52 protein-coding genes and 1 riboswitch (1 of these 53 only partly in view) are annotated in these 56,658 nt (G+C 66.6%); of the genes, 36 read left to right on the forward strand and 16 right to left on the reverse strand.

Annotation, left to right across the window (positions count from 1 at the left end):
• Positions 1–311 precede the first annotated feature (311 nt).
• From murJ to QX010_RS27405, 4 genes are all read left to right on the forward strand, one after another.
• Positions 312–1,841, forward strand: coding sequence for a murein biosynthesis integral membrane protein MurJ (murJ, locus tag QX010_RS27390; protein ID WP_316182944.1), 1,530 nt, complete (start codon positions 312–314; stop codon positions 1,839–1,841).
• Between the two features lie 149 nt (positions 1,842–1,990).
• The gene (locus tag QX010_RS27395) at positions 1,991–4,300 is read left to right on the forward strand and encodes a xanthine dehydrogenase family protein molybdopterin-binding subunit (protein WP_316182945.1); all 2,310 of its coding nucleotides are present in this window, start codon (positions 1,991–1,993) and stop codon (positions 4,298–4,300) included.
• Between the two features lie 130 nt (positions 4,301–4,430).
• Positions 4,431–4,880: a cytochrome c gene (locus tag QX010_RS27400; protein WP_315805319.1), complete on the forward strand. Its 450-nt coding sequence runs from the start codon at positions 4,431–4,433 to the stop codon at positions 4,878–4,880.
• 148 nt (positions 4,881–5,028) lie between these two features.
• Positions 5,029–5,949 (forward strand): cytochrome c, encoded by a 921-nt coding sequence (locus tag QX010_RS27405; protein ID WP_315805320.1) that lies wholly within the window; start codon positions 5,029–5,031, stop codon positions 5,947–5,949.
• A 27-nt stretch (positions 5,950–5,976) separates the two neighbouring features.
• Here QX010_RS27405 and QX010_RS27410 read toward each other — a convergent pair whose 3' ends face one another.
• Complete coding sequence (locus QX010_RS27410) at positions 5,977–7,137, reverse strand: ABC transporter substrate-binding protein (protein WP_315805321.1); 1,161 nt, start codon at positions 7,135–7,137, stop codon at positions 5,977–5,979.
• A gap of 238 nt (positions 7,138–7,375) precedes the next feature.
• Between QX010_RS27410 and QX010_RS27415 the strand changes: the two genes are divergently transcribed.
• A complete protein-coding gene (locus QX010_RS27415) occupies positions 7,376–9,898 on the forward strand; it encodes an EAL domain-containing protein (protein ID WP_315805322.1) in 2,523 nt (840 codons plus the stop codon).
• Here QX010_RS27415 and QX010_RS27420 read toward each other — a convergent pair.
• Together QX010_RS27420 and QX010_RS27425 are read right to left on the reverse strand one after the other, a co-directional pair.
• Positions 9,852–10,916, reverse strand: coding sequence for a helix-turn-helix domain-containing protein (locus QX010_RS27420; RefSeq protein WP_316182993.1), 1,065 nt, complete (start codon positions 10,914–10,916; stop codon positions 9,852–9,854). The two genes, QX010_RS27415 and QX010_RS27420, sit on opposite strands and share 47 nt — an antisense overlap.
• A 371-nt stretch (positions 10,917–11,287) precedes the next feature.
• Positions 11,288–11,533: an Lrp/AsnC ligand binding domain-containing protein gene (locus tag QX010_RS27425; RefSeq protein ID WP_315805323.1), complete on the reverse strand. Its 246-nt coding sequence runs from the start codon at positions 11,531–11,533 to the stop codon at positions 11,288–11,290.
• A 121-nt stretch (positions 11,534–11,654) separates the two neighbouring features.
• On the opposite strand from QX010_RS27425, the gene thiD reads away from it, so the two are divergent.
• Both thiD and QX010_RS27435 read left to right on the forward strand, forming a co-directional pair.
• Positions 11,655–12,455, forward strand: a complete 801-nt coding sequence (thiD, locus tag QX010_RS27430) for a bifunctional hydroxymethylpyrimidine kinase/phosphomethylpyrimidine kinase (protein ID WP_316182946.1) — start codon at positions 11,655–11,657, stop codon at positions 12,453–12,455.
• A gap of 114 nt (positions 12,456–12,569) precedes the next feature.
• Positions 12,570–13,025: an ester cyclase gene (locus QX010_RS27435; protein ID WP_410051474.1), complete on the forward strand. Its 456-nt coding sequence runs from the start codon at positions 12,570–12,572 to the stop codon at positions 13,023–13,025.
• Between the two features lie 33 nt (positions 13,026–13,058).
• On the opposite strand, the gene QX010_RS27440 is transcribed toward QX010_RS27435, so the two are convergent.
• Positions 13,059–14,108 (reverse strand): AraC family transcriptional regulator, encoded by a 1,050-nt coding sequence (locus QX010_RS27440; protein WP_316182947.1) that lies wholly within the window; start codon positions 14,106–14,108, stop codon positions 13,059–13,061.
• A gap of 139 nt (positions 14,109–14,247) precedes the next feature.
• Between QX010_RS27440 and QX010_RS27445 the strand changes: the two genes are divergently transcribed.
• Genes QX010_RS27445 through QX010_RS27485 form a run of 9 tightly spaced genes read left to right on the forward strand, consistent with a single transcriptional unit; the run spans position 14,248 to position 21,925 of the window.
• Entirely contained in the window at positions 14,248–15,072 is an 825-nt protein-coding gene (locus QX010_RS27445; protein ID WP_315805327.1) for an alpha/beta hydrolase, read from the forward strand.
• Positions 15,073–15,087: 15 nt separating this feature from the next.
• On the forward strand, positions 15,088–15,600 hold the full coding sequence (locus tag QX010_RS27450) for a hypothetical protein (RefSeq protein WP_315805328.1): 513 nt from the start codon (positions 15,088–15,090) through the stop codon (positions 15,598–15,600).
• Positions 15,601–15,627: 27 nt separating this feature from the next.
• Positions 15,628–16,272 (forward strand): hydrolase, encoded by a 645-nt coding sequence (locus QX010_RS27455; protein ID WP_315712755.1) that lies wholly within the window; start codon positions 15,628–15,630, stop codon positions 16,270–16,272.
• Between the two features lie 14 nt (positions 16,273–16,286).
• Positions 16,287–16,574: a XapX domain-containing protein gene (locus QX010_RS27460; protein WP_315805329.1), complete on the forward strand. Its 288-nt coding sequence runs from the start codon at positions 16,287–16,289 to the stop codon at positions 16,572–16,574.
• A complete protein-coding gene (locus QX010_RS27465; protein ID WP_315805330.1) occupies positions 16,571–18,448 on the forward strand; it encodes an amidohydrolase in 1,878 nt (625 codons plus the stop codon). The genes QX010_RS27460 and QX010_RS27465 overlap by 4 nt, the downstream gene beginning before the upstream one ends.
• The gene (locus QX010_RS27470) at positions 18,448–18,873 is read left to right on the forward strand and encodes a DoxX family protein (RefSeq protein ID WP_315805331.1); all 426 of its coding nucleotides are present in this window, start codon (positions 18,448–18,450) and stop codon (positions 18,871–18,873) included. Before QX010_RS27465 ends, QX010_RS27470 begins: the two co-directional genes overlap by 1 nt.
• A gap of 27 nt (positions 18,874–18,900) precedes the next feature.
• Positions 18,901–19,791, forward strand: a complete 891-nt coding sequence (locus QX010_RS27475; protein WP_316182948.1) for a glyoxalase — start codon at positions 18,901–18,903, stop codon at positions 19,789–19,791.
• A gap of 12 nt (positions 19,792–19,803) precedes the next feature.
• Complete coding sequence (locus QX010_RS27480; protein ID WP_316182949.1) at positions 19,804–21,213, forward strand: alginate export family protein; 1,410 nt, start codon at positions 19,804–19,806, stop codon at positions 21,211–21,213.
• Positions 21,214–21,232: 19 nt separating this feature from the next.
• Positions 21,233–21,925 (forward strand): YoaK family protein, encoded by a 693-nt coding sequence (locus tag QX010_RS27485; protein WP_316182950.1) that lies wholly within the window; start codon positions 21,233–21,235, stop codon positions 21,923–21,925.
• 8 nt (positions 21,926–21,933) lie between these two features.
• Here QX010_RS27485 and QX010_RS27490 read toward each other — a convergent pair whose 3' ends face one another.
• Entirely contained in the window at positions 21,934–25,257 is a 3,324-nt protein-coding gene (locus QX010_RS27490; RefSeq protein ID WP_316182951.1) for a CHAT domain-containing protein, read from the reverse strand.
• Positions 25,258–25,571: 314 nt separating this feature from the next.
• On the opposite strand from QX010_RS27490, the gene QX010_RS27495 reads away from it, so the two are divergent.
• Positions 25,572–26,837, forward strand: a complete 1,266-nt coding sequence (locus QX010_RS27495; RefSeq protein ID WP_316182952.1) for an HlyD family secretion protein — start codon at positions 25,572–25,574, stop codon at positions 26,835–26,837.
• Positions 26,838–26,849: 12 nt separating this feature from the next.
• On the forward strand, positions 26,850–28,430 hold the full coding sequence (locus tag QX010_RS27500; RefSeq protein WP_315805336.1) for a DHA2 family efflux MFS transporter permease subunit: 1,581 nt from the start codon (positions 26,850–26,852) through the stop codon (positions 28,428–28,430).
• A 144-nt stretch (positions 28,431–28,574) separates the two neighbouring features.
• Here the strand turns inward: QX010_RS27500 and QX010_RS27505 are convergent, their stop codons facing one another.
• The 4 genes from QX010_RS27505 to QX010_RS27520 are packed head-to-tail and all read right to left on the reverse strand — an operon-like array spanning position 28,575 to position 33,264.
• On the reverse strand, positions 28,575–29,426 hold the full coding sequence (locus QX010_RS27505) for a fumarylacetoacetate hydrolase family protein (protein ID WP_316182953.1): 852 nt from the start codon (positions 29,424–29,426) through the stop codon (positions 28,575–28,577).
• 9 nt (positions 29,427–29,435) lie between these two features.
• Positions 29,436–30,758 carry an MFS transporter gene (locus QX010_RS27510; protein WP_316182954.1) on the reverse strand — a complete coding sequence of 441 codons (1,323 nt, stop codon included), beginning with the start codon at positions 30,756–30,758 and terminating at the stop codon, positions 29,436–29,438.
• 33 nt (positions 30,759–30,791) lie between these two features.
• Positions 30,792–32,345: a bifunctional 3-(3-hydroxy-phenyl)propionate/3-hydroxycinnamic acid hydroxylase gene (locus QX010_RS27515; protein ID WP_316182955.1), complete on the reverse strand. Its 1,554-nt coding sequence runs from the start codon at positions 32,343–32,345 to the stop codon at positions 30,792–30,794.
• 25 nt (positions 32,346–32,370) lie between these two features.
• On the reverse strand, positions 32,371–33,264 hold the full coding sequence (locus tag QX010_RS27520; protein ID WP_316182956.1) for a VOC family protein: 894 nt from the start codon (positions 33,262–33,264) through the stop codon (positions 32,371–32,373).
• 174 nt (positions 33,265–33,438) lie between these two features.
• On the opposite strand from QX010_RS27520, the gene QX010_RS27525 reads away from it, so the two are divergent.
• Positions 33,439–34,155: a GntR family transcriptional regulator gene (locus tag QX010_RS27525; RefSeq protein WP_315805341.1), complete on the forward strand. Its 717-nt coding sequence runs from the start codon at positions 33,439–33,441 to the stop codon at positions 34,153–34,155.
• Between the two features lie 2 nt (positions 34,156–34,157).
• Here the strand turns inward: QX010_RS27525 and QX010_RS27530 are convergent, their stop codons facing one another.
• Positions 34,158–34,814 carry a TetR/AcrR family transcriptional regulator gene (locus QX010_RS27530; RefSeq protein WP_315805365.1) on the reverse strand — a complete coding sequence of 219 codons (657 nt, stop codon included), beginning with the start codon at positions 34,812–34,814 and terminating at the stop codon, positions 34,158–34,160.
• Positions 34,815–35,021: 207 nt separating this feature from the next.
• On the opposite strand from QX010_RS27530, the gene QX010_RS27535 reads away from it, so the two are divergent.
• Positions 35,022–35,450, forward strand: coding sequence for a CHRD domain-containing protein (locus tag QX010_RS27535; protein WP_316182957.1), 429 nt, complete (start codon positions 35,022–35,024; stop codon positions 35,448–35,450).
• A 30-nt stretch (positions 35,451–35,480) separates the two neighbouring features.
• Here QX010_RS27535 and QX010_RS27540 read toward each other — a convergent pair whose 3' ends face one another.
• From QX010_RS27540 to QX010_RS27560, 5 genes are all read right to left on the reverse strand, one after another.
• Positions 35,481–37,055, reverse strand: a complete 1,575-nt coding sequence (locus tag QX010_RS27540) for an EAL domain-containing protein (protein WP_316182958.1) — start codon at positions 37,053–37,055, stop codon at positions 35,481–35,483.
• Between the two features lie 161 nt (positions 37,056–37,216).
• Positions 37,217–38,404, reverse strand: a complete 1,188-nt coding sequence (locus QX010_RS27545; protein WP_316182959.1) for an MFS transporter — start codon at positions 38,402–38,404, stop codon at positions 37,217–37,219.
• A gap of 43 nt (positions 38,405–38,447) precedes the next feature.
• A complete protein-coding gene (locus QX010_RS27550) occupies positions 38,448–39,812 on the reverse strand; it encodes an NAD(P)-binding domain-containing protein (protein WP_316182960.1) in 1,365 nt (454 codons plus the stop codon).
• Positions 39,813–39,861: 49 nt separating this feature from the next.
• On the reverse strand, positions 39,862–40,179 hold the full coding sequence (locus QX010_RS27555) for a metalloregulator ArsR/SmtB family transcription factor (RefSeq protein ID WP_316182961.1): 318 nt from the start codon (positions 40,177–40,179) through the stop codon (positions 39,862–39,864).
• Positions 40,180–40,284: 105 nt separating this feature from the next.
• The gene (locus tag QX010_RS27560; protein ID WP_315805347.1) at positions 40,285–40,764 is read right to left on the reverse strand and encodes a hypothetical protein; all 480 of its coding nucleotides are present in this window, start codon (positions 40,762–40,764) and stop codon (positions 40,285–40,287) included.
• 76 nt (positions 40,765–40,840) lie between these two features.
• Between QX010_RS27560 and QX010_RS27565 the strand changes: the two genes are divergently transcribed.
• The 4 genes from QX010_RS27565 to arsB all read left to right on the forward strand — a co-directional run bounded on the left by QX010_RS27565 (position 40,841) and on the right by arsB (position 43,497).
• A complete protein-coding gene (locus tag QX010_RS27565) occupies positions 40,841–41,491 on the forward strand; it encodes a Crp/Fnr family transcriptional regulator (protein WP_316182962.1) in 651 nt (216 codons plus the stop codon).
• Positions 41,492–41,581: 90 nt separating this feature from the next.
• Entirely contained in the window at positions 41,582–41,944 is a 363-nt protein-coding gene (locus tag QX010_RS27570) for a metalloregulator ArsR/SmtB family transcription factor (RefSeq protein ID WP_316182963.1), read from the forward strand.
• A complete protein-coding gene (locus QX010_RS27575) occupies positions 41,937–42,464 on the forward strand; it encodes an arsenate reductase ArsC (protein WP_316182964.1) in 528 nt (175 codons plus the stop codon). The genes QX010_RS27570 and QX010_RS27575 overlap by 8 nt, the downstream gene beginning before the upstream one ends.
• Before the next feature lie 4 nt (positions 42,465–42,468).
• A complete protein-coding gene (arsB, locus tag QX010_RS27580; protein WP_316182965.1) occupies positions 42,469–43,497 on the forward strand; it encodes an ACR3 family arsenite efflux transporter in 1,029 nt (342 codons plus the stop codon).
• A gap of 35 nt (positions 43,498–43,532) precedes the next feature.
• On the opposite strand, the gene QX010_RS27585 is transcribed toward arsB, so the two are convergent.
• Positions 43,533–43,778 carry a hypothetical protein gene (locus QX010_RS27585; RefSeq protein WP_316182966.1) on the reverse strand — a complete coding sequence of 82 codons (246 nt, stop codon included), beginning with the start codon at positions 43,776–43,778 and terminating at the stop codon, positions 43,533–43,535.
• Positions 43,779–44,124: 346 nt separating this feature from the next.
• Between QX010_RS27585 and QX010_RS27590 the strand changes: the two genes are divergently transcribed.
• From QX010_RS27590 to QX010_RS27645, 12 genes are all read left to right on the forward strand, one after another.
• On the forward strand, positions 44,125–44,430 hold the full coding sequence (locus QX010_RS27590) for a PepSY domain-containing protein (protein WP_315805353.1): 306 nt from the start codon (positions 44,125–44,127) through the stop codon (positions 44,428–44,430).
• Entirely contained in the window at positions 44,431–45,096 is a 666-nt protein-coding gene (locus tag QX010_RS27595; RefSeq protein ID WP_315805354.1) for a response regulator transcription factor, read from the forward strand. It abuts the gene before it with no gap.
• Complete coding sequence (locus QX010_RS27600) at positions 45,093–46,511, forward strand: sensor histidine kinase (RefSeq protein ID WP_316182967.1); 1,419 nt, start codon at positions 45,093–45,095, stop codon at positions 46,509–46,511. The genes QX010_RS27595 and QX010_RS27600 overlap by 4 nt, the downstream gene beginning before the upstream one ends.
• A 109-nt stretch (positions 46,512–46,620) precedes the next feature.
• Complete coding sequence (locus QX010_RS27605) at positions 46,621–47,169, forward strand: cytochrome b (protein WP_316182968.1); 549 nt, start codon at positions 46,621–46,623, stop codon at positions 47,167–47,169.
• A gap of 60 nt (positions 47,170–47,229) precedes the next feature.
• Positions 47,230–47,925, forward strand: coding sequence for a VIT1/CCC1 transporter family protein (locus tag QX010_RS27610; RefSeq protein WP_315805357.1), 696 nt, complete (start codon positions 47,230–47,232; stop codon positions 47,923–47,925).
• 539 nt (positions 47,926–48,464) lie between these two features.
• Positions 48,465–49,076, forward strand: a complete 612-nt coding sequence (locus QX010_RS27615) for a hypothetical protein (RefSeq protein ID WP_316182969.1) — start codon at positions 48,465–48,467, stop codon at positions 49,074–49,076.
• A gap of 171 nt (positions 49,077–49,247) precedes the next feature.
• Positions 49,248–49,496: a DUF3551 domain-containing protein gene (locus QX010_RS27620; RefSeq protein ID WP_410051475.1), complete on the forward strand. Its 249-nt coding sequence runs from the start codon at positions 49,248–49,250 to the stop codon at positions 49,494–49,496.
• Positions 49,497–49,648: 152 nt separating this feature from the next.
• A riboswitch (SAM-I-IV-variant riboswitch) is annotated at positions 49,649–49,758 on the forward strand.
• Positions 49,759–49,803: 45 nt separating this feature from the next.
• Positions 49,804–50,274, forward strand: a complete 471-nt coding sequence (locus QX010_RS27625; protein WP_315805359.1) for a GNAT family N-acetyltransferase — start codon at positions 49,804–49,806, stop codon at positions 50,272–50,274.
• Between the two features lie 457 nt (positions 50,275–50,731).
• Complete coding sequence (locus QX010_RS27630; RefSeq protein ID WP_316182793.1) at positions 50,732–52,156, forward strand: IS1182 family transposase; 1,425 nt, start codon at positions 50,732–50,734, stop codon at positions 52,154–52,156.
• A 902-nt stretch (positions 52,157–53,058) separates the two neighbouring features.
• Entirely contained in the window at positions 53,059–53,334 is a 276-nt protein-coding gene (locus QX010_RS27635; protein ID WP_316182970.1) for a DUF3606 domain-containing protein, read from the forward strand.
• A 67-nt stretch (positions 53,335–53,401) separates the two neighbouring features.
• Entirely contained in the window at positions 53,402–55,636 is a 2,235-nt protein-coding gene (glgX, locus tag QX010_RS27640; protein WP_316182971.1) for a glycogen debranching protein GlgX, read from the forward strand.
• Positions 55,637–55,732: 96 nt separating this feature from the next.
• Positions 55,733–56,658, forward strand: partial view of a tartrate dehydrogenase gene (locus QX010_RS27645; protein WP_316182972.1) — the 5' portion only. The gene runs 148 nt beyond the window's last position; the window shows 926 of its 1,074 coding nt (coding positions 1–926); it begins with the start codon at positions 55,733–55,735; its stop codon lies beyond the right edge, outside the window.

Below are 56,658 nucleotides of genomic sequence, written 5' to 3' on the forward strand. Positions count from 1 at the left end.
GCCACCCCAACTTGCCAAAAACCCACAACAGTTGAGCCTCGCAATATGCGGAAGCTGAACCGGACAGCCGTGGGACAGGCCCGGCCATGACGACGTGGCAGCAGACGGACGCAATACGTGGAGGCAGTCGCCCCGCCGCAAGCGGGGAGAGGCTTCCCGGGCGGCGCGGCGAAAGCCCGAGACGATGTGTGCCGGCTCGGCTCGCAAGTGGGGGAGGCGGCCGCGCGCCCAGTCGCCACACTTTGGCCGTAAGCAGAAGGAGGCCACGTTCCCCGCTTCAAACTTCCGCCCCGATGCTCTAGAAGCCCCCCATGCTCGGACGTATCTTCACGGTCGGCGGCTATACGCTGCTGTCTCGCCTTACCGGCTTTGCCCGCGACATCATGCTGGCGGCGATTCTCGGCGCCGGGCCGGTCGCCGACGCGTTCTTCATCGCGTTCCGGCTGCCGAACCATTTCCGGGCGATCTTTGCCGAGGGGGCGTTCAACGCGGCGTTCGTGCCGGCCTATGCGCATGTCCATGGCGAGAAGGGGCCGGGCTCGGCGAGCCTGTTTGCCGATCGCATCTTCACGCTGCTGCTGGCGTCGCAGGTGGTGCTGCTGATCCTCGCCTGGGCGTTCATGCCGCAGGCGATGACCATTCTGGCGCCGGGCTTCACCGACGATCCGGCGCAGCGCGAGCTTGCGATCACGCTGACGCGAATCACCTTTCCGTATCTGCTGCTGATCACGCTGGTGACGCTGTATGGGGGCATGCTCAACGTGATGCAGCGTTTTGCCAGCGCCGCGGCGGCGTCGATCTTCCTCAATCTCGCGATGATGGCGACCCTGGCGCTGGCGGCGTTCTTCCCCGGTGTCGGCCATGCCGCCGCCTGGGGCGTGCTGATCTCCGGCTTCCTGCAATATTTCCTGCTCGCCGGCGATCTCGCCCGCCATGGCGGGCTGCCGCGGTTTGCGCCGCTCAAGCTCGACGACGACATCCGCGCGTTCTTCAAGGCGCTGGGACCGGCGACGCTGGGCTCGATGGGCACGCAGGTCGCGATGTTCGCCGACACCATCATCGCGACGTTCCTCCCCGCCGGCGCGATCTCGGCACTGTATTATGCCGACCGCCTCAACCAGTTGCCGATCGGCGTGATCGGCATCGCCATCGGGACGGTGCTGCTGCCGGAGATGTCACGGCGGCTCACGGCGAACGATCACGACGGCGCCATGGAGCAGCAGCGCCGGGCGTTCGAGTTCACGCTGTTGTTCTCGGTGCCGTTCGTCGCCGCCTTCCTCGCCGTCCCCGACGTGATCACCCGCGCGATGTTCGCGCGCGGCGCCTTCACCAAGGGCGACGCCGCCGCGGCCGGGGCGACGCTCGCCGCCTATGCCGTGGGCCTGATCCCGTTCGTGATGATTCGCAGCGCGGTCTCGACCTTCTACGCGCGCAAGGACACCGCGACGCCGGTGAAGGCCTCGCTGACGGGGCTGACCGCCAACGTCGTGCTGAAGGTGCTGCTGATGGGCTCGCTGGCGCAGGTCGGACTCGCGCTGGCGACGGCCGTCGGCGCCTGGATCAATCTGCTGCTGGTGCTCGGCTTCGCCGTGCACAAGGGCTATCTGCACTTCGATCGGCGGCTCACCTCGTCGCTGCTGAAGTTCGCCGGGACCGGCGTGGTGCTCGCGGCGGCGTTGTGGGCAACGGCCCTGGTGGCATCGACCCGGCTCGCGTCGCTCGGCCGCATGCAGGACGAAGCCGTTCTCGGTCTGCTGATCATCGTCGGCGCCGTCATCTACGTGGGCGCCATCCTCGTGCTGTTCGGTCCGCGCTGGCTGAAGGCCCTCGTGCGGCGCTGACGTTTGCGCTGCAGCATGGCGTGCTGGCATGCCTGCCGAGAGTTGACCGCGCGTGTTCGGGGAGCGGCCATATGCCGTTTGCGCGAGGGCGTGATCCGCTGCAATATGCTGGCCAATCGTCGCGACAATGCAGTGGGAAGTGAAACCAGATGGCAGCTCCGATCAAGTTCGGTATGGGACAAAGCGTTCTCCGGAAAGAGGATGACGCGCTGATTCGCGGCAAGGGCCGCTACACCGATGATCTGGCGCCATCCGCTGCCCTGCATGCCCTGGTGCTGCGCTCGCCGCATGCCCATGCCAAATTCACCATCGATGTCACCCAGGCGCGGCTGTTGCCGGGCGTGGCGCTGATCCTGACCGCCGAGGACACCGCCGAGCTCGGCGGGCTGCCGTGCCTGTTCAATCTCGAGACCGATCCGTTCACCGCGCCGCCTTATCCGATCCTCGCCAAGGACGAGGTGCGCCACGTCGGCGATGCCATCGCCTTCGTCGTCGCCGACACGCTCGACCACGCGCGCGATGCGCTGGAGGCGATCAAGGTCGAGTGGACGACGCTGCCGGCGGTGACCGGCGTCGTGAACGCGATCAAGCCGGATGCGCCGCAGGTCTGGGCCGAGCACAAGGGCAACGTGCTGTTCGATGTCGGGATCGGCGACAAGGCGGCGGTCGAGGCGGCGTTCGCGAAGGCGCATGCGGTCGCCGAGATCCGCATCGTCAATCCGCGCGTGGTGGCGAGCTTCATGGAGACCCGCGCCGCGGTCTGCGACTACGACACCAAGCGCGACCATCTGACCCTGACGGCCGGCAGCCAGGGCAGCCACCGCCTGCGCGACATCCTCTGCCAGAACGTGCTGAAGATCCCGACCGAGAAGATGCGGGTGATCTGCCCCGACGTCGGCGGCGGCTTCGGCACAAAACTGTTTCCCTACCGGGAATACGCGCTGGTCGCGGTCGCCGCGCAGCGGCTGCGCAAGTCGGTGCGCTGGGCCGCCGACCGCTCCGAGCATTTCATGGGCGATGCGCAGGGCCGCGACAACGTCACCACGGCGAAGATGGCGCTGGCCGAGGACGGCAAGTTCCTCGCGATGGACGTCGACCTGATGGGCGACATGGGCGCCTATCTGTCGACCTTCGCGCCCTATATCCCGCATGGCGGCGCCGGCATGCTGCCGGGCCTCTACGACATCCAGGCCTTCCACTGCCGCGTGCGCACGATCTTCACCCACACCGTGCCGGTCGACGCCTATCGCGGCGCGGGCCGTCCCGAGGCGGCCTACGTCATCGAGCGTCTGGTCGACGCCTGCGCGCGCAAGCTCGACATGTCCGTCGATGCGATCAGGCGCAAGAACTTCATCCCGCCGCGCGCGCTGCCCTACAAGACCGCGACCGGCAAGGTCTATGATTCCGGCGATTTCAACGCGCACCTCAAGCGCGCCATGGAGATCGCCGAGTGGAAGGAGTTTTCGAAGCGCGCCAAGGCCGCCAAGAAGCACGGTCTCATTCGCGGCATCGGGCTCGCGAGCTATGTCGAGGTCTGCGGCACCATGGGCGAGGAGACCGCCAATGTGCGGCTCGACCCGAACGGTGACGTCACCATCCTGATCGGCACGCAGTCGAGCGGGCAGGGCCACCAGACCGCCTACGCCCAGATCGTCGCCGAGCAATTCGGCCTGGCGCCGGAGCGCGTGCACATCCATCAGGGCGACACGGCCGAGATCGCGACCGGCCTCGGCACCGGCGGCTCGGCCTCGATCCCCTCCGGCGGCGTCAGCGTGCAGCGCGCCACCCATGAGCTCGGCGACAAGCTCAAGCAGATCGCGGCCGAAGCCCTCGAAGCCGGGCTCGGCGATCTTGAGATCGCCGACGGCGTGATCCGCGTCGCCGGCACCGACCGCGCGATCTCGTTTGCCGACCTCGCCAAGCGTCCCGGCGTCGATCCTGACAAGCTCAAGGGCAGCGCCACCTTCGCCAGCGCCGACGGCACCTATCCGAACGGCACCCACGTGGCCGAGGTCGAGATCGATCCTGCCACCGGCATCATCAGGATCGTCAACTACGTCATCGTCGACGATTTCGGCGTGACGCTGAATCCGCTGCTGCTGGCCGGCCAAGTGCATGGCGGTGCGGTGCAGGGCATCGGCCAGGCGCTGATGGAGCAGGTGGTCTACAGCAACTCCGACGCCCAGCTCGTCACCGGCAGCTTCATGGACTACGCGCTGCCGCGCGCCGCCGACGCGCCGTCCTTTACCTTCGAGACCCACAACGTGCCCTGCAAGACCAATCCGATGGGCGTCAAGGGCGCCGGCGAAGCGGGGGCGATCGGCTCCTGTCCGGCCGTCGTCAATGCGATCGTCGAAGCCCTCTGGCGTGAGTACAAGATCGATCACATCGACATGCCGGCGACCCCGGAGCGCGTCTGGATCGCGATCCGGGAGCAGCATCGCCGTCATAGTCTCTGAGTACTCTCCCTCCGGATCTCCTCCGATATCCGCCTCAATTCCGGAATAATCCGCCGGCTGAGGGGTTGACCAACCGAGCGACCCCGTCCGGGTGGGCTGGACGGGATTGTGACAACAAAGGAGCGAATTGATGAAGCGGACTGTCGTGGCTGTCGCAGCTTTGCTGCTAGGGGCCGGCGCCGTGATGGCACAGCAGGATCTGGTCAAGCATAGCCAGGACACGATGAAGGCCAACGCCAAGAACCTCGGCGGTGTCCTGATCGCGATGGTCAAGGGCGAGAAGCCGTATGACCAGGCCGCCGTCAATGCCGCTCTGGCCCAGCTCGAGGACACCGCCAAGAAGCTGCCGACGATGTATCCGGCGAGCCTGAAGGGCGCCAAGTTCGAAGGCGACTACGGTCCGTCGCCGAAGATCTGGGAAGACCAGGCCGGCTTCAAGGCCAAGATCGACAGCTTCGCGAAGGTCGTCACCGAGGCCAAGGCGAAGATCAAGGATCTCGACAGTCTGAAGGCGACCGCGCCGGGCATCGGCAAGGAATGTGGCGGTTGCCACGAGACCTTCCGTCTCAAGAACAGTTGATCTGACCTGCCATCCACGGGGGCGGACGCGACATTGCGTCCGCCCCCGTTTGTTTGCGCCGTGCGGGCGTCCTGACGTATCACGGCGCCGCCGAGCTCCGGTAATGATCGCCGGGCCGACGATCTCCTCCTGCTGTGACGGAGCCACCATGCTACGCCGCCTCCTGCTTGCTCTCTGCGTGCTCGGCGCCGCCGGCCTGACGGTGTTCTGGTGGTTGACCCAGCCGTCGACGATCACGCTCGCAGCGGCGACGCGCGCGCCGGATCTCGCCAACGGGCAGGAGATGTTCAACATCGGTGGCTGCGCGTCCTGTCACGCCGTGCCGAACCAGCCGGACCGGCTGAAGCTCGGCGGCGGCCTGCCGCTGAGCTCGCCGTTCGGGACGTTCTATGCGCCCAACATCTCGCCCGATCCCACTGACGGTATCGGGCGCTGGAGCGAGGCCGAGTTCGTCAATGCGGTGGTGAGGGGCGTGTCGCCGGGCGGCAGCCACTACTACCCGGCGTTTCCCTATCCCTCCTACGCGGCTGCGAAGATCGACGACGTCCGCGATCTCTTCGCCTACATGAAGACGCTGCCGCCGGTTGCGGGCGCCTCGCGCGCGCACGACATGCCATTTCCGTTCAACATCCGTCGCACCGTCGGGGTCTGGAAGCTGCTGTTCTTCGACGGCAAGCCCTTTGCCGCCAACGCCTCGCGCCCGGCGGAGTGGAATCGCGGCGCCTATCTGGTCAGCACCTTCGGCCATTGCGCCGAGTGCCACAGCCCGCGCAATGCGCTCGGCGGCATCGTCTCGGCGCAGCGGCTGGCGGGTGGGCCAGAGCCGGAAGGTCAGGGCTTCGTGCCGAACATCACCCAGAAGGGCCTGTCGGACTGGAACGAGAGCGACATCAGCTATTTCCTCGAGACCGGACAACTGCCCGACGGCGACAACGTCGGCGGCTCGATGGCGCGGGTGATCCGCAACACCTCGCAGCTCTCGCCCGAGGATCGCAAGGCGATGGCGGTCTATCTGAAATCGCTGCCGCCGGTGGAAGGCCCGCCGAAGCCGAAGAAGCCGGCAAGCTGATCAGTTCGGCGGGCGCGCGCGCTCAGGTCAGATCGGCTTGAAGCTGCCGTCGCTCTGGATCACCGTCAGCGACACCGGCGGTGGATTCTCCTTGCGCGCGTTGCCGAAGCTGACCACCAGCCCGCCGATGTCGAACTGGCCGACCTCGTTGATGATGCGGAGCAGCTCGGCTCGGGTCGGGTTCGGCCCGGTCATCGCCAGGGCGCGCGCCACCAGTCGGCCGGTGATGTAGCCCTCGAGGCCGATGAAGTCCGGCGTCTGGCTCGGATCGAGCGTCTTCATCGCGGCCTGATAGTCGGCGACGATGCGGAGGTCGGTGTCCCACGGAAACGGCACCACCTCGGAGACGACGACGCCGCGGCCTTCCGGGCCGAGCTCCTTGGCGAGCGCGTTGCCGCCGACGAAGGAGACCGCCGTAAAGGTCGGATTGAAGCCGCTGCGATGCGCCATCTTGATGAACTCGGCGCACGGGCCGTAGGTGCCGACCAGGATCACCGCTTCAGGCTCCGCGCGCCGAATGACCTTGAGCGCCGCGCCGACAGCGCGCGTGTTGCGCTCGAACGTGCCTTCGGCCGCGAGCTCGAGGCCGCGGCGATCGAGATGCGTCTTCACGCCGGCCAGTACGTCGCGGCCGAACGCGTCATCCTGATAGAAGATCGCGATGCGGGTCAGGTGAAGCTCTTCGGTGAGATACTTGATCGAGGCTTCCGCCTCCGCCGCGTAGCTCGCGCGGATGTTCACGATGTTCTGGAATTCAGGCGTCCGCAGGAATTCGGCGCCGGAGATCGGCCCGATGAAGGGGACGTCGTTGGAGGCCGCGATCGGCGCAGTGGCCATCGCGGTCGGCGTGCCGACGGCGCCGATCAGCGCGAACACCTTGTCCTCGTAGATCAGCTTGATGGTCTCGACGACCGAGCGATCGGGGTCGTAGCCGTCATTGCGGCTCAACAGCTTGAGCCTGCGTCCGTAGACGCCGCCCTTGGCGTTGAGCTCGTTGAAGGCCGCCAGCAGTCCCTGGCGCGCCGCCTGGCCCAGCGCGGCCGACGGGCCTTCCAGCGCCGCCACCTGGCCGAACATGATGGTGTCGTTGGTGACGCCGAGCTCGTCGGCGCGCGCAGACCCCAGCGGGAGCACGCCGGCGATCAAGATGAGAATGAAGGAGATCCGAAGGCTTGAAAACCAGTTCATTGCGATCTTCGATGCACGGGGTACACTTGATGACAACTCAGTCTAGGCGTGTTGAATGAAGACCTCGCTAAAGACGTAGCCCGCGCTTGATCGCGTTTTGGGCGGCCCTCAACAGTCAGCCGTTAACCAAGCCCCGGTTTCTGGTACGCCACAACGGATCATCTTTGACCGTCCTTAACTTACCGCGGCCAGCATCGGCCGCATCGTGGTGAGGGGCAGCCGTTTGGCGGGGGCCATATTGCAGGTTGAAGAGTACAGCGCACCGACGCTGCAGGAAAAGGATGATGCTCGCAGCGGTAGCGGGCGCGAGAGGCTGCGCGCGTCGTTATCGCGATACCGCCTTTATCGCCCTGCGATCATCGCGGCATGCGTCGGCGTCGTGCTGTCGGTCGTCGGGACGGTTGCCGTGGGACGCTGGGAGAACCGGCTGGCGCGCACCGATTTCGAAGGCTTGGCCGAAGCCCAGGCGATCCTGGTCCAGAACGGCGTCAACGAATATGTCAGCCGGCTGACCGCGCTGCGCACCCGCTTCGAATCCGCCAACGACGACATTACGCGCAGCGAGTACCAGACCTTCAGCGCGCGCCTGTTCGAGTCGCATCGCGGCATGCTGCGGCTGGCGTGGCTGCCGCGGATCAAGCGCAAGGAGCGCGGCGAATACGAGGCGGCGGCGATCACCGACGGCGTTCCCGCGTTTCGCATCAAGTCCTATCCCGACGGCACCGTCGCGCCGGAGAGCGACGAATACTATCCGGTCTACTTCTCCACCGAGGCGAAGACCTCGCCGGTCTACGGTCTCGACTATTGGAGCATTCCCGACCATCGCGCCGTGCTGGAGCAGTCGCGCGACTACGACGTGATCGGCGCGTTGCGCACGCGTCAGAACCTGATCAATCAGAACGAGCGCAACAACGCCGTGATGATCGGCATCCCCGTCTACGCCAAGGGGACGTCGCGCACGACTGTCGCCGACCGCCGGCGCAATCTCTCTGGCTTCATCATCGGCGTGTTCGACCTGCCGACGCTGTTGCAGTCGGTGCGCGCGAACAATCCCAACAGTCCGGCGCTCGCGATCAACCTGCTGCCGCCCGAGCGCGTGATCAATGCCTCCGGCGTGGACCCGCAGCGCTGGCCCGCGGACCCCAGCATCTGGTCGACGACCTTGCGCATCGGCGATGCCGACTGGGTGTTCCAGGCGGCGCCCGCCGGTGGCAGCCTGATGGCGAGCCACAATCGCGCGCTGGCGCTGTATGCGGCCGGCATGGCGACGACGATCTTCCTTGCCGTGTATCTCGCGCTGTCGAGCCGTAACGCCCTGCAGCTCGCCCTCGCCAATCGCCGCGTGCTCGAGCTGGCGCAGACCGACGCGCTGACCGGCCTTGCGAACCGCGCCTTCTTCCTCGAGGAAATGGAGCGCATCAACGACGAGAAGAGCGGCCGCTTCACCGTCTTCCTGCTCGACCTCGACCGCTTCAAGAACGTCAACGATTCGCTCGGCCATGGCGCCGGCGACGAGCTGCTGGTGCAGGTGGCACAGCGGCTGAGATCGCAGTTGCGCGACGAGGACGTGCTGGCCCGGCTCGGCGGCGACGAGTTCGCCCTGATCCAGGCCGGCGCCTCCGACCAGCGCGCCGCCGCGATCGAGCTCGCGCAGCGCATCACCCGGCTGATCGCGGAGCCGTACCAGCTCGGCGGACAGCGCGTCGAGATCGGCACCAGCATCGGCATCTCGCTCGCGCCCCAGCACGGCCGCGACCAGGAGCACCTGCTCAAGAAGGCCGACCTCGCGCTCTACCGCTCGAAATCCGCCGGCCGCAGCTGCTACACGCTCTATGACGACGCGATGTCGGCCGAGCTCGAGGCGCGCAACACGCTCGAGGGCGATCTGCGCGACGCCATCGCGCAGTGCCAGTTCGAGGTGCACTATCAGCCGTTCTACGACGCCGAGACGCGCGAGCGGTGCGGCGTCGAGGCGCTGGTGCGCTGGCGCCATCCGGTCAAGGGGCTGGTGCCGCCGGACAAGTTCATCCCGCTTGCGGAGTCGACCGGCCTGATCGTGCCGCTCGGCGAATGGATCATCGGGCGCGCCTGCGACGACGCCACCGCATGGCCCGACGACGTCAAGATCGCCGTCAATCTGTCGCCGGTCCAGTTCAAGCAGGCCGAGCTGTTCGACGTGATCCAGTCGGCGCTCGCGCGGTCGGGCCTCGATCCGAAGCGTCTCGAGATCGAGATCACGGAGTCGGTGCTGCTGGAGCGCGCGGCCGAGAACGAGAGCTTCATCGATCGGCTGAAGGGCCTCGGCATCTCTCTGGCGCTCGACGATTTCGGCACCGGCTATTCGTCGCTGCGTTCGTTGACGGCGTTCCCGTTCAACAAGATCAAGATCGACAAGTCCTTCGTCGCCAATCTGAGCGTGCGCGACGAAAGTGCCGCCGTTATCTCATCGGTCGTGACGCTGGCGCGGGGGCTCGGCATCCAGATCACCGCCGAAGGCGTCGAGACCGAAGAGCAGCTGGTGCAACTGCGCTCGCTCGGCGTCAACTTCGCGCAAGGTTATCTGCTGGGCCGGCCGATGCCGGTTGAGCAGCTTGAGCAGCATCTGGAGATCGCCCGCGCTGCATCCGAGGCCGACGAGCCGCAGCCGGCCGAAGACGCATCCGAGGACGACGCATCCGAGGACGACGATCCGCGCTCGGCGGCCGTCGTCGCGCTCATTCCCCGGTCCGGGGCGCTGCTATCCCTCGCATCCAACGGCTGAGCGGCGAGGCGGCTTCGGCATCTGCGTCGACCGGCAGGCGTGCCAGGCCCAGCATGGCGGCCTCGCGCGCGGCGCTCGGCGTGATGCCGTAGGCGGTCTTGAACAGCCGCGTGAAATGGGCATCGGTGCCGAGCTGCCAGCGCCGCGCCACCTCGCTGATGCGCTGTGTCCGCGACCCGGTCCCGGCGAGATCGAAGAACGCGCGATGCAGGCGGCGGCTGCGGATGTAGTCGGCGATGCCGCCGATCGGCGCGAACAGGCGATAGAGCGACGCGCGCGACATCCCGAAATGCAGCGCCACCGCGTCGGCGCTGAGCTCGGGGCTCGACAGCTGCGCCTCGATGTATTGGCGGATGCGGAGCAGCGAAGCATCCGGCGTCACGCTGCGGTCGGCATCGCGGCGTTCGAGCTCGCCGCGCAGGCAGGCCGAGATCAGCGCGATCGTGCCCTCGACCGCGGCCTGGCACTCGTCGAAACTCATGCGCGGCGCACAGTCGAGCAGTGCGCCGAAATGCCGCGCCAGCAGCGGCGCCAGCGCGCCGCTGCGCGGCAGCACCAGGCCGTGCAGGTCGTCGACCTGCAGCAGGCGCGCATCGAACATCGGACGGGGAACGACCAAGGTAATGTTCTCGAACGGCGTCGCGCGCGTTTCGAGTGTCTGGGCGAGATCGAGCACGCAGAGGTCGCCGGCCTCGACCCGGATCGGCGCGGCCGCCGCGACCCCCTCATAGCTGCCGCTCACGTAGAGCTGCAGGATGATGTGGTCGACGCCGCTGCGGGCAATGGTCTCGGCCGATCGGCGGAACCGCTGGCCGCTCGCCCGGGCCGATCCGAGCAGCACGGAGCCCAGCGCGTAGGACAGCACGTCCGCCCTGAACGGAGCGGCCTCGCCGGCCGCGAGTTCGTCGACCTCGAAAAACGTCGAAGTGGCCTCGCGCCACGCCGCGATGTTCGCCTCGGTGTCCATCTGCTCGGCGCAAAAGCCGTAGCTCGGCAGCAGGGACGAAACGGCTTTGATCTCACTCTTCACACGGCGCCGCAGTCATTCTTGAGTTTTCGTCTCAACCTCTTGATCGACCGTATCGGATCGGTTGCTCGCCTTGACCGGGTGCTCCGCGCACCCGCTATAGAACGCCTATCGCCGAGTTGCCGAAAGGGAAAGCCGGGCCGTTCGACGGTCCCCCATTGCCCCTCACGATCGAAAGGTCCGGCTTTCCGGCCCACTGGCGCGAATTGGCGGACAACGGTCTCCGGCCGCCACCGTCTTTCATGACGAAACCATGCTTGACCCATTTTCAGGACCTCGGCGCCCGTCGGTCACGACGGGCGCCTTTGTCGTGGGGCAGGCGGCCGACGGGCAGGCCGCGCCCGGTCGGGACGAGCGCGTCGCTAGGTGGCGCCGAAGGCCTTGAACGTGATGATGGTGTGGGTGTCCTGAATGCCGGGCAGGACCTGGACCTTCTCGTTCACGAAGTGGCCGATGTCGGTGTCATTGTCGACGTAGAACTTCACCAGCAGGTCGTAATTTCCCGCCGTCGAGTAGATCTCGGAGGCGATCTCGGCTTCCGCCAGCGCATTGGCGACCGTGTAGGACTGGCCGAGCTTGCACTTGATCTGGACGAAGAAGGGAACCATTGCGGGCTGTCTCCGGAAGGCATCTTTCGCCTCAATATAGCGTTTTCCGGCGAAGTCGATACGCTTTCTCCGGCGACCGGGCCTGCTTGCCGGGCGCGGCCGGCCCGCGCTAGGAAGGGGCATGAGCACCCCCGTCGCACTCACCATCGCCGGTTCGGATTCCTCCGGGGGAGCCGGTATCCAGGCCGACCTCAAGACCTTCGCGGCGCTCGGCGTCTACGGCGCCTCGGTGCTGACGGCGCTGACCGCCCAGAACACCAGGGGCGTGACCGGGGTGCATCTGGTGCCGCCCGATTTCGTCACGGCGCAGATTGATGCGGTGTTCGATGACCTCGCCGTCGGCGCGGTCAAGATCGGCATGGTGGCGCAGGCGCCGATCGCCGACGCCATCGCGGCAAGCCTTGCGCGCTGGCGGCCGCGGCATGTCGTGCTCGATCCCGTGATGGTCGCGACCTCGGGCGCGCGGCTGTTGCCGGAGGATGCGATCGACGCGCTGCGCCGCCGGCTGATCCCCCAGGCGACGCTGATCACGCCGAACCTGCCCGAGGCGGCCGCGCTGCTCGACGAGCCGGTCGCTGATACGGACGAGGCGATCGCGGCGCAAGGCCGCCGGCTGCTCGCGCTCGGCTGTCCGGCCGTACTGATCAAGGGCGGTCACGGGCAGGGCGCCGACAGCACCGATTACCTGATCACATCAGCGACCAGCATCCCGTTGCCGTCGCCGCGCATCGACACGAAGAACACCCACGGCACGGGCTGTTCGCTGTCGTCGGCCGTGGCCGCAGGGCTGGCGAAGGGGGAGAGCCTCGAGGCGGCCGTGCGCAACGCCAAGGCCTTCATCTCCGGCGCGATCGCGGCGGCCGATCGCTTCACGGTCGGACACGGCCACGGCCCGGTGCATCATCTCCACCGCTATTATTGAGGTCACACATCTTTGAGGTCACTTCCCGTGGCAACTCAGCTTAGCTGGCGGCAGCCGAAATAGCTGGGGCGGACAACGGCTGCATCATGCCTGCGCTCCGCAGGAGATGACGGAATGATGACGCGTTTCGCGGCGGTGGCTGCGGTGCTGTTCGCCGCGGTGGCGACACCGGTGCTGGCCCAGCGGGCCTATTCCGCCCAGGAGGAACGCAACAAGGCGATCGTGCTCGACTTCTATGAGCAGGGCCTCAATCGCAAGGATTTCGAGGCGGCGTCGAAATATCTCGGCACCTACATCCAGCACAATCCGAATGCCGAGGATGGCCCTGAGGGATTTCGCAAGTTCATCGAATTTCTGAAGGCCAAGTTTCCACAGTCGCACAGCAGGATCACGCAGGTGCATGTCGACGGCGACTTCGTCGTGCTGCGCGTTCACGCCATCCGCGAGCCCGGCACCCGCGGCAACGCCATCGTCGACATCTTCCGTCTCAAGGACGGCAAGATCGAGGAGCACTGGGATTCGGTTCAGCCCATTCCCGAGCAGTCGGCCAATCCCAATGGGATGTTCTGAAGAACGCGTCTGAAGGCCTCTCCCGCCGGCGGATCATGGTCCGCGCGCGAGCGCGATTTCCCGACGCACGCCCCTCATCACGCGCGAGCGGTATTCGCCTGGCGATTCGCCGAACCAACGATTTGACGCGCGGAAGAAGGTGCTCTGGTCGGCATAGCCCAGCAGATAGCCGATGTCGGTGAGCGTCATGCGGAAATCGGAGAGATGGCGCTGGGCCAGCTCGCGCCTGACATCGTCGACGAGGTCGCTGAAGGAGAGGCCTTCATCGGCGAGCCGGCGCTGGAAGGTGCGGTCGCTCAAGCCGAGCTCGGCTGCGATGGCCGAGCGCAGCGGGCTGCCGTCGGGCAGCAGCCTGGCGATCGCGGTGCGGGCGCGATGCGCGGTGTCGGCCTTGACCAGGCGCTCCAGCGCCTCGTCGGCGATCCGATCGTGGATTGCCGAAAGCTCGGGCGCCGAGGTCGTCAGCTTGCAGGCGAGATCCTGATCCGACACCAGGAAGCCGTTGAACGGCGCATCGAATTCGAGCGGGGATTGGAACGCCCTGTTGTAGCACGCGATCGACAGCGGCACCGCATGCGAGAAACGCGTCGCGAGCGGCGTCAGCGGACGATCCAGCATCCACCGGCATAGATTGAGCAGATTGACGACGCCGTAGTCATAACGCTGCCGCGGAATCGGGCATTCACCGCCGAACACGTCGGTTCGTATCCAGCGACCGCCATGACCCGGCTCGAGCGTGATGGTCACCGCGTCGCTCACCAGGCACATGTAGCGGATCAGGCGCATCAGCCCGGCGAGAAGAGTGGGGCTCGACATCATGGCGTAGCCGGCGACGCCATAGTTGTCAGGTCGCGGCGCATCGAGCTTTGCCAGCCCGATGTCCGGATTGCCCGAACGCTCGGCCGCCAGCACCCACAACCGGCTCAATGCCTCGGTCGGCCAGCGGCGGTCGCAATCGTCGAGATCGTCGATCGACAGACCGACCTCGGCGAACAGCGCGGCGGCATCCAGACCTTGCTCGTTCAGCGTCGTCGCAACGCCGCGCATCCAGGACGACGATGTGGTTCGAATCTGCTGAGCCATCCCTTGGCCTTCTGGAGCCAGTGCTTTGGTATCCTCGGGTCATTGTGCAGATGCACATGAGACTGCATAGCACCTGATATTGGCGATCGCGATACCAAAATCGGTGGTGCGACCGCATGGCTGGCGCGCAGGAGAAATCATGCCCGTTCTGAAAACCAATGACGGCACAGAGATTTACTACAAGGATTGGGGCTCCGGCCAGCCGATCGTGTTCAGCCATGGCTGGCCGCTGTCAGCCGATGATTGGGATGCGCAGATGCTGTTCTTCCTCAATCACGGCTTTCGCGTCATCGCCCACGATCGCCGCGGCCATGGCCGCTCGGCGCAGGTCGCCGACGGCCACGACATGGACCACTATGCCGACGATCTCGCGGCACTGACCGCACATCTCGATCTCAACAGCGCGATCCATGTCGGCCATTCGACCGGCGGCGGTGAGGTCGTGCACTACCTCGCGCGCCATGGCGAGAGCCGCGCGGCCAAGGCTGCGATCATCGCCGCGGTGCCGCCGCTGATGGTGCAGACCGCGGCGAATCCGGGCGGACTGCCGAAATCCGTGTTCGACGACTTCCAGACCCAGGTCGCCACGCGCCGCGCGGAATTCTATCGCGACGTCGCCGCTGGGCCGTTCTACGGCTACAACAAGCCTGGCGCCAAGCCGTCCGAGGCCGTGATCCAGAACTGGTGGCGCCAGGGCATGATGGGCAGCGCCAAGGCGCATTACGACGGCGTCGTCGCCTTCTCGCAGACCGACTTCACCGAGGATCTCAAGACGATCACCTTGCCGGTGCTGGTCATGCACAGCGAGGACGACCAGATCGTGCCCTACGCGGATTCCGCGCCGCTGTCGGCCAGGCTGCTGAAGAACGGCGTGCTGAAGACCTACAAGGGCTTTCCGCACGGCATGCCGACCACGGAAGCCGAGACCATCAACGCCGATCTGCTGTCCTTCATCAAGAGCTGATCAGGGGAGGCTTGCATGACCTGGGGAATTCCGACGGCCCTGTTTCTTCAGATCCACGTGGTGCTGAGCCTGATTGGAATCGCGACCGGGCTCGTGACGCTCGCCGGCATGCTGGCAGGCCGCCATCTGGCGGCCTGGGCGGCGCTGTTCCTGGTGACGACCTTCCTCACCGGCGTGACCGGCTTTCCGCTGCCGCCGTTCGGTCTCGACCCGCCGCGCATGATCGGCATCATCCTGCTCGCGCTGCTGATTGCGGCCAGCGCCGCTCTCTATGCGTTCGGGCTGTCGGGATGGTGGCGACGGGTCTATGTCGTCACCGCGCTGCTCTCGCTCTATCTCAACGTCTTCGTCGCGATCGTGCAGTCGTTCCAGAAGATCGGCGTGCTCAATGCGCTGGCGCCGACGCAGAGCGAGCCGCCGTTCGCGGCAGCTCAGCTCGTCACGCTCGCTCTGTTCATTGCTTTCGGTGTCTTCTCGTGGCGGCGTTTCGCACCCACCGCGCTGGCGCCGCGAGCTTCGCTCACCTGATCCGTTCGGTCTTTCAAGGAGAACCTCGTGTCCAAGCTCGAAATGCTGACCCCGCAGAACTGCGCCGTGGCGCTGATCGACTATCAGCCCGCGATGTATCAGGGCGTGCAGTCGCATGATCGCCTCGGCGTGTTCAACAACATCCAGATCGTCGCCAAGGCGGCCAAGCTGTTCAAGATTCCGACGGTGCTCACCACGGTCGCCAAGGACTCGTTCTCCGGTCCCTTCATGCCGGAAGTGACCGAGCTGTTTCCGGAGCACGACATCGTCGACCGCACGGCGATGAACTCCTGGCTCGATGCCGGCTTCCGCAAGCAGGTCGCCGCCACCGGCCGCAAGAAGTTCATCATCGCGGGACTCTGGACCGAGGCCTGTGTGCTGTTCCCGACGCTCGACATGCTGCGCGAAGGCTATGAGATCTATATCCCGGCCGATGCCTGCGGCGACCTGTCGCTCGAAGCGCACAACCGGGCGATGGATCGCGCGGTGCAGGCCGGCGCGGTGCCGATCACCTCGTGCCAGTTCGCCTTCGAGCTGCAGCAGGACTGGGCACGGGCCGAGACCTATGACGGCATGATGGAGATCCTGAAGGCGCATTCGCCCTACGGCATCCAGATCCGCTTCTCGAAATGGGCGCTCGGCGAGCACGCCTCGGAAGGCGGCGCAAAGTAGCCCTGGGACGAACGATGAAGATCTATCTGTTCTCGCTCGGGGCAGGGCTTTTGGTCGGCGTGATCTACAGCCTGCTTCAGGTCCGCTCGCCGGCGCCGCCATTGGTGGCGCTGGTCGGCCTGCTCGGCATTCTCGTCGGAGAGCAGGTGATCCCCGTGGGCAGGCAGCTCCTGAACGGCACCACGCTTGCTGCCGCGTGGCAGAAGGCGGCCTGCGCCACGCACATCTTCGGCCTGCTGCCCGGCCATCACGGACGGGCAGACACAACCATCGCTCCGGCGCGGGACGAGAAGACCTCATGACCGATCATCCCGACCTCATCCTGCATCGCGGCCTGTTCACGACGCTCGATCGCTCCAATCCCGCGGCGAGCGCGGTCGCGATCAAGGACGGCGTGTTCACCGCGGTCGGCCACGAGCAGGACGTGATGAAGCTCGCCGGCCCCAGGACGAAGGTCATCGATCTCAAGGGCCGTCGCGTGCTGCCTGGCCTGATCGACAATCACCTGCACATCATCCGCGGCGGACTCAACTTCAACATGGAGCTGCGCTGGGACGGTGTGCGCTCGCTCGCGGACGCGATGGCGATGCTCAAGGCCCAGGTCGCCATCACGCCGCCGCCGCAATGGGTGCGCGTGGTCGGCGGCTTCACCGAGCATCAGTTCGCCGAGAAGCGGCTGCCGACCATCGACGAACTCAACGCCGTCGCGCCCGACACCCCGGTGTTCCTGCTGCATCTCTATGATCGTGCGATTCTCAACGGCGCCGCGCTGCGCGCCGTCGGCTACGACAAGCACACGCCGCAACCGCCCGGCGGCGAGATCGCGCGTGATGCCGAGGGCAATCCGACCGGTCTGCTGCTCGCCAAGCCGAACGCCGCCATACTCTATGCGACGCTCGCCAAGGGACCGAAACTGCCGTTTGACTATCAGCTCAATTCCACCCGGCACTTCATGCGCGAATTGAACCGCCTCGGCGTCACGGGCGCGATCGACGCGGGCGGCGGCTTCCAGAACTATCCGGACGACTATGCCGTGATCCAGAAGCTGGCCGATGACGGCCAGCTCACGATCCGGCTCGCCTACAATCTGTTCACGCAGAAGCCAAAGGGCGAGAAGGACGATTTCCTGCGCTGGACGCAAAGCTCGACCTACAAGCAGGGCAACGACTATTTCCGCCACAACGGCGCCGGCGAGATGCTGGTGTTCTCGGCCGCCGATTTCGAGGATTTTCGCGTACCGCGGCCGGACATGCCGGCCGAGATGGAAGGCGAGCTCGAAGAGGTGGTGCGCATTCTCGTCCAGAACAAATGGCCGTGGCGGCTGCACGCCACCTATGACGAGACCATCTCGCGCGCGCTCGACGTGTTCGAGAAGGTCAACCAGGATACGCCGCTCGAGGGTCTCAACTGGTTCTTCGATCATGCCGAAACGATCTCGGACCAGTCGATCGACCGCATCGCCGCGCTCGGCGGCGGCATCGCCGTGCAGCACCGCATGGCCTATCAGGGCGAGTACTTCGTCGAGCGCTACGGCTTTGGCGCGGCCGAGGCGACGCCGCCGGTGAAGAAGATCCTCGACAAGGGCGTCAAGGTCTCCGCCGGCACCGATGCGACGCGCGTTGCCTCCTACAATCCCTGGGTCTCGCTGTCCTGGCTGGTCACCGGCCGCACCGTCGGCGGCCTGCGGCTGTATCCCCAGCGCAACTGCCTCGATCGCGAGACCGCTTTGCGGATGTGGACCGAGAACGTCACCTGGTTCTCCAATGAAGAGGGCCGCAAGGGCCGCATCGAGGTCGGCCAGTTCGCCGATCTGATTGTGCCGGACCGCGACTTCTTCTCGTGTCCCGAGGCCGAGATCGCCGACATCACCAGCGATCTCACCATGGTCGGCGGCCGCGTCGTCTATGCGGCGTCAGATTTCAAGATGCTGGACGACTCCGCGCCGCCGCCGGCGATGCCGGACTGGTCGCCGGTGCGCCGCTTCGGCGGTTACGGCGCGTGGCTCGCGAAGGATGAGACCGGCGCGGTGCGTGCCCAGGCGATGCAGATGTGCGGCTGCGCCAATGCCTGCGGCGTCCACGGCCACGACCATGCACGGTCCTGGTCGAGCCAGTTGCCGATCGCCGACCTCAAGAGCTTCTGGGGCGCGCTCGGCTGCGCCTGCTGGGCGGTGTGATGGCCGTGATCCCGGACACGCCGCGGCCGGTCGCAGCGGTGCTCGCCTGGCCGTGGCTCTGGCCCGCGGCGCGGCTCGCGCTCGTCTCGGCCTATGTGATCGGCGGCGTCCAGAAGCTGATGGATTTTCCCGGTGCCGTCGCCGAGCAGGCCCATTTCGGCCTGCAGCCGGCGGCGCTGTGGGCGGTCGCTGCAATCGCCGTCGAGCTGATCGGCTCGCTGCTCGTCGTGGTCAACCGCTTCGCCTGGCTCGGCGCCGGTGCGCTCGGCGTGCTCACCTTCGTCGCCATGCTCACCGCCAACGACTTCTGGCACATGGAGGGCCATGACCGCTTCATGGCGCTCAATTCCTTCTTCGAGCATCTCGGCCTGATCGCCGGTCTCGTGCTCGTCTCCATCATGTCCTGGCGCGCGCGCCGCGCCTGATCCGGTCTCCATTTGTCTGAGGTTGTCATGATCCGCTCCCGTCATCTGCTCGGCGTACTCGTTGCCACCGCCTTGTTCGGCGCTCCCGCATTCGCCAAGGACACCGCGCGGCTCGTGGGCGTCGGCGCGCAATACGACACGACGCATGTCTATGTCGCGCCCGACGACGTCGAGAAGTTCGTCACGAGCTTCCTCGCCACCTTCGGCGGCCAGAGCACCAAGCAGGTCGTCGCGACGGTGACGCCGACGCCGAGCAGCACGACCTCGCAGCTGCTGCAGACGCCGGTCGGCACGGTGTCGCTGTTCGGCTTCAAGACTCCGATCCCGTATCCGTTCGGCGCAGAGCGCACGGGCTATCTCGTCACCGACATGGACGCCGCCATCAAGGCCGCCAGGGCCGCCGGCGCCGACGTCGTCGTCTCGCCGTTTCCCGATCCGATCGGCCGCGATGCCGTGATCCAGTGGCCGGGCGGCGTCAACATGCAGCTCTACTGGCACACGACCAAGCCGTCCTACGCCGCGTTCGAGAAGGTTCCGGAGAACCGCGTCTATGTCTCGGCCGATCGCGCCGAGGCGTTTACCCGCGCCTTCCTGCGGTTCTCAAAGGGCAAGGTGATCTCCGACGAGGCCAAGGCGCCGGGCGTCGAGATCGGCCGGCCCAACGACCGCTACCGGCGCATCCGCATCGAGTCGGTGTTCGGCCGCATGACCGTGCTCGTCACCGATGGCCATCTGCCATATCCGTTCGGCCGCGAGATGACCGGCTATGAGGTCGCCGACCTCAAGGCCACGCTCGACAAGGCCAAGGCTTCGGGCGCGACCGTGCTGGTCGAGCCGTTCACGGCGGACAAGCGCGAGCAGGCGCTGGTGCAGTTTCCCGGCGGCTATGTCGCGGAAATCCATGCGCTGGTAAAGTAGCGCCATCGGCGGATGGAGAGGCGCGTGCGGATGGCTGGGGCACTGACGAGGACGGCCGCGGCGCTTGCGATGGTCGCGGTGTCGTGCGGCCTGGCCGCCGCCGAGGACGCCCGTCCCGCCATTCGCACCAATCGCTGGCAGGAGGACTGGTCCGTCCTCGCCAATCCGGCGCTGCGCACGGAGCCGTTCGATCCGATCAAGTACATTCCGCTGCAGGCCGGCGTGCCGCAGAGCTATGTCTCGTTCGGCATGACCCTGCGCGAGCGGTTCGAGAGCCTGGACGCGGCGAGCTTCGGCATCGGCGGCGCCAAGCCCGATCAGCACGTGTTGCAGCGGCTGCAGATCCATGCCGACGCGCATTTCGACGAGCATTGGCAGGCCTTCGTCCAGCTCGAGGACGCGAGAGCCTTCGGCAAGGCCACCATCACGTCGGTCGACCAGAACCCGCTCGATCTCCGGCTGGCTTTCCTCGCCTACGTCAACGCGACGGAGCAGGGCACGTTCAAGGCACGGGTCGGGCGGCAGGATTTCGACTTCGACCTGCAGCGCTTCGTCTCTTCGCGCGACGGGCCGAACGTGCGCCAGTCCTTCGACGCGCTGTGGGCCGACTGGGAGAGCGGCCCGTGGCGCTTCATCGGCTTCGTCAGCCAGCCGGTGCAATACAAGCTGGTGCGCCCGTTCGACGACACGTCGAACGGATCGTTCCTCTTCCACACCTTCCGCGTCGAGCGCCAGGTGCTCGGCACCAACGAGCTGTCGTCGTATTATTCCTACTATCAGCGTGACGATGCGCGCTTCCTCGATGCCGCAGGCCTCGAGCAGCGCCACGTGCTGGACATCCGCTTCGCCGGCAAGCTCGCCGGCTTCGACTGGGATCTCGAGGCGATGGGGCAGGCGGGTTCGGTCGGGGCGAAGCAGATCCGCGCCTGGGGCGCCGGCGCGCGCGCCGGCTACACCTTCGCCGACGTCGCCTGGCAGCCGCGCATCTGCCTTCAGCTCGACGGCGCCTCCGGCGACCGCCATCCCGGTGACGGCAAAATCGAGACCTTCAATCCGCTGTTCCCGAACGGCTACTACTTCACGCTGGCCGGCTTCACCGGCTACACCAACCTGATTCACCTCAAACCGTCGCTGACGGTGAAGCCCATGACAGATCTCTCATTCATGGCCGCGATCGGCCTGCAATGGCGCGCGACCAATGCGGACGCGATCTACGTCCAGCCCAATGTCGCGGTCGCCGGCACCGCGGGGCAGGGCAGCTCGTGGTCCGGCGCCTATGCGCAGCTGCGCGCCGACTATCGCTTCAACGCCAACCTCACAGGCGCGTTGGAAGCCGTGCACTATGAGATCGGCGACACGCTGCGCCGCGCCGGCGGCCACGACAGCGACTACATCGGCATCGAGCTGAAATACGCGCTCTGAACAACGAAAGCAGGACCACATGTCGCAATTCGAGTCCCGCAACGTGGTGCCGCTGCTGCTCAGCGTCAATGCCGGCTATGTCGACACTGCCGGCTTCCTGGCGCTGCAGGGCCTGTTCACCGCGCACGTCACCGGCAACTTCGTGACGTTCGGTGCGGCGCTGGCGCTGGGCACCTCGGGCGCGACCGCCAAGCTGCTGGCGCTCCCGGTATTCTGCTTGGTCGTGATCGCGACGCGGCTGGCCGGCACGTTGCTGTCGCGGCGGTGGTCGCGCGCGTTCGAGGTCCTGATCGGCGTCAAGCTGGTGCTGCTCGTCCTTGGCGCCGTGCTCGCCATCCATTTCGGCCCGTTCCATGACGGCGACAGCCGCGAGGCGATCATCACCGGCATGGTGCTGGTCGCGGCGATGGCGATCCAGAACGCCGTGCACCGGATCCATCTGCCGAGCTCGCCGCCGTCGACCCTGATGACCGGCACGACCACGCAGGTGATGATCGACCTCGCCGACAGGATCTATGTGGGCGACAAGGGGCAAGCGCCGCCGCCGGCGCGGCTGATGCAGATGGCGATCAACGTGCTCGCCTTTGCGCTCGGCTGCGGCGCCGCGGCGCTGCTGTTCATGCGCCTGGGAGGCTGGTGCTTCGTCGTGCCGCCGGTCATCGCCGCGCTGGCGCTCGGCGTGCGCCTCGCCGGGCCCGAGCCGGCGCGCTGAGGACGCCGTCAGGTGCCGGTGCCGAGTGCCGGCTGGACGTTCGGCGCAGGCGCCGTCGGCGGCAGCCGCGGCAGCGACGGCGCAACCTGGGTGTCGCCGTCGCAGTGCACCGCGTAGAGCAGCCCGAGCGGGTTGCCGTGCTCGCGGAGAAATTCCCGGCGCAAGCTGAGGAACGTCTCTCCCAGCGGCACGCCGTCGAGAAAGCTTTCGAAGAAGCGCTTCGCCCAGGCCGTGGCGAAGATCGCCGGGGTCTTGCATTCCGTTCCAACCACGCCGCGCGCGCCCTTGGCCATGAAATACGGCACGAAGCCGTCGTAGAACGCCGGCGACAATTCGGCCGACTCGCAGGCGTTGATGAAGACGAGGGGGTTGCCGGGAAGCAGCTTGCTGGTCGGGGCGTCCAGGCTGAGCTCGCCCAGCGTGATGCCGGCATCGGTCAGCACCAGGCTGGAGCTGTCGGGACCGCCGGGGTCGTCGAGGCCGGTCGCCCGGGCGTGACAATAGAGGTAGAGGATCTGGTCGTTGGTGGTCTCGTCGGCCAGCGCCTTGACCAGCTCCTTGCAGGTCGTGCGCGACACGATGTGGACGTTGCGGCGTGCCGCCTTTTCCGCGAGCCAGAACCGCTGCTGCTGGGCGACGAGGTCGGCGCCCATCTGCCGGTCGATGTTGTCGTTGACGTTCAGGCTGATGCTGAGCTCGGGCTTGTCGCTCGGGATCAGGCAGTCGGAGACGCGCGGCGTGTTCTGCATCGGGATCTGCTCGATCACGTGGCGCATGCCGATGAAATTGTCCCAGTCGAGCTGCGCGCCGGCCGAGGCGTCGCCGACATAGAGCAGGCCCCACGGCACCGTGGTCGCCTCCGCCACGATCTGCAGCTTCAGCCGCCTGGAGCGATCGCTGGTGAGCTTGCGCAGGAAGTCGCCGATGTCCTTGGAATCCTGCGCGGCGGCGGGGCCGAAGAACAGCTTCTGGAACAGCGCCGATCCGGCGCGCGCCATGATCTTCAGCGCGGCGTCGCGGTCGGCATCGGCGATGTCGATCCCGCTCTGGAAGACGAAGCTGCCGGCCGCGTTCTGATAGGTCACGACCTTCATGAGCTCCTGGCGCGCGACCTCGATCGCCTTGGCGAGGTAGTCCGGCAGCAACGGCAGCCGGGCGCGCGCCGTGACGGGCTTCCAGACAAGACAGTCGTAGCCGCCCGCGATCGGCATGATCGACAGGCCGACGTCGCGCGGATTGAGCACGCTGGCGGAGGAATAGGGCCGGCCATGCGCGCCCTCGACGCGGGGAGAGGGCGCCGCGCCGACATCGATGACAAGGTCCATCTGCTGGACGAAATTGCCGTCCTTGTGGACCGTCGCCCGCAGCGCCGACGGGCCGAATTTCTTCGGCGACAGATCGAACCGTGCCTTGTTGCGCGACTTGCCGGTGCGCGGCAGGCGCAGCGGGCGGCTCTTGTCGGAGAGCTCGAAGTCGTCGCTGTCGAGCTGGATGGTCAAAGTGACGTCGGAGGTTCCTTCCGGGAACAGCTGCTCGTCGGCAAGCGGCACCGACGAAACGCCGCTCTGCTGGACGTCGACGTCGAAGGCGAAGGTGTACCACTGGCCGGGCTTCAACGGCGCATCGAGATCCTCGAAGCCGGCATTGATCCAGCGCTGCTCGCCGGGCGGATAGGCTTTGCGGGTGTCGAGCGGGGGTGGCTGCGGGACGGTCGGCGGCGGCACCCATTGCGGATATGGCCGTTGAATCTGCTGCTGCTCTTCCTGCCGTTGCTGCCGCTGCTGCTGCTGATCCTGCTCTCGCTGCTGCTCGCGTTGCGGCCGCTGGACCTGCTGCTGCTGCTCTTGCCGCTGTTGCACCTGCTCCGACGTCCGCTCGAACGTTCGCGGCCGCCAGAGCTGCTGATCGTAGCGCTGTTGATCGAAGTGGCGGATGTCGTCGCTGAGCAGCCCGCCGCCGATGCTGCCGGGTTGCGGCCTGACGGCCGCGGGCGCGGCCAGGATCGCGGCCCAGAAGGCGTGAGCCACTTCGGGGTGGGCGATGTCGCTGTGGGCGCCGGCCGCGCCGCCGCCGTTCCGGATGATCCGGCTCGCCTCGATGTTGTAGACCCGGCCGCTGCCGAAACCGTAGCTGAAGCCGACATCCTGGATCGGCATGTCGACGGTCGCCACAGGCTGGGTGCCGCGGACGCCGAAGCTGCCGATGGCGCCGTACAGCGGATAGTCGGTATCGAGCAGATATTGCTGCTTCAGCCGCGCTCCGAGCGGGTAGAACCATCCGTTCGCCCGGTCGTAGCTCGAGCGGGTGGTCACGAATGCGCCGCGCACGAGCCCCTTCAGCAGCGTGCGCCGGAAATAGCCCTGCGCTGGCGCGGCCTGCGGAATGCTCTCGGCATAGCACCACAGCGACAGCGCGCCCTGGACCAGGAACATCGTCTCGACCGGACGCGGCAGCGCGCGGCCGTCGGGCGTGCCGGCGACGGCCGCCGACACGACGATGCAGCCGAAGCTGTGGCCCATCAGGTGCACCCGGGCCGCCGGCGCCGCCTGCTGCAGCTTGACGAGGACATCATGGGCGCCGGCCTCGCCGAACTGGCGCGCGCGATCCTTCATCTTCCAGAACGACAGGATGCGGAGCGGCGCCAGCAGCGCATCGCGCAGATCATCGCCGAGGCCGAGCGTGCCTGCGGTCGCATCGGCCGGCGCGCTCCGCGCCTCGTTCACGATCACGGTCGGATCGAACCGGTCCTGCTCGGCGCCGGGGCGTCCGCTCGCATCGCCCATCGCAAGCCCGGCCGCGGCGAACAGCCTGAGATAGGCATCGCGCATCGAATCCGGCAACGTCGCCGCCGGCGCAATGCGCGCCTGCTCGAGGATCGAGCGAATGTCGACGCGCGCCGCCGGCGTGTCGGCGATGCGCGCCGCATAGCGCTCCACTTCCGCCTCGAGCGATGCCGCCGGCGTGTCGGCGGACAGCAACCCGCCGCCGCCCGATGGCAGCGTCTCATCTCCGAACGGCAGGCTCGGCCAGTGCAGTCCGATGATGACGGGGGCAAAGCCGGGATGCTGCTGCGCGGCGGCGAGCCGATCCGCATCGAGCCCCGCCATGGCGGCGAGCCAGCGGTCATACTGCTCGATCGCCGCAGGGACGTCGCCCATCCAGCCATGGCTCAGCAGGATGATATCGCTGACCGCCGCGCCCAGCGCATGGAGGCGGTTCACCACCATCTCGCTCGCGAGCGAACCGTCGGCCTCTCGCCGCTCTTGCCCCGTCGCATCGAAGGCGATGAGCACATATTGCAGGTCTGAGCCTGGCACCTGACGGACGGGCATGCGTGCCTCGCAATAGGATCACGTCGGCATCTTCCGCGGTAGTCGGTTGCCGACCCTAACAATTTCTTATTATGCGTGTGTTGTATTTAGCCGCGTTGATCGAGTCAACGCGATCACGTGAGACTGCAACCGCGGCTGCGTCACGCAGTTGACCTTGCTCACGGCGGTTCGCGGTGGAGGCGCAGGGGAACGCGCGTCGGCGATCTCCAATGACGAAAAGTTTAGCTCGCCGCATCGCTGTGCGCCATTGCGTCCCACATGCATCGCGCCCAACTGTAGAAACGAAACGGTTCCGTTCTTTTCAAGGAGACGTGATGACACAGCAAGCTCTGTCATCGGCTGAGGTTCCATCTGCGGCCAACGACGATCCGGTGGTCTCCGCGCGCGATCGTGCCGTGCGGCAATGGCGCGGGGATGCCTCTGGCGACACTCCGCAGCAGATCGAGGCCAAGGCGCCGGCTGCGGAGCCCGGTCCGTCGCCGACGGAGCAGGGGCAGCGCCAGGAGGGGGCCCGGAGGAGCCTGATCCGGCGGCATCCGCTTGGGGCAGCGCTGGGTCTCGTGCTGCTGCTCGCCGTCGGCGCCGGCGGCTACGTGTACTACGATGCGGCCCGTCACTATGAGACCACCGACGATGCCTTCATCGCGGCCCGCCAGTTCTCCATTGCGCCGAAAGTCTCCGGCTACATCACCGCCGTCCCCGTCACCGACAACCAGCACGTCAAGGCCGGCGACGTGATCGCGCGCATCGACGATCGCGACTACAAGACCGCGCTGGCCCAGGCCGATGCGCAGGTGAAGTCGGCCCAGGCGGCGATCCGCAACATCGAGGCGCAGATCGAGGTGCAGCAGGCGCAGATCACCGCGGGCCAGGCCCAGGTCGAGCAGGCCCAGGCCGGGCTGACCTTCGCCGAGCAGCAGGCCAAGCGCTATCAGGACCTCGCCCGCACCGGCTCGGGCACGGTGCAGAGCGAGCAGCAATACACATCGCAGCTCCAGCAGCAGAAGGCGGCGCTGACCTCGGCGCAGGCCAATCTGCAGGTGGCGCAGCGGCAACTGGAGTCCTTGAAGGCGCAGCGCGAGAGCGCCGACGCCAATCTCGCCCAGGCGCAGGCGCAGCGCGACCAGGCGCAGCTCAATCTGTCCTACACGACCGTGACCGCGGCGCAGCCCGGCCGCGTTGTCAATCTCAGCGCCGCCGACGGCCAGTTCGCGGCACAAGGCACGGCGCTTTCGATGTTCGTGCCCGATGACGTCTGGGTGACCGCCAATTTCAAGGAAACCCAGCTCGACGAGATGCGTCCAGGCCAGCCCGTGACCCTGGAGATCGACGCCTATCCGGAGCGCGAGATCCGCGGCCATGTCGCCAGCGTGCAGTCCGGCTCGGGCCCGGCCTTCTCGCTGCTGCCGCCGCAGAATGCGACCGGCAACTACGTCAAGATCGTGCAGCGCGTGCCGGTCAAGATCGACATGGATGATCCGCCGACGGACGTCGCGCTCGGTCCCGGCATGTCGGTGGTGCCGACCGTGCGTGTCGATCCCAGGCCGTCGCTCTATGAGCGGCTGAAGGCCGTGCTGTGAGAGAGGTCCGCCATGCGTGAGGCTGCCGCTCTCTCCGCGCCGCGCGCCGGCAGTCCGTGGATCATCGCGGTGCTGGTCGCGCTCGCGACCTTCATGGAGGTGCTCGACACCACCATCGCCAACGTCGCGCTGCCCTATATCGCCGGCGGCATGGGTGTCAGCCAGGACGAATCCTCCTGGGTGGTGACGACCTATCTCGTCTCCAACGCGATCATCCTGACGGCGTCGAGCTATCTCGCCAAGCGCCTGGGCCGCAAGACCTTCTTCATCATGTGCCTCGGCCTGTTCACCTTGAGCTCGGTGCTGTGCGGCTTCGCCTGGAATCTGCAGGTGCTGCTGCTGTTCCGGATCATGCAGGGCCTGGGCGGCGGCGGCATGGTGCCGGTCGCGCAATCGATCCTCGCCGACTCCTTCCCGCCGGAAAAGCGCGGCCAGGCCTTCGCGCTGTTCGGCGTCGCCGTCGTGGTCGCGCCCGTCGTCGGCCCGACGCTCGGCGGCTATCTCTCCGACAACGTCTCCTGGCACTGGTGCTTCCTGATCAACGGCCCCGTCGGCGTCGCCGCGATGCTGCTGATCGGGCTGATCCTCAAGGAGCCTGAAGCTGTCACTGAAGAGCGGCGCAAGCAGGCGCACGGCTTCGACGTCGTCGGCTTCGTGCTGGTCGCGACCTTCCTCGGCGCGCTCGAACTGATGCTCGACCGCGGCCTCGAGGACGACTGGTTCGACTCGCGCTTCATCCTGGTCACCGCCGCCGTCTGCGTTGCCGCCTTCATCGCCATGATCCCGTGGGAGATGAACCAGAAAAACCCGACGGTCGACGTCCGCATGCTGGCGTCGCGCCAGTTCGGCGCCAGCTTCCTGGTGATGCTGGCGACCGGCGCGATCCTGCTCGGCACCACGCAGATGCTGCCGCAGATGGTGCAGCAGGATTTCGGCTACACGGCCACCTGGGCGGGCCTCGTGTTGTCGCCGGGCGGCCTCGTCACCATGGCGATGATGTTCGTGGTCGGACGGCTCTCGGGCAAGGTGCAGCCGAAATACATGATCATGACGGGCGCCGCGGTCGTCGCCTTCGCGATGTATGACCTCACGCGGGTCTATGCCAATGTGGACTTCTGGTTCTTCGCCGAATCCCGCATGCTGATCGGCATCGGCCTGCCGCTGATCTTCCTCTCGATCACGACCGCGTCCTACAACGGCATTCCGCCCGAGAGGACCGACCAAGCCTCGGCGCTGATCAACGCCGCGCGCAACACCGGCGGGTCGATCGGGGTGTCGCTCGCCGCCAACATCCTGGCGCATCGCGCGCAGTTCCACCAGAGCCGGCTGGTCGAGAATGCCATTCCGTCCAACCCGGCCTATCAGGACACGCTGCACCAGGTGACGAACTACTTTACCGCCCATGGCAGCTCGCTGGTCCAGGCGCAGCAGCAGGCGCTCGCCTGGATCGGCCAGACCGTTCAGATGCAGGCGTCGCTGCTCGCCTATGTCGACGTCTACTGGGCGCTGATGCTGATCTCGCTGTCGGCGATTCCGCTGGCGCTGACGCTCCGCAAGGTCAAGCTCGGCGGCGGCCCGGCGATGGCGCATTGAGGAAGCACGGTCGTTCGGCTGTCGTTCCGGGGCGATGCGCAAGCATCGAACTATGGTGCGCAGTTGCGCACCTGAGAATCCCGAGATTCCGGGTTCAGCCCTGGCGGGCTGCCCCGGAATGACGGTCAGGAACATCAGGGGCGCTCACACCGCCTCGTCGGCGATGCCATTTCGCAGCAGTCCGATCTTGTCGATCTCGACCTCCACGACATCGCCGGGCTTCATCCACAGCGGCGGTGTGCGGCGGGAGCCGACGCCGCCGGGCGTGCCGGTGGCGATGACGTCGCCGGGCTCGAGCCGGGTGAACGAGGAGCAATATTCGATCTGGCGCGGGATATCGAAGATCATCTGGCTGATCGTCGCATCCTGGACGACCTCGCCGTTCAACCGCGTCTGCAGCCGCAGCGAGCCGAGGTCGTCGATCTCGTCGGGGGTCACAAGCCACGGGCCGAACGCGCCGGTCGCCGGAAAATTCTTGCCCGGCGTGAACTGGTGGGTGTGGCGCTGGAAGTCGCGGACGCTGCCCTCATTGTAGCAGGCATAGCCGGCGATGTGCTTGAAGGCCTCGCTGCGCGGGATGTAGCGGCCCGGCTTGCCGATCACGATGGCGAGCTCGCCCTCGAAATCGAGATCGGTCGAGACGCGCGGGCGGATGATATTCGTGAGATGCCCGGTCTGGCTGTTGGCGAAGCGGCCGAACACCGTGGGGTTCTCGACCTCGGAGCGGCCGGTCTCCTTGCGGTGCGTCTCGTAGTTCAAGCCGATGCAGAGGATCTTGTCCGGGTTCGGGATCACCGGCAGGAAGCTGATGGCCGAGATCGGATGCCGCCTTGCGCCTGAGGCCGCTGCAGCCGCCTCCTTCAGCGCGTCCGCTGCGATCGCCGATTTCAGGTCCGGGAAGCGGTCGCGCAGGACGGCACCGAGATCGGCGACGTCGGTGCCCTCGACGAGTCCCCAGGTCGGCGCATTGTCGATGGTGAAGCTTGCAAATCTCATCCGATGTCCTCAGGTCGAAACCGCCGCTACGGCGGAGGGAGAAGCCGGTTCTTGCGCCGATTTCGCGAAGCGCGCGATGGTGCGCTCCGGGAAGATCAGCGCGAAGGCCGAGATGGCGCCGACGATCAGCACGCCGGCGGTGAAGGTCATGGCGTGGGCGTAGCCGAGCGGCGCGTTGCCGCCGGCCTCGCCGACGATCCAGCCGGTGAGCGCATTCGACACCAGCGCGGAGGCCGCGTTGCCGGAATAGATCACGACGATCAGCCGGCCGCGCTGGATTGCCGGCGCCACGGCGCCGAGCGCGACGGGGCCGAAGATCGTGGTGAGACTCGGTGCGGCGAAGGCGATCGCGATACAGGCGAGCTGCAGCGGGCCCGAGGTGACGATGCTCAAGAGCAGCGCGCAGCCGGCGGCGAGCAGCGCGAGACCGGAGGCGTGGCCGAGGCAGGCACGCAGGCTGAAGCCTCTGCGCTGCAGAACTTGCGTCAGCCAGGAGCCGCCGAGCAGCAGCGGCGACTGGAACAGGTAGATCCCCGAGATGATCCAGCCGACATCGACCTGCTTGTAGCCGAGCCCGAGCTGCAGATAGGGCGGCAGCCAGGTCGCGGACATGCCGACGATCCAGTACGACGCGGTCGACATGATGATGACGCCGATCACGGTCGGATCGGCCCACAGCACGCGCGCCGGCAACGCCTTGTCCTTCGCCGCCGAAGCCTCCGGCGCATGGGCGGAGTAGGGTCCTTCGCCACCGACGAAGAACCAGCCGAGCATCCAGGCGAGCCCGAGCAGGCCGCAGAACAGGAAGCCGGTGCGCCAGCCATAGCTCACGATGACATAGGTCAGGATCGGGCCGCCGGCCAACAGACCGACGCTGATGCCCTGCAGCACCACCGCGCTCGGCACGCTGCGTCGGTCGGCGGGAAACCAGTTGTAGCAGGCGTGCAGCGCGGTCGGCAGTCCCGGGCCTTCGCCGGCGCCGAGAATGATGCGGCAGATCACCAGCACGGCGATCGAGCCGGAGAAGAAGATCGGGATCTGCGTCGCCGACCAGACGGCGGCCATGATCAGGAGCAGCCATTTCACCGGGAAGCGGCCGACGACGAACATCCCGACGGCCATGCCCGACAGCGAGAACAGCAGGAAGAAGCTGCTGCCGATCAGCCCGAACTCCTTCGGGCTCAAGCCCAGCTCCTTCATCATCGGCACGGCCGAGAGGCCGAATACCAGCTTGTCGAAGAAGTTCAGCGTCTGGAACAGGAACAGCATGATGAGGACGGCGATCGCGCGTCCTCCCACACTGGGTCCGGCGGTGTCCGATGATGTCGTCATGGCGTTTCCCCGTTTGACATTCTCTTGTTTTGATTAGTGCAGTCGTTGGTTCAGCTCGCTCAGCAGCGCGGCGAGCTCCGGCGCGTCCGTCGCGACGCCGTAGACATAATGATCGGGGCGCACCAGCGCGGCGCTGCAGCCGTGGCGCTCGAACCAGCGTGCGACGACGGCGCTCTCCTCGTGCAAGCCGTGACCGCCGATGGCGATCACACTGATCCCGGCGTCGCGGGTCGCGGCGTCGATCGAGCTCGAGTTCAGCGCGCCCCGCCCGTCGAGGACGAGCCGCCATCCGGTGCCGGCGATGGTATCGAGCAGCGCTCGCCCACCACCGTCGCCGACGATCCAGGGCTGCGGAAACAGCGTGCCATTGGCCGCGTTTGCCCTGGTCGCGAGCAGTCCCTGCGTCAGCGGCGGCACGATCTCCTGCCGGGTGATGGTGCGCGGCGCGCCGCCGCCTTCGGCAAGGATACGCACATCGCGTGCCGCTGCGGCCGCGGGATCCTGCTCGCAGATGACGCGGCCGATCGCCTTGATGCGCGTGGTCAGCTCGCGCACATGCGTGCTGCGCTCGCTTTCATAGCTGTCGAGCAGGGCCGTGGTCGATTGGCCGCGCAACACGCGCGCGAGCTTCCAGCACAGATTGGCGGCGTCGCGCAGGCCCTGGCACATGCCCTGGCCGATGAAGGGCGGCTGCTGATGCGCGGCATCGCCGGCGAGCAGGACACGGCCCTGGCGCCAGCGGTGCGCGACCAGCGCATGGAAGCGGTAGCTCGCCGCGCGCCACAGGGTGGCGTCCTCGGGCCCGAGCCAGCGGGACAGCAACTGCCAGACCCGCTCCGGCTGCTCCATCGCGTGGCGGTCTTCCCCCGGCCGCAGCATGATCTCGAAGCGGCGATGATCGCCGGGGCCGATGATGTAGGTGGTCGGACGCGCGGGATCGCAGAATTGCGCCGCGGTGGCCGGGAGCTTGCCGGCGCTGCCAGCATTCACGAGAAGATCGACCACCAGCCACGGCTCGTCAAAGTCGAGATCATCGAAGCTGATCCCGAGCTGCTGGCGCACGGTGCTGGAGGCGCCGTCACAGGCGATCACGTAGTCGGCGGTGACCTCATGCGTCGTGCCGTCCGCCCGCTGCAGCACGACGGTCGCCGCCGTTGCATCCTGCCGGATCGCGACGAGGCTCGTGCCCAGCTCGACCGTCACCGACGGACAGGCGCAAACGCGATCGCGCATCATCTGTTCGACCGGCGGCTGCGTGAACACCATGCTCGGCGTGTAGCCGAGCGGGTAGGGCGGGCCGACCATGTCGATGCGGCGGATCAACTGCCCTCGTGCGCCGAAATGCTCGGACGCCGGGAACGGCGCGACGTACCGGCTGACCTGTTCGGCGATGCCGAGATTGTCGAACAGCCGCATGATCTCGTGATCGAGCGCGATCGCGCGCGGCTTGTCGTAGATCTCGACAGCGCGATCGATCGCGAGCGTTTTGATGCCCTGCATGCCGAGCAGGCTCGCGGCGATGGCGCCGGTCGGACCGAAGCCGATGACGGCAACCTCGAAATGCTTGTGATCGGACGTGGCTGACATGGAAACTCTGGAGTTGGACAACGAGTCAGGCGGCGTAGCCGACCGCGAGCTGCGCGGCCTTGACGTGCTCGGCCTTGGGCGGCGCAATGCCCCATTGGTCGGTGCGGCCGGGCGGCCAGACCCAATGCTCCGGCCCACGCACGACGTAGTCGTCGTCGACCTGCAGCACCTCGGCGGTGTATTCGATCACGGTCCCGACGGGATCGATGAAGTAGGCGAAGACATTGTCGCCGGGGCCGTGGCGGCCGACGCCCCAGGCGATCGGATGGCCGGCATCGATCATGCGGCCCGCGCCGCGCATCACGCCTTCCCAGGTCGGCATCAGGAAGGCGACGTGGTTGAGGCCGTTGACCTTGGCGGCGGCGATCACCACCGCATGGTGATCGGAGTTGCAGCGGACGAACGCCATCGCCGCGGAGCGATCGGTCAGCTTGAAGCCGAGCGCCTTCTCGTAGAACGCAGCCGTGCGATCGACGTCGGTGCTGTTGAGATTGACGTGGGCGAGCCGCTCGGGGAGCTCGGGCCGCGGTGGCTTGGCGTCGTGCCTGAGGTCGTCATGAACGAAGCGCAGCACGCCGCCTTCGGGGCCGCGCAGGCTCATGATCACGCCGCCGTCGGGACCGGGGTTCGGCGCTGGCGCTGCGATCAGCGTCGCGCCTTCATGGATGGCGTTGCGGCTGACGGCATCGAAATCACTGGACTCGGCGAGGCGGAAAGTCACCGCCTTCAACTCGGTACGCTCGCTCTGGTGCAGCGCTACGACATGATGATCGCTGCCGGTCGCACGGAGATAGACGATGCCGCGGGCCTCCGCGACGCGCTCCAGCCCCCAGGTCTGTCGATAGAACGCTTCCGAACGCGCGAGATCTGGCGTGCCCAGATCGACACTGCGCAGAGCCGCGACCGGAAACCGGGTCATGAGCGTGTCCTCCTGCGCGATGCCCGGGTGAGGACGCGCGACGTTTCTATCCCTGGCCGGCAGAACCGGCTCGTCCTTTTTATTACATAAAAAATAGGAATCAATCAGAATTTATAAATTTTATGTTCTGTAGCCTCGCTCTATACATGTCGTCTGATTCAGAGGAGATCGGGCGTGGATGCGGTTTTGGAGGCCGAGGGGCAGGGCCCGTCGACGCAGGCGAGTCATGTGTATGACCGGCTGCGCGAGGACCTGCTGTCCGGCCGGCTGGCGCCGTCGCGCAAGCTGCAGATGCGGTTTTTGACCGAGACCTATCAGACCGGGCAGACACCGCTGCGCGAGGCGCTCAACCGCCTCACTGCCGACGGACTGGTCGAGGTGCGCGAGCAGCGCGGCTTCTACGTCAAGGACATCAGCCGCGCCGAGCTCGCCGAGTTGACCAAGACGCGCTGCTGGGTCGAGGCGCTGGCGCTGCGCGAGTCGATGGCGGCGGCGACGCCTGATTGGGAGGAGCAACTGGTGCTGGCGCAACATCGGCTCAGCCGCGCGCCACGCTCGCTCAGCGCGACCACGTTCGAGGACAATCCGGAGTGGGAGAGGCTGCACCGGATCTATCATCGGGTCCTGATCTCGAACTGCGGCTCGCAGTCGCTGATCGCGTTCTGCGGCCAGCTTGCCGACCAGCTCTATCGCTACCGCCGGCTGTCGATCCGCAAGGCGTTTCCGTCACGCCCCGTCGGCGACGAGCACGCCGACATCGTGAACGCCGTGCTTGACGCCGACACCGAACGCGCGGTTGCGCTGCTCACGGCGCACTATCAGCGCACCGCCGACGTGATCCTGCAGGACGAGACGATCTTTCCGGAGCTGCGCAAGGACAAGCAGATTTAGGATCACGTCGTCGCGGCGAGGAAGAAGTCGACGCGCTTCTCGACATGCGCCTGGGCTTCCTTCTTCAGGGTGCGCATGTCCTCGCCGAGCAGGCTGCGGATCAGCACGGCGAACACCACGAGATCGAGGAAGATCCGTGCGCTGTCCTCGATGCGGTCGGCCGAGAACGCGCCCTTGCCGGCAAGGCCTTCGGCGCGCGCGAGCTCGCCGATCGCATGGCTCACATTGCAGGTGGCGCGCTTGCGCGCGGTGTCCTGGATCTCGAGCGTCAGCTCGGGAAACCGCGGATTTTCCGCAATCGCGGTACGCATCAGGCCGATCGTGTCTTCGACGAAGGCGCGCTCGATCAGGGTGAGTCCGAGGCTGATCAGCCGGGCGCGGAAGGTGCGGCCCTGCGGCACCAGGTTCTCATACTGAGTGTTGCGCGCGGCATGGCGGGCGATCACAGCCGCGAACAGCGCGGCCTTGCTGGGAAATCGCGCGTAGATGGTCGGCTTGCCGGCACGCGCGGTCTGCGCGATTTCGTCGACGCTCGCGCCTTCGAAGCCGTTTGCGAGGAACACCGTCTTTGCCGCATCGAGAATGCGCTCCTCGACCTCGCCGGCACGTTCGAGCGGAGGCCGCCCCACCTTGCCGCGCGCCGTCTTGGAAGCAACCATTCGATCCGCCATGGCTTTCTTTCTTTCGAGGCTTTCTTTCGCGGCCTTTGTGTTCCCGTCCTGTTTGGCACAGGGGTCCGGATTGTTCAATCAACGCGGCCGGGGGCCGCTGCTCATGCCTGGGGCGTTAACGCGTTCCACGGAATATCGGCTTGCCCGTGGGGTCTCGAACACTGAGACTGCACAAAACGATTTAGGAGGAAAACCATGGGACGGACATTCGTTCATTTGTCGTTGCTCGCGGTCGCCTGCGTCGCGGCCGCGCCGCTTGCGCGCGCTGAAACCGTCATCTTGAAGTCCGAGCTCAAGGCCGCCAACGAGGTGCCGCCGAACGCCTCGCCCGCGACGGGCGCGGCCGAAGCGAGCTTCGACACCGCCACCAAGACGCTGAGCTGGAAGGTCACCTATTCGGGCCTCACCGGGCCGGCAATGGGGGCGCATTTCCACGGTCCCAGCGAGCCCGGCAAGAATGCCGGCATCGTGCTGCCGTTCAAGAGCCCGGAGACCCCGATTACCGGTTCGGCCGTCATCACGGACGCTCAGGCGGCCGACCTGCTGGCCGGCAAATGGTACGCCAACGTCCACACCCAGGCGAACCCGGGCGGCGAGATTCGCGGACAGATGACCCGGCAGTGAGGCGCGTGCCCGACGCGCGCGGGCTCGCCGTCACGCGGCCAGTTCCGGCGCGCCGGCCACGCCCGGAACGGCCGAGGCCCGGCGCACGTCGAGGAACTGCTTGAAGCGCCCGAGCGACAGCGGCGGCGCAACCAGATAGCCCTGGCCTTCCTCGACGCCGCAGGCGATCAGCGCATCGACCTGCTCCTGATGCTCGATGCCCTCGGCGACCACGGACATGTCGAGCTCGCGCGCCAGCGCCACCAGCATCTGCACCACCACGATGGCGGACTGGTCGCGGGTGATCGCGTCGACGAAGAACTTGTCGATCTTCAGGATGCGCGCGCCGAGCCGCTGGATATAGGACAGGCCGCTATGGCCGATGCCGACGTCGTCGAGTGCGACGCGGAAGCCGAGCTCGCTGAGCTCCTTCACGACATCAGTCGCCTTGGCGAGATCGGCGAGCTCCTCGCGCTCGGTGACCTCGAGCACGACCTGGCGGGTGGAGACCGATGACGACGCGACCGTCTTGCGCAGATCGTCGATGAAGCGGTCGCCGAGCAGGTGGCGCGGGGTGACGTTGACGGACAGCTTGAACAGCTTGTCCTGCTTCATCTCCGGCTGCAGCTCGCGCAAGGCGGTCTTGAGGAGCTGCCAGGTCAGTCTCTCGATGCGGCCGGAGCTCTCGGCGAGCGGGATGAAGCTCATCGGCGGGATCAGCCGGCCGTCCGGCTTCTCCCAGCGCGCCAGGATCTCGCAGCCGACGATGTCGCCGGTCTTCAGTCGGAAGGTCGGCTGCACATAGGGCTTGAACTCGTTGGCCGCGAGCGCGCGGTCGAGCTCGGCGACCGGGTCCACCGGCCGGCTGAGGTAGCTCGCCAGCAGCAGGCCGAACATGCCGCCCAGCGTGCCGGCGGCGAGCATCGTCAGGAGATAAGCGAGGTCGCCGCGCGCGCTCAGGCTCTGCGGCCGCACATGGATCGTGGCCTGCAGCGGATAGCGGTCGGACACGGTGGTGAACGCGACGGTCTGCGCCGGCGATCTGGCGGATGCGTCGGGATGATAGCCGGCCACCTGCTCGCCATCGGGCAAAGTCAGGGTGACGTTGCTCTCGGCGCGCAGGCCGACCGGCATCACGTCCAGCAGATTGCCGTCGATGCGCAGGATCGCCGCCAGCGACCGTTGCGGGTCGATGTCGCGCATCACGCCGAACGCGGCGCCGGTGAACTGCTCGACGCGGAACAGCCGCAGCTCGCCGTCGGCGGACTTGAACATCTCGTCGCGCCGCGCCCAGCCATTGTCGAATTCCAGTGTTTCGGAATAGGCCGCGCACTTGACCGCGCCGTCGCGATCGACGGTGCGGATGTCCTTGATGATGGTGCCTTGATAGACGTGAAGGCGCAGCGCCTGCAGCGCGACGGCGCTGCAGTCCATCGGTCCTTTCGCGATCAGACGGTTCAGGATCGATCCGGCCGAGTCGATCGCGGCCTCGGAACGGCGGAGCGCCAGCTTGCTGAGCTCGCTGAGCTGCCGCGCGGTCTGGTTGCCGATCAGCGCGGTCACGGCGAGATCGGCGCCGGCCAGGAAGATCCCGACGCAGGCGACCACCGCCGCGACACGAAGCATGTGTTTACGTTGCAATGCCATCGTGTCGTGAACGCCCCCGTATGACCACGGGTATCCTTCAATCCAACCTTCAACTTTCCGTATATGCGCCCCAGGATGCCCGTCCGCAGCGGCACGGTGGGCCGTGAGCGCAGGAAGCTGGTTAATGAAGGGCTACCGGCTCAGGCCGCCTTGTCGGTGGTGTCGAGCGGCATCGCCGTCTCGGCGCGCTCGGCCGGCAGCAGCATCAGGGCGGCGAGCGCCGACAGGCTCAGGCTCGCCGACACGATCAGCACGCCGCGGCCGAGCCCGTCGATGAGCAGGCCGAACAGCAGCGGCGCGAAGGCCTGGCAGATCCGCGACGGCGCCCCGATCAGGCCGAGCCGGTAGGCGTAGTTGACGGGGCCGAAGATCGCGAGTGGCAGCGTGCCGCGAGCAATGGTCAGGATGCCGTTGCCGGAGCCGTGCAGCAGCGCGAAGGCCGCCGCCGCGCCGCCGCCGAACAGCCCGATCGTCACGGCGCCGATCGGATGGGTGATGCAGGCGAGCCGCGCCGAGGCGAGCGGATGGAAGCGGCTGAGGAAGCCGGCCTCGAACACGCGCGCGGCGACCTGCGCCGGCCCGATCATCATGCCCGCGAACAGCGCCTGTGCAGGGGTTGCGCCGAAGGCCTGCATCAGCCGCGGCAGATGCACCGCCATCGCCGCGGTCACGGTCCAGGCCGCCGCCATCGCGAACGCGATCAGGATCATGGGACGATCGAGCGGAATGTTCGGCTTGCCCCCCGGCATCTCGCCGGGTGCCATCTGGGTCGCGCGCGGCAGCGACAGATTGAGCGGCAGGCCGATCACGAGATGCGCGATCGCCCAGGCAAAGCAGGTCTCGCGCCAGCCGATGGTGGCGAGCCCCCAGGTGCTCAGCGGCCAGCCGACGGTGGAGGCAAAGCCCGCGATCAGGGTGATGCCGGTGATCGCGCCGCGCGCATCCTTGCCATAGATGCGCCCGAGCGCGCCGAACGCGGCGTCATAGAGGCCGAGCCCCATGCCGACGCCGAGCCACAGCCACGCGATCGCCATCACCCACAGCGAATGCGACAGGCCGAGCAATGCGAGCCCGATCGCCAGCACGATGTTGGAGGCGCACAGCACCTGGCGGCCGCCGACGCGGTCGATCTGGCGGCCGATGCGCGGCCCCAACAGGCCGGAGATGATCAGCGAGGCGGAGAAGGCGGCGAAGAACCAGTTGTTGGACAGACCGAGATCCCTCGCGATCGGGTCGGCGAGGATGGCCGGAAGATAGTAGCTCGATCCCCAGGCCAGCGTCTGGGCGGTGCCGAGAGCGATGACCACGCCCAGCCGTCTTGCCTGCATTCCCGTCGACCTCTCCTCGGTTCTGCGTCACGACGTCTCTGGATCACGAACAGCCGCAGCCGCTGCGGCCAGCCGCCTTGGCCTTGGCATCATCGGCACAGCAACTGTCTACGCCCGATGGCGCCGGTCCGCCACAGCAGCCGGACAAGGCTGCAATGCTCTCCACTCCGGCGCGGGTGCAGACGCCGGTCTCCGGCAGCTTCAATTCGACACGATGCGCGGCGGCCTTGTCGCCGGCGATGTCGGCGGTGATCGACCGGACCTGCTCATAGCCGGTCATCATCAGGAAGTTCGGCGCGCGGCCATAGCTCTTCATGCCGGCGAGATAGAGCCCGGGCTCGTCGGCCTGCGCCAGCTCGCGCGCGCCATGCGGCCGGACCGTGCCGCAGGAATGCTCGTTCGGATCGATCAGGGGCGCGAGCGCCACAGGCGCCTCGATCGCGGGATCGAGCCGCAGGCGCAGCTCCGCCAGCAGCGACAGATCGGGGCGGAAGCCGGTGGCGACGATCAGCTCGTCGGCGGTGACGTGGCGGTCACCCGCGGCGGCGATCCGCAGCCGGCCGTCCGCATCGGTGATCCCCGTGACGCCGAAGCCGGGCTCGAGCCGGATGCGGCCCGAACGCACCAGCGCGGCAAAGGCCATGCCGAGTTCGCCGCGCGCGGCGAGCTGGTCGGCGCTGCCGCCGCCGAACGCCTTCGCGGGATCGTCGCCGCGCAACAGCCAGATCGCCTGCGTGCCCGGCGCATCCTCGGCCAATGCGGCCAGATCGATCAAGCTGCCGATCGCCGAGTGGCCGGCGCCGAGCACCGCGACCGTCTTGCCGGCATAGCGGCTGCGCTGCGCGCCCCGGACGTCCGGCATCGCGTAGGCGATGCGCGCCGCATGCGCAGCTTCGCCGAGCGCGGGCAGCCCGCCTTGGCCGGCAGGATTGGGCGAGAACCAGGCACCGGAGGCGTCGATGACGGCGTCGGCCTGCAGCGCCGCCTCGCCCTTGCCGTTGTGGGCGCGGATCTCGAACGGCGCATCGGCGCGTCCCTTCGACCTGGCCTTGTCGAAGCCGGCGCGGCCGATCGCGGTGACGCGATGCGAGGTTCTGATGACGTCGCGCAGCGCGGTGCGCGTTGCAAGCGGCGCGAGATAGGATTCGATCAGCTCGCGCCCTGTCGGATAGGCCTCGGGCTCGGGCGAAGTCCATCCCGTCGCCGCCAGCAGCCGCGCCGCCGCGCTGTCGATGTTGTACTTCCACGGCGAGAACAGCTGGACGTGCTGCCACTGCCGCACCGCATGCGCGGCTTCTGGACCTGCTTCCAGCACGACCGGGGTCAGGCCGCGCGCCAGCGCGTGGGCGGCGGCCGCCAGCCCGACCGGGCCGGCGCCGATGATCGCAACCGTCTTGGCATCCGTCATGGTACTTCCTCCCATATTTCTAGAATGATCGAATTAAAGGACGAAACCATCAGGCCGCCGGCCGAGCGGTGCCGCAGCCGCGATCCTCGACGCAACACTCGGAGACGAGGAAGCCGAGCAGGGAGCGCATCACGTCGTATTCGGCGTGACAGACCAGCGTGGTGCCCTCGCGCTGCTGCGAGATCAGCCCGACCGCGACCAGCGTCTTGACGTGGTGCGACAGCGTCGAGGCCGGGATCTTCAGCCGCTCCTGCAATCGGCCGACCGGCATCCCGGCATGCCCGGCGCGCACCAGCGCGCGGTAGATCTTCAGGCGCGTGGTGTTGCCGAGGGCTTCCAGGCGGGCAGCGGCGTCATCGAGCTTCATGACAAGCAGGATGGGGCAGGCGGCGTGCCGAAGTCAAACGATATTTCTAGAATATTGGAAATAACGCGCCGCGGTGCATCGCCGGCGGGAGGCGCGTCCGGCGCGCTATCGCAGCCGGTAGCCGGCATGGCAGCCCACGCAGGCCGCCATCGTCTCGCCGAGCGCCTTCAGCGCCGGCTTGAGGTCGCCGGTCACGCCCGCATTCTGCGCTTCGATGGCGAAGCGGCTCGCCGCCTTGTGCATGGTGGTGCCGGCCTCCTGCATGCCCTGGGGCATGAACCCGGCCACCTCGGCGGCGCCGTGCAGCCGCAGCGAGCTCATGCCGAGGCGCTGCTCGGCGATCTGGCCGGCCTTGTCCGGCTCGCCCGCCGCGAGCGCGTCGTTGATCTGCTGCAGCGCCAGCAGATGGTCGCGCATGTTGGCAAGCGTATGCTCGGCGAGATCGGGCGGAAACGCCACCCGCTCGCGCGGGTCTGCCGGAAGCATCCCGTGGCTGCCGTGGTCGTGATGGCCGTGGTGCTGCGCCGTCGCGATGCCGGCGGATGCGACGAGAGCCAGCGTAACGGCGGCGAGACGCAGGCGCATGAGGACCTCCATTGAGCGAACGCGGTGACGTCTTCCCTAGACCGCGCAGCCGGACGGCGCATATGATCCTGATCATATGCCGAGGATTGACCATCTCCCGCCCGAGGGCACGCGCCCGCCGCTCGACTGGCGCGCTCTTGCACGGCTGTCGCCGTTGCTCGCCGCGCTGCCCGCGGCCGCGCGGTTGCGGACCCGGCGCATCCATGTGCCGCGCCAGGGCACGGTGTTCTGTCGGGGTGATCGGCCGCGGGCGATGTTCTTCGTGCTGACCGGCGAGGTGAGGCTGGTGCGCCGCTCGCGCGCCGGCGACGACATCGTCCTGCAGCGGGCCCGCCGCGGCTTTCTCGCAGAGGCCAGCCTCGACCAGTCGACGTATCATTGCGACGCCGTCGCGGCGCAGGATTCGGCGCTGCTGGCGATCGAACGCAAGGCCTTCGCCGAGGCGCTGCGCCGTCCCGAGATCGGGGACCGATGGTGCGATCATCTCGCCCGCGAGTTGCGCAAGGTCCGGGCGCAGTCGGAGCGGCTCAGCCTGAAGACGGCGCGCGAGCGGATCGTGCATTTCATCGAGACCGAAGGGGAGGGCGGCGAGGTCGAGCTCGGCCGGTCGAAGAAGGACTGGGCCGGCGAGCTCGGCGTCACCCATGAAGCGCTCTATCGCGCGCTGGCGCGCATGGAGCAGCACGGCGAACTCATCGTCGACGGCACCCGCCTGCGCTTGCCGTGAGCCGTCCGTCTCCGGCGTCTTTCGCTCCGTCGTGCCCTCCCTGCGCAGCCGCCCTTGACGTTCGCCTGTTATATCGATAATTCTGGATATATGGAAAACGAACAAGCCGTTCTGGCGCTGGCCGCTCTGGCGCAGCCGACGCGCCTGCAGGCCTTCCGCACGCTGGTGCAGCACGAGCCCGACGGGCTGCCGGCGGGCGAGCTCGCGCGTCTGCTGGAGGTGCCGCAGAACACGCTGTCGGCACATCTATCCGTGCTCGCGCGCGCCGGCCTCGTCAGCTCGATCAGGCACAGCCGCTCGATCGTCTACCGGGCCGATCTCACGCAGTTTCGCGAGGTCGCGCTGTTTCTGCTGCAGGATTGCTGCGGCGGCCGGCCGGAGGTCTGCGCACCCGTCATCGCAAGTCTCACCCCGTGCTGTGCGCCGAAGCGCAAGGAGAAGAGCCGTGTCTGACCGCATCTACAATGTCTTGTTCCTCTGCACCGGAAATTCGGCGCGCTCGGTGCTGGCCGAGTCGATCCTGCGCAAGGACGGCGCGGGCCGCTTCCACGCCTTTTCCGCCGGCAGCACGCCGAAGGGCGCGGTGCATCCGTTGGCACTCGAGACGCTCGCGCGCATGGACTATCCGACCGACGATCTGCGCTCGAAGAGCTGGAGCGAGTTCGCCGCCGCCGGCGCGCCGGCGATGGATTTCGTCTTCACGGTCTGCGACAACGCCGCCGGCGAGGCGTGCCCGATCTGGCCGGGGCAGCCGATGACCGCGCATTGGGGCATCGAGGATCCGGCGGCGGCCGCAGGCACGGAGCTGGAGAAGCTCGCGGCGTTCACGACCGCCTTCCGCTATCTGAAGAACCGGATCGACGCCTTCATCAATCTGCCGCTCGGCCGCATCGATTCGATGTCGCTCGGCACGCGGCTGCGCGCGATCGGGACGGGCGAGGGCGCAACGTCGTTCCGCTCCGACGTGGCCTGATCCGATGACGATCTTCGAACGCTATCTGACGGTCTGGGTCCTGCTCTGCATCGTCGTCGGTATCGGTCTCGGCCATTTGATGCCGGGGCTGTTCGCGGCGGTCGCGTCGGCGGAGGTGGCGCGGGTCAATCTGCCGGTCGCGGCCCTGATCTGGCTGATGATCATCCCGATGCTGCTGAAGATCGATTTCGCCGCGCTCGGCAATGTGAAGGAGCATTGGCGGGGCATCGGCGTCACCCTGATCGTCAATTGGGCGATCAAGCCGTTTTCGATGGCTCTGCTCGGCAGCATCTTCATCGGCCACGTGTTCGCGCCGATGCTTCCCGCAGGCCAGTTGTCGTCCTACGTGGCGGGTCTGATCCTGCTGGCGGCGGCGCCGTGCACGGCGATGGTGTTCGTCTGGTCGAATCTGTGCGACGGCGAGCCGCACTACACGCTGAGCCAGGTCGCGCTCAACGACGTCATCATGGTGTTCCTGTTTGCGCCGCTGGTGGGCCTGCTGCTCGGCGTCGCCTCGATCTCGGTGCCCTGGACAACCCTACTGCTGTCGGTGCTGCTCTATATCGTCGTGCCGGTCATCGTCTCGCAACTCTGGCGCCGTGCGTTGCTGCGTAGCACGGACGGGGCGTTGGTGCGCGCCTTGCGGGTGCTGCAACCGGTCTCGCTCGTGGCGCTGCTCGGGACGCTCGTGCTGCTGTTCGGCTTCCAGGGCGAGCAGATCCTGAAGCAGCCGGTCGTCATCGCGATCCTGGCCGTGCCGATCCTGATCCAGGTCTATCTGAACGCGGGGATCGCCTATTGGCTGAGCCGCCGGCTCGGCGTGGCCTGGTGCGTCGCGGCTCCGGCCGCCTTGATCGGCGCCAGCAATTTCTTCGAGCTGGCGGTTGCCGCCGCGATCAGCCTGTTCGGGCTCGACTCGGGGGCTGCGCTCGCGACCGTCGTCGGGGTTCTCGTCGAAGTCCCCGTGATGCTCTCGGTCGTGCGCATCGTCAAGGCGACGCGTCGCTGGTACGAAGCGGGCCTGCCGGCCTAGCCTTGGTCCGTGCCTTGGTCAGAAGCCGGTTCGCCTCACCGCCGCGGCTCGTCCTGATCGTCGTCGTCGCCTTCGCGGTCCCGGCGCGCGGGCTCGTAGCTCAGCAGCTGGCTGTCGGCCGGCGCATGCAGCGCCGCGAGATGCGGATAGGCCGCCAGGGTGCCGTCATCGGCACGGGCCACCGGCACCAGCGTGGGTGCCGTCTCCCGGCCGGCTTGTGACATCGCCAGGAGGCCGCCCAGCCCCGCCAGCACGGCTGCCAATGTCATCGTCTTACGCATTCTCGTCTCCGAACTCACCGCGCCCCCGGCTCGCTCCGTCCGGGCGGGATCATGTCGCAACGAGGCTGACGGCATCCTGTCAGGTTGAGTCAGCGAGACGTCAGCTTGTCTCGGGCAGGATGCCGATCCCTTGCGAGTTTCCACCCGCGCATCGGCCTGAGCGCAATTCCGACATCGGAAGTTCAAACTAAAATCCGCACCAGCTCCTTAGCATCTGCGAACGCTCCGCAAGTCGACCCCCGCAATTCGAACCCAGTGGCGCGCGCGCAACGAATGACGACGAGCTTTGAAGATCAGAGCGTCAGGCCCCGGGAAGATCATGCATTTGCCTCAAATCGGACGGTTCATGCGCATCACGGCATTTGCGATGCTGATCTCGACGGCGGCGTCCGCGGCGACGGTGGCGCGCGAGGACGATCGCGAGCGCCGTGATGCCGTGCGTCGCGCGGTGGAGGCGGGCGACGTCCTGCCGCTGTCGCAGATCCTGCCGAGATTGCGCGGCCGGATCGCCGGCGACGTGATGGGAATCGATGTCGACCGCCAGCGTGGCCGCTGGCGGTATGAGTTTCGGGTGATCGGCCGTGATGGCCGCGTGCGCGAGGTCTATGTCGATGCGCGCAGCGGCGAGATCGAGCGGATCGAGGAAAAATAGATGCGTGTGCTGCTGGTCGAGGACGATCCGCGGCTGTCGTCCGACCTGGCGCGGACGCTGCAGGCGGCGGGCTATCTGGTCGAAACGTCCGACAACGGCGAGCAGGCCTGGTTTCTCGGCGACACCGAGGACTATGGCGCCGTGATCCTCGATCTCGGCCTCCCCGGCATGGACGGCCTGTCGGTGCTGAAGCGCTGGCGCGGCGCGGCGCGGCATATGCCGGTGCTGATCCTGACGGCGCGCGCGAGCTGGGCCGAGCGGGTCGACGGCATCGATGCCGGCGCCGACGATTATCTGCCGAAGCCGTTTCGCAACGAGGAGCTGCTGGCGCGGCTGCGCGCGATCATCAGGCGCTCCGCCGGCCATGCCGCTCCGGTGCTTTCGTCGGGCGACCTGATGCTCGACGAGCGCCAGATGAAGGTCAGCCTGTCCGGCGTGCCGGTGACGCTGTCGCAGCTCGAATACCGGCTGATCGCCTATCTGCTGCGGCAGAGCGGCCGCGTCGTGCCGCAGCATGAGCTGGAGGAGAACGTCTACGGTCTCGGCCACGAGCACGACTCCAACGCGCTCGAGGTGCTGATCCGGCGCGTGCGCAAGAAGCTCGGCGCCGACATCATCGAGACCCGCCGCGGCTTCGGCTACATGATCCCGGAGACGACGGAATGAGGCTCGGCTCGCTGCGGCTGCGACTGGTGGCGGCGGGCACCATCGCGCTGCTGGTCGCGCTCGGCGTCGCCGGCTTCGGCATGGTCGTGCTGTTCAAGCGCCACGTCGCGCGCACGCTCGCCTCCGATCTCGACATCCACCTGCGCCAATTGCTGAACGGCCTCGAGGTCGATGCGGAAGGGCGCATCGTGGTCGCGCGGCCGCCGGCCGATCCGCGCTTCGTGGTGCCGCTGTCGGGGCTGTACTGGCAGATCTCGGACGATCACGGCCAGTTGCTGCGCTCGCGCTCGCTGTGGGACACCATCCTGCCGCTGCCCATCGACGAGCCCGGACCGAGCGACGTGCATCAGCATGAGCTCGCCGGGCCGGATGGCGAACACGTGCTGGTCGCCGAGCGCGGCATCCTGATGAATCCGGAAAGCCAGATCCGCGTGCGCGCGGCCGTGGCCTACGACCTCGACGGCGCCACCAGTGCGGTGCGGACCTTCGCCAAGGATCTGTCGATCGCGCTCGCCGTGCTGGCCGTCATCCTCGCCGTCGGCACCTCGGTTCAGGTCACTCTCGGCCTGCGTCCGCTCGGCGTGCTGCGCCGTGGCGTCGCCGAGATCCGCAGCGGCCGGCGCCAGCATCTTCCCGTGGACGTGCCGACCGAGGTGGCGCCGCTGGTCGAGGAGGTCAACGCGCTGCTCGATGCGCAGAGCCGCGAGATCATGCGCTCGCGCAGCCGTGCGGCCGATCTCGCCCACGGCTTCAAGACGCCGCTCGCCGCACTCGCGGCCGACGCCGCGCGCTTGAAGGAGCTCGGCCAGATCGAGCTGGCGCGCAATGTCGAGGATGTCGCCGAGGCGATGAGCCGGCAGGTCGATCGCGAGCTGGCGCTGGCGCGGCTGCGCGGCAAGGCTCGCGGCGGGCCGGAGGCCGCAACCGAGCTGGCGCCGCTGGTGAATGCGCTGCTCGGGACGCTCGGCCGCACGCCGGCGGCCGCCCATGTCAGCTTCGATGGCGAGGTGCCTCCAAGCCTGCGCGTCGGCATGGACCGCACGGATCTCGCCGAGGTGCTCGGCAATCTCCTCGAGAACGCCGCGCGTCACGCGGCGAGCACGGTTCGCATCGTCGCCAGTGCGACCCCTCTGATCGTCACCGTCGAGGACGATGGTCCGGGCATTCCGGACGCGAAGATCGGCCGCGTGCTCGAGCGCGGCGGCCGCCTCGACGAGCAGGGGCCGGGCAGCGGGCTGGGGCTCGCGATCGTGCAGGACGTGCTCGAAGCCTATGGCTGGCGGCTGCAGATCGGCCGTTCCCAGCTCGGCGGCGCCAGGATCACGATCGCGCCGGCCATCGTCTCGGCACTCCGCTGGCCGCAGCCCGCGACGTCCCAGGCCACCCCGGCGCCGTCCATTCTGACAGCAGGCTGACATCCCGCGTCAGCGGCGCGACGCCCCCGGTCGGCTATTGCCTCCTGCCATGCCACCCCGTGCTCCGGCGTGCCGGCGCGGGGTGCCCAATGGTCGAAGGAAGCTGATCATGCGTATTCGAAACTCCGCCAAGACGTATGGCTCCGTCGCGATCGCACTGCACTGGATCGTCGCCGTGCTGGTGCCGGCGGCGTGGATTTCAGGCCATCTCGGCGACGTGCTGCCACGTCCCGCTCATGACATGGGCCTGTTCATGCACGTCTCGCTCGGGCTGTCGATGCTCGGCTTCGCGCTGGCGCGCCTGGCCTGGCGCCTGGCCGATCCGCCGCCGGTGCCTGAAGCGACCAAATTCGGCGCGTGGACCGTTCATGTCGGCGAGATCACGCATCTGCTGATCTACGGCATCATGTTCGCCATTCCGGTGCTTGGCATCGTCACCCAGTTTGCCCGCGGCTACGGCTTGCCGGTGTTCGGCCTGTTCGAGATCGCCTCACCCTGGATCGGCGACCGCGGCTTCGCCCACGACATGAAGGAGATGCACGAGGCGCTGGCCAATGGCCTGATGATCCTGATCGGCCTGCACGCCGGCGCCGCCTTGCTGCACCATTACTGGCTGCACGATCGCACCCTGCGGCGGATGGTGCCGGGACTGCGGTGATCGCGCCTGTCATCCGGGCCTGCTAGAAGGTCTCCGTCGAACACGCCATCGGAGGCCGCCATGCCGGCAACGCCGCACATCGAAAAGCACTTCACCGCGTCGGAGGTCGTCCGCGACGTCGTCATCGGCATGGCCGACGGCCTCACCGTGCCGTTCGCGCTCGCCGCCGGTCTTTCGGCGGCGGTCGCCAGGACCGACGTGATCGTCACGGCCGGCCTCGCCGAGGTCGTCGCCGGCGCGATCGCGATGGGGCTCGGCGGCTATCTCGCCGCCCGCTCCGACGCAGAGCACTACGCCGCCGAGGAGAAGCGGGAGCACGACGAGATCGAGAAGCTCCGCGGTCGCGAGGTCGAGGAGGTCGCGGCGATCTTTCGCGGCTATGGTCTCGAAGGCCAGGCCTTGACCACCGTGGTCGACGCCATCGCGTCCGATCGCAAGCGCTGGGTCGACTTCATGATGCGCTTCGAGCTCGGCCTCGAACGCCCGGATCCGAAGCGCGCGCCGGTCAGCGCGGTGACCATCGGCGGCTCCTACGTGATCGGCGGCTTGATCCCGCTGATCCCCTACATGCTGGCAGCCGACATCTCGTCCGCGCTCCGCATCTCCGTGATCGCCACCGGCATCGCGCTCTTGATCTTCGGCGCCATCAAGGGCCACTTCACCGGCGTCAACAAGATCAAGTCGGCGCTTCAGACCGCCCTCGTCGGCGGCCTCGCCGCCGGCGCCGCGTTCTGGCTGGCGCATCTGTTCGGGTGAGGTGGAGCGGGATTGCGGTCTAGGCCGTTCGGACGAAGGTCACCGGGCCGGTCATGATCCCGTCACCCGAGCTGTAGGGTGGGCAAAGAGGCGTACGCGGCAACGCCGCGTCGCATCGGGCCCACCGCGCGTTTCGAGCGGTGGCGATGGTGGTCACGCGCCGCTTTGCCAGCAGCGTCAAGATTGATGGCACGCTGAACTAACAACCTGCCGTAGGGTGGGCAAAGGCGCGCCGGGATGCGGCCTTGTCGGGCGAGCTTTCACGCGCGCCGTGCCCACCGCCTACACCCAGCGCCACCGATGGTGGGCACGCGCCGCCCTTGGCGTCGCTTTGCCCACCCTACGGCAGCGTTGTCTGTGACAAAGAGCTTTAGGCTCGCCGAGTTCGAGACTGTTGGTGCTCTGCGGATCTGGACGTCCTGACGACGGCGTTGGGTTGAGACCATGCGTCAGCCTTGAACCAGCATAGTTCACCTTTAGGCCAGAATCTGACGTTCCATCCAATTGGCCGTTGCGGGGAGTTATGGTAGTCGGTTTGGGTGAGCAAGACCCTGACCCCGACCAAAGCAAGAGACCTCGCGATCCGCCTCGCATCTGCTCGCCCTGACGAAGCGCTAAGCGTCGCAAGGGGGATAGAAGCACCTTGGTTCAGGTGTCAGGCGTTATCTCACGTCGCACGCCATTGGCCCGATGAAAGGTATAGCCGCCTCCTTGAAGAGGCGATTCTGGCAGCCGACTGTCAGGAGGATATTTTCAATCGTGTAGCCGTCTCGGCATGGCCGATCAGGGCATATCTTGAGCGCGGCAACGGGCCGCCCGCCAAAGAACTTCTCATAAAGTACGTCGCTGCTTCTGGCGCCATTGAAAACATGGGGAGTCGTTCAGAGGCGCTGTTTTCCATATTTCAGGCGTCGAAGCCCTTCGACACCGGGTTATGGCGCCCTGTATTTTGGGCTTTGGTGGCAGCAGCGGAGCCTGCTCTTTCGTGGCGTCAGCTTAGAAACCTGAGGGACGCCGTCGCAATTGTTGCCTCCGATCACGATGAATTGGTGCATCAGGTATTTGAGAAGCTTTCTGAACCGAAAAATCTTTCGACCGTGAGACGCTACCTCGGCCAACATACCAGGCAGCAGCCGCGCTCCTATTTCTGACTCATGAGCCGCCGAAGCTAGCTGCGATCGCCTGCTTTCCGTGGAGCAAGAGAGGGTCACCTGACGACGCGGGTACCGAAACCCGCCGCGCCTGCGGATCAAGCGCGCGTGGACGTGGCCGCGCCGGCAGACCCTTTCGGATTGGTCAGCCTCATGTCATGATGGCTGATGATGCGCGCGCTTCTCCTCATGACTTCGATCATCGTGCTTGCAACCGCTCCAGCCGCGGCCCAGCGGTTCGATGGCAATGATCCGGTGTGCCTCCAGACATGGGAGTGGGGCGGGTCCAGCACGATCGCGTGCCAGTACAGGTCGTGGGAGGCGTGCAGAGCGGGGGCCGCGGGCCTTTCGGCCATGTGCCTGCCGAACCCCTATGCACAGCGCCCGCCTGAGCCGAGCCGCCGTCGGCCTCCCCGGTAGGCGCCGATTGCGGCCTGACAAGACCCCAATCTTCGACGGAGCGGCCATCGTCGGAGCCGACCAAAAGGTTCGAGATGAGCCAGGAGCGGCCACGCGTTGTTCCTCGAACTGGGGGCGTACTTGCCAAGCTCGATAGTGCCCGCTATCGTCAACTCCAACATCAAGAGTTGGGCCGACGCCCAGCGCCAACCTGCTCCCCGAGCAAGGTGGCTTTCTTCCTTCGGAAGAAGATGTGGCCGGTCCGGCAACTAAACGGGACAAGCCACCACGGCGTCATGCGCTCATCTCTTCGAAGAAGGGGACGAGAATGACTGTCGATCGAATCGAAATTGAGCTGGCCGATGCAAGGTCCCCGGACCTGATTAATCTCGTAACCGCGCTGGACGATTTCTTAAACAAGGTCTGCGGGGTGGAGAGGAATCACGGCTCTCCAATTGATCGGCTAGCGCACGACGACACGCAAATGTTTATCGCGCGGATTGCCGGACAAGCCGTTGGCTGTGCAGGGCTGCAGGTGTTCGCGGATGGTACCGGGGAGGTGAAGCGCATGTATGTCGTCACCGAGGCTCGGACAACTGGAATAGGCAGCAGGCTCCTGACGCGCGTTGTGGAAGCGGCCTTGACCGCCAAGCTGTCGGTTCTGCGGCTGGAAACCACGGAATTTCTTCCCGATGCCCAGAGGCTCTATCGGGCGAAGGGGTTCGTTCCGTGCCCAGCGTATGGCCCTTACGTTTCCAACCCGATCAATTTGTACTTCGAGAGATGGCTGACGAAATGATGGTCGAGGGCGATGTGACGACAAGGAATAGATGATCAAGTCTGCTTTTCGATCGTGTTGCACAATCGAGATCGCCTCTCAGACCAGCCTTACATGGGGTGGTTACTCCGCCATCGCTAGCATCCTACATGGTTGAGGTCGAGCATTCAGATGGCACGGAGATGCTTGTGTTATTTTTCTTGCATCGAGGAGGCACGGTTTGCTTTCGGAAAGCTCCCAAGGACAGAAGAGTTGATAGCGCGTGACGATCCTTACCTGTTGAAGAGGTTGGCGTCCTCATCGCCGCGTTGAATAAGGATGAGTAGCGATTTCTCACCAGCCGGTCACACAGTTTGGTCGTAAGGGAGTTCCGTTCGTTCCATGTCCGTTGTGGGCCGATGCTGTCGAAAAAAGGCTTGAGAGCCGCGGCGAACACTGATTCCTTCATCTGATCGAGCTTCGGTGACGGAGAACGGTGATGATGGGACGGCGGAAGCGGGATCAGGGCAGCCTGTTCTATGAGTTTCGCTTGGAGGATCGTATCCCCGAGAACCATCTGCTCAGGCGGATGAATGCGTTCGTCGCCGTGGCACTCGCCGATCTACACAAGGAGCTTGAGCCGCACTATTCCGAGATCGGGCGACCGTCGATTGATCCCGAACTCATGATCCGGATGCTGCTCGTGGGGTACTGCTACGGCATCCGCTCAGAGCGCCGGCTTTGCCAGGAAGTGGAACTGCATCTCGCTTACCGCTGGTTCTGCCAGCTCGATCTCGATGACGCTCTCCCGCATCACTCGACATTTTCGGTCAACCGGCTCGGCCGCTTTCGCGAGAGCGACGTGCTGCGCCACATCTTCGAGCGTGTCGTCTGGTCGGCGATGGCGACCGGGCTGGTAAAGGGCGAAGGCTTCGCGGTCGATGCCAGCGTGCTGGAGGCCAACGCCAGTCGCTACCACGGCAAGCCGCCGGCTGAACTCGACTGGACCGACGCACAACGTCAGCGGCGCGCCGTTGCTGAGTATCTTGCTTCGATCGAAGCTGCCGCGCAGCCCACCGAGGCGGCGGATGGCGCCGACGACACCGACAATGATCCTGAGACGCCGCGGCACCGGCGCAGCGAACGCAAGGCGCCGAAGGTGATCTCGCCGTCCGATCCGTCTTCTGCGTGGACGGCAAAAGCCAACAAGCGCGTCCAGTTCGGCTATGGTCTAAATTACCTGATCGACGTCGAACATGCGGTCATCGTCGACGTGGAAGCAACGCCAGCGCGAACCTATGACGAAGTCGTCGCGACCAAGACGATGATCGATCGCACAGCGCGATGCTTCGATCTGAAGCCGAAGCGACTGATCGCCGATACAGCCTATGGCACAGGCAAGTTCCTCGGTTGGCTCGTCAAGGAGAAGCAGATCACGCCGCATATCCCCGTGTGGGATAAAAGTAAACGCGAAGACGGCACCTTCTCGCGTGCAGACTTCAAATGGGATAGCCGCGCCAATGTGTATGTCTGTCCCAGTGGGAAGGTACTTCGCACCACCGGCAAAGTTCACGATGGAATGATGCTACGGTTCCGCGCCAGCAAACACGATTGCTCCATCTGCCCTCTGAAGGCGCAGTGTTGCCCAAACATGCCCGCCCGGCAGATCCCGCGCGATCTCCACGAAGACGCCCGAGATGTCGCGCGCCGGAAAATGACGACGAAAGCGTTCCTCAAATCACGCGACGAGCGCAAGCGGGTCGAGATGCGGTTCGCACATTTGAAGACCCACCATGGGTTCGAGCGGTTGCGCCTGAGAGGTCTGTCCGGCGCCCGCGACGAATTCCATCTCGCCGCCATCGTGCAGAACCTGAAGACAATGGCGCTGAAGCTGCTCAAGCCGCCAGAGCCGGCGCGGGTATGAGTTGTATGCGTGTGAGCAATTATGCGTCAGCGTCGCAGCCAGCGATCGGCCGGCGCAGCGGGTACTCGATCCATAAATGGCCTCGCCGTCGAACCAGACCAGGAGAAGCAGTCCCGCGCGGCGACAAAGACTTTTTTCGACAGCATCGGTCAAAAGCGGACGTGGCTTTGTCGCGCGCATTGGTGCTGACGTCCTGCATCCAGATCCTTCCTGAAGCACTGCGCAAATCGGAGTGCTCGGGTCGACTCCGGTCGCGGGCTCCCGCCTTTCGTTCGGCTGACCGGTGCAAGGGCAGTCCCCGGCCACCCCGTCGAACGCGTGCGTGCGAAAAGGCGCTCGTCGCCGACTGAAAATTTCTATTTCGCGTTTCCAGAAAACGTGCTAGACCATCGCCATCCCGTGCTCCTCGAGAGGGGCGCTTCGCGATCGTCACGGAACGTTGGGTGCGGGATGCGGTGGCTGCAGGATGCCGCAGCGCGGGGAGGCTCGCGTGGACGAACGGCAGCTTGCGGACGCGAAGTCGCGTGGTCCTGGCGCCCCGACGCTGGCGCCAAGTCCTCGGGCGATGATCCCGAGGGCGACGGTGGCTCACAAGCCGGACACCGGGGAGATCGCGTATAAGCGTGAAAACCATCGCGCGGGGAATGCCGGGATGTCTCGGCTGAACCTGTGGTGACTGCCGCCTGCTTTTTTTCTGCAGGCGGGCCATGGGGGCGGCCAGCTCCCGGCATTCCCTGCGCCCTCTGCCTGATCAGGGGGCAACATCGATGACATCCCTCGGGCGCATGGCGCCGCGAGGTCGGTGACGCACGTCTTCGTGGCGACACCCGGAGGGGAGGGAGCCCCATCGCGGGAACCAATTTCCGCAGCCAAGGTTAGCTGGCATGCAGGAGACCCCCCACATGCGCCGTCCGAAAATTCAGCCGTCCCGCAACAAGCTCGACATGGCCGATCAGGCCCAGGTCCGCGTGGTGACCAAGCGGCTGAAGATGTCGCCCGGCGAGTTGGCCGAGATGGTCGAGCGCATCGGCAACTCCATCGCGGCCATCACCAAGGAAGTAGCGCAGCAGCGGGCCGCGAAGGCTTCGGCGCCGGAAGGAGCCGTCATCGCCTCGGTGACGGTGACCGAGACCAAGGCGGAAGTGATCATGCCGGACGAGACGCCGGCGGCAACCTAGCAAGCGGCGGCGCGGATCATCGAGAAGCCCGGCAATCGGTCCGGGCATTGGACGAAGGGGGCAAAGGATGGACCAACGCACCGATCACGGTGACGCTTTGATGCAGGCCGCGTTCAGCCTGCGCAAGGCCAAGATCAGCGAAGGCCGTCCGTTTCCGCTGGGCGCGACCTGGGACGGCCTCGGCGTCAACTTTGCGATCTTTTCCGCGCACGCGACCAAGGTCGAGCTGTGCCTGTTCGACGACACCGGCGAGACCGAGCTCGAGCGCATCGAGCTCCCCGAATACACCGACGAGGTCTGGCACGGCTATCTGCCGACGGCACGTCCCGGCACCGTCTATGGCTATCGCGTGCACGGGCCCTACGAGCCCGACGTCGGTCACCGCTTCAATCCGAACAAGCTCGTGATCGATCCCTATGCCAAGCAGCTCGTCGGCGACCTGCGCTGGGGTCCGGAGCTGTTCGGCTATCAGCTCGATCATGCCGACAAGGATCTGTCGTTCGACGGCCGCGACAGCGCGCCGTTGATGCTGAAGTGCCGCGTCATCGATCCCGCCTTCACCTGGGGCACCTCGCGCAAGCCGGAAATTCCGTGGGAGCGGACGATCTTCTACGAGATGCACGTCAAGGGTTTTACCAAGCTGCATCCGCTGGTGCCCGAGGCCGATCGCGGCACCTTCGCCGGTCTCGCGCACCAGGACATCCCGGCCTATCTGCGCTCCCTGGGCATCACCTCGGCCGAGCTGTTGCCGATCCATGCCTTCATCGACGACAGCTATCTGGTCGACAAGGGCCTGCGCAACTACTGGGGCTACAACTCGATCGGCTTCTTCGCGCCGGAGCCGCGCTATCTGAAGACGCCGCTCGCGACCGAATTCAAGACCATGGTCAACCAGTTCCACGCCAACGGCATCGAGGTCATCCTCGACGTGGTCTACAACCACACCGCCGAAGGCAACGAGTTCGGGCCGACCCTGTCGTTCAAGGGCATCGACAATGCCAGCTACTACCGGCTGATGCCGGACCAGAAGCGCTACTACATCAACGACACCGGCACCGGCAACACCGTGAACCTGTCGCACCAGCGCGTGCTGCAGCTCGTCGCGGACTCGCTGCGCTATTGGGCGACGGAGATGCGGGTCGACGGCTTCCGCTTCGATCTCGCCACCATCCTGGCGCGCGAGCCCTACGGCTTCGACGAAGGCGGCAGCTTCCTCGACGCCTGCCGGCAGGATCCGGTGCTGTCCAGCGTCAAGCTGATTGCCGAGCCCTGGGACATCGGCCCGGGCGGCTATCAGGTCGGGCAGTTTCCGCCGGGTTGGGCCGAATGGAACGACAAGTTCCGCGACACCGCGCGCGCCTTCTGGAAGGGCGACGGCGGCACACTGGCCGACTTCGCCAAGCGCATCTCGGGCTCGGGCGACCTGTTCAACAAGCGCGGCCGGAGGCCCTGGGCGAGCGTGAACTTCATCACCGCCCATGACGGCTTCAACCTCAACGACCTCGTCTCCTACAACGAGAAGCACAACGAGGCGAATGGCGAGGACAATCGCGACGGCCACAGCAACAACCATTCCTGGAATTGCGGCGTCGAGGGGCCGACCGACGACCCCGAGATCACCGCGTTGCGCGAGCGGCAGAAGCGCAATCTGCTCGCCACGATGCTGCTGTCGCACGGCACGCCGATGCTGCTGGCGGGCGACGAGTTCGGCCATAGCCAGAACGGCACCAACAACGCCTATGCGCAGGACAACGAGACCACCTGGCTCGACTGGATGGGGATCTCGCCGCAGGGCAGGGCGTTGCGCGAGTTCACGCGCAAGCTGATCGCGATGCGCAAGGCTTTCCCGATCCTCTATCGCAGCCGCTTCCTGGTCGGCTCGCACAACGAGGAGCTCGACGTCAAGGATGTGACGTGGCTCGATCCCTCCGGCGAGGAGATGACGACCGAGCAGTGGACGGACGATCATGCGCGCTGTTTCGGCATGCTGCTCGACGGCCGCGCCCAGGAGACCGGCGTCAAGCGGCGCGGATCGGATGCGACCCTGCTGCTGGTCTACAACGCCCATTACGACGTCGTGAACTTCACATTGCCTTCCGTTCCGGAGGGGCACAACTGGCTGGCGCTGATCGATACCAACCAGCCGGATGCACAGCCGCAGTCGTTTCCGTTTGGCCACGTCTACGCGGTGACCGGGCGATCGCTGCTGGCCCTCGGCCTGTCCTCGGAGCAGCAGCCGATGCGCAGCCTGCGCCACGGCCTCGGCGCCCTGCTGGACATCGCGGAGGCGCCGCTGGGGTAGGGCGGCGAGACAGCCCGGCGCCGGCTTGTCGTTCGCGGGATGTCGTGCAAAAGCTGTCCGGGTGAAACGCCCGGACAGAGGTCAAGAAAAGCTCAAATGCGCACCCATTCCATCGCCGCCATTCCCGCCGACGGCATCGGCCCCGAGGTCATCTCCGAAGGCGTCCGCGTGCTCGAGGCACTCGCCAAGCGCGCGGGCGACATCAGCTTCAACGTCAAGACCTTCGACTGGGGCTCGGACTACTACAAGAAGCACGGCGTGATGATGCCGGCCGACGGCCTCGCTGAGCTCAAGAAATTCGATGCGATCTATTTCGGCGCGGTCGGCGCGCCCGACGTGCCCGATCACATCACGCTGTGGGGCCTGCGGCTGCCGATCTGCCAGGGCTTCGATCAGTACGCCAATGTGCGCCCGACCAAGATCCTGCCCGGCGTGGCCTCGCCCTTGCGCAATGTCGGCGTCGGCGATCTCGACTGGGTGATCGTGCGCGAGAATTCCGAAGGCGAATATGCCGGCATGGGCGGCCGGGCGCATCGCGGCCTGCCGGAGGAGGTCGGCACCGAGGTCGCGGTCTTCACCCGCGTCGGCGTCGTCAGAATCATGCGCTACGCGTTCAAGCTGGCGCAGTCGCGACCGCGCAAGTTCCTCACCGTCGTCACCAAGTCGAATGCGCAGCGCCACGGCATGGTGATGTGGGACGAGATCGCCGCCGAGGTGGCGCGGGAATTCCCCGACGTGACCTGGGACAAGATGCTGGTCGACGCGATGACCGTGCGCATGACCCTGCAGCCGAAGAGCCTCGACACCATCGTCGCGACCAACCTGCATGCCGACATCCTGTCCGATCTCGCCGGCGCGCTCGCCGGCAGCCTCGGCGTGGCGCCGACCGGCAACATCGATCCGGAGCGGCGCTTCCCGTCGATGTTCGAGCCGATCCACGGCTCGGCGTTCGACATCACCGGCAAGGGCATCGCCAATCCGGTGGCGACGTTCTGGACCGGCGCGCAGATGCTCGAGCACCT

This window comes from Bradyrhizobium sp. SZCCHNRI1009 (genome assembly GCF_032487575.1).
Classification (GTDB): domain Bacteria; phylum Pseudomonadota; class Alphaproteobacteria; order Rhizobiales; family Xanthobacteraceae; genus Bradyrhizobium.

What these genes read in the sequence shown, in the direction of transcription:
- QX010_RS27510 (WP_316182954.1), bottom strand. Translation starts at nt 30,758, where the DNA reads ATGACGACATCATCGGACACCGCCGGACCCAGTGTGGGAGGACGCGCG.
- QX010_RS27560 (WP_315805347.1), bottom strand. Translation starts at nt 40,764, where the DNA reads ATGCGCCTGCGTCTCGCCGCCGTTACGCTGGCTCTCGTCGCATCCGCC.
- thiD (WP_316182946.1), top strand. Translation starts at nt 11,655, where the DNA reads ATGAGCACCCCCGTCGCACTCACCATCGCCGGTTCGGATTCCTCCGGG.
- QX010_RS27550 (WP_316182960.1), bottom strand. Translation starts at nt 39,812, where the DNA reads ATGACGGATGCCAAGACGGTTGCGATCATCGGCGCCGGCCCGGTCGGG.
- QX010_RS27565 (WP_316182962.1), top strand. Translation starts at nt 40,841, where the DNA reads ATGCCGAGGATTGACCATCTCCCGCCCGAGGGCACGCGCCCGCCGCTC.
- QX010_RS27435 (WP_410051474.1), top strand. Translation starts at nt 12,570, where the DNA reads ATGATGACGCGTTTCGCGGCGGTGGCTGCGGTGCTGTTCGCCGCGGTG.
- QX010_RS27585 (WP_316182966.1), bottom strand. Translation starts at nt 43,778, where the DNA reads ATGCGTAAGACGATGACATTGGCAGCCGTGCTGGCGGGGCTGGGCGGC.
- QX010_RS27395 (WP_316182945.1), top strand. Translation starts at nt 1,991, where the DNA reads ATGGCAGCTCCGATCAAGTTCGGTATGGGACAAAGCGTTCTCCGGAAA.
- QX010_RS27405 (WP_315805320.1), top strand. Translation starts at nt 5,029, where the DNA reads ATGCTACGCCGCCTCCTGCTTGCTCTCTGCGTGCTCGGCGCCGCCGGC.
- QX010_RS27465 (WP_315805330.1), top strand. Translation starts at nt 16,571, where the DNA reads ATGACCGATCATCCCGACCTCATCCTGCATCGCGGCCTGTTCACGACG.
- glgX (WP_316182971.1), top strand. Translation starts at nt 53,402, where the DNA reads ATGGACCAACGCACCGATCACGGTGACGCTTTGATGCAGGCCGCGTTC.
- QX010_RS27515 (WP_316182955.1), bottom strand. Translation starts at nt 32,345, where the DNA reads ATGTCAGCCACGTCCGATCACAAGCATTTCGAGGTTGCCGTCATCGGC.
- QX010_RS27540 (WP_316182958.1), bottom strand. Translation starts at nt 37,055, where the DNA reads ATGCTTCGTGTCGCGGCGGTGGTCGCCTGCGTCGGGATCTTCCTGGCC.
- murJ (WP_316182944.1), top strand. Translation starts at nt 312, where the DNA reads ATGCTCGGACGTATCTTCACGGTCGGCGGCTATACGCTGCTGTCTCGC.
- QX010_RS27445 (WP_315805327.1), top strand. Translation starts at nt 14,248, where the DNA reads ATGCCCGTTCTGAAAACCAATGACGGCACAGAGATTTACTACAAGGAT.
- QX010_RS27620 (WP_410051475.1), top strand. Translation starts at nt 49,248, where the DNA reads ATGCGCGCGCTTCTCCTCATGACTTCGATCATCGTGCTTGCAACCGCT.
- QX010_RS27520 (WP_316182956.1), bottom strand. Translation starts at nt 33,264, where the DNA reads ATGACCCGGTTTCCGGTCGCGGCTCTGCGCAGTGTCGATCTGGGCACG.
- QX010_RS27440 (WP_316182947.1), bottom strand. Translation starts at nt 14,108, where the DNA reads ATGGCTCAGCAGATTCGAACCACATCGTCGTCCTGGATGCGCGGCGTT.
- QX010_RS27485 (WP_316182950.1), top strand. Translation starts at nt 21,233, where the DNA reads ATGTCGCAATTCGAGTCCCGCAACGTGGTGCCGCTGCTGCTCAGCGTC.
- QX010_RS27535 (WP_316182957.1), top strand. Translation starts at nt 35,022, where the DNA reads ATGGGACGGACATTCGTTCATTTGTCGTTGCTCGCGGTCGCCTGCGTC.
- QX010_RS27625 (WP_315805359.1), top strand. Translation starts at nt 49,804, where the DNA reads ATGACTGTCGATCGAATCGAAATTGAGCTGGCCGATGCAAGGTCCCCG.
- QX010_RS27570 (WP_316182963.1), top strand. Translation starts at nt 41,582, where the DNA reads ATGGAAAACGAACAAGCCGTTCTGGCGCTGGCCGCTCTGGCGCAGCCG.
- QX010_RS27595 (WP_315805354.1), top strand. Translation starts at nt 44,431, where the DNA reads ATGCGTGTGCTGCTGGTCGAGGACGATCCGCGGCTGTCGTCCGACCTG.
- QX010_RS27610 (WP_315805357.1), top strand. Translation starts at nt 47,230, where the DNA reads ATGCCGGCAACGCCGCACATCGAAAAGCACTTCACCGCGTCGGAGGTC.
- QX010_RS27490 (WP_316182951.1), bottom strand. Translation starts at nt 25,257, where the DNA reads ATGCCCGTCCGTCAGGTGCCAGGCTCAGACCTGCAATATGTGCTCATC.
- QX010_RS27450 (WP_315805328.1), top strand. Translation starts at nt 15,088, where the DNA reads ATGACCTGGGGAATTCCGACGGCCCTGTTTCTTCAGATCCACGTGGTG.
- QX010_RS27600 (WP_316182967.1), top strand. Translation starts at nt 45,093, where the DNA reads ATGAGGCTCGGCTCGCTGCGGCTGCGACTGGTGGCGGCGGGCACCATC.
- QX010_RS27410 (WP_315805321.1), bottom strand. Translation starts at nt 7,137, where the DNA reads ATGAACTGGTTTTCAAGCCTTCGGATCTCCTTCATTCTCATCTTGATC.
- QX010_RS27495 (WP_316182952.1), top strand. Translation starts at nt 25,572, where the DNA reads ATGACACAGCAAGCTCTGTCATCGGCTGAGGTTCCATCTGCGGCCAAC.
- QX010_RS27530 (WP_315805365.1), bottom strand. Translation starts at nt 34,814, where the DNA reads ATGGTTGCTTCCAAGACGGCGCGCGGCAAGGTGGGGCGGCCTCCGCTC.
- QX010_RS27545 (WP_316182959.1), bottom strand. Translation starts at nt 38,404, where the DNA reads ATGCAGGCAAGACGGCTGGGCGTGGTCATCGCTCTCGGCACCGCCCAG.
- QX010_RS27470 (WP_315805331.1), top strand. Translation starts at nt 18,448, where the DNA reads ATGGCCGTGATCCCGGACACGCCGCGGCCGGTCGCAGCGGTGCTCGCC.
- QX010_RS27635 (WP_316182970.1), top strand. Translation starts at nt 53,059, where the DNA reads ATGCGCCGTCCGAAAATTCAGCCGTCCCGCAACAAGCTCGACATGGCC.
- QX010_RS27500 (WP_315805336.1), top strand. Translation starts at nt 26,850, where the DNA reads ATGCGTGAGGCTGCCGCTCTCTCCGCGCCGCGCGCCGGCAGTCCGTGG.
- QX010_RS27460 (WP_315805329.1), top strand. Translation starts at nt 16,287, where the DNA reads ATGAAGATCTATCTGTTCTCGCTCGGGGCAGGGCTTTTGGTCGGCGTG.
- QX010_RS27630 (WP_316182793.1), top strand. Translation starts at nt 50,732, where the DNA reads ATGATGGGACGGCGGAAGCGGGATCAGGGCAGCCTGTTCTATGAGTTT.
- QX010_RS27505 (WP_316182953.1), bottom strand. Translation starts at nt 29,426, where the DNA reads ATGAGATTTGCAAGCTTCACCATCGACAATGCGCCGACCTGGGGACTC.
- QX010_RS27590 (WP_315805353.1), top strand. Translation starts at nt 44,125, where the DNA reads ATGCGCATCACGGCATTTGCGATGCTGATCTCGACGGCGGCGTCCGCG.
- QX010_RS27480 (WP_316182949.1), top strand. Translation starts at nt 19,804, where the DNA reads ATGGAGAGGCGCGTGCGGATGGCTGGGGCACTGACGAGGACGGCCGCG.
- QX010_RS27555 (WP_316182961.1), bottom strand. Translation starts at nt 40,179, where the DNA reads ATGAAGCTCGATGACGCCGCTGCCCGCCTGGAAGCCCTCGGCAACACC.
- arsB (WP_316182965.1), top strand. Translation starts at nt 42,469, where the DNA reads ATGACGATCTTCGAACGCTATCTGACGGTCTGGGTCCTGCTCTGCATC.
- QX010_RS27605 (WP_316182968.1), top strand. Translation starts at nt 46,621, where the DNA reads ATGCGTATTCGAAACTCCGCCAAGACGTATGGCTCCGTCGCGATCGCA.
- QX010_RS27400 (WP_315805319.1), top strand. Translation starts at nt 4,431, where the DNA reads ATGAAGCGGACTGTCGTGGCTGTCGCAGCTTTGCTGCTAGGGGCCGGC.
- QX010_RS27475 (WP_316182948.1), top strand. Translation starts at nt 18,901, where the DNA reads ATGATCCGCTCCCGTCATCTGCTCGGCGTACTCGTTGCCACCGCCTTG.
- QX010_RS27425 (WP_315805323.1), bottom strand. Translation starts at nt 11,533, where the DNA reads ATGGTTCCCTTCTTCGTCCAGATCAAGTGCAAGCTCGGCCAGTCCTAC.